This window comes from Caldicellulosiruptor acetigenus, from assembly GCF_026914305.1.
GTDB lineage: Bacteria > Bacillota > Thermoanaerobacteria > Caldicellulosiruptorales > Caldicellulosiruptoraceae > Caldicellulosiruptor > Caldicellulosiruptor acetigenus.
Genome location: NZ_CP113866.1, coordinates 1,691,886 through 1,749,556, shown reverse-complemented (window position 1 = coordinate 1,749,556; position 57,671 = coordinate 1,691,886). Strand labels below are relative to the sequence as shown.

General features: G+C 34.7%; 62 protein-coding genes, 1 tRNA gene, 1 other RNA gene and 2 pseudogenes (2 of these 66 cut by a window edge). 52 read left to right on the top strand and 14 right to left on the bottom strand.

Going from position 1 to position 57,671, the window contains the following annotated elements:
- The 18 genes from rny to rnpB form a co-directional block, all read left to right on the top strand.
- A protein-coding gene (gene rny, locus OTK01_RS08740; protein ID WP_013432302.1) for a ribonuclease Y crosses the window boundary here: on the top strand, positions 1-296 show its 3' end. The gene continues 1,270 nt to the left of window position 1, outside the view; only the last 296 of its 1,566 coding nucleotides appear in the window; its start codon lies beyond the left edge, outside the window; its stop codon occupies positions 294-296.
- A gap of 91 nt (positions 297-387) precedes the next feature.
- Positions 388-1,167 carry a TIGR00282 family metallophosphoesterase gene (locus tag OTK01_RS08735; protein ID WP_013432303.1) on the top strand — a complete coding sequence of 260 codons (780 nt, stop codon included), beginning with the start codon at positions 388-390 and terminating at the stop codon, positions 1,165-1,167.
- Positions 1,168-1,301: 134 nt separating this feature from the next.
- Complete coding sequence (locus OTK01_RS08730) at positions 1,302-2,243, top strand: AAA family ATPase (RefSeq protein ID WP_029228172.1); 942 nt, start codon at positions 1,302-1,304, stop codon at positions 2,241-2,243.
- Positions 2,236-2,718, top strand: a complete 483-nt coding sequence (locus tag OTK01_RS08725) for a stage III sporulation protein AB (RefSeq protein ID WP_029228173.1) — start codon at positions 2,236-2,238, stop codon at positions 2,716-2,718. The genes OTK01_RS08730 and OTK01_RS08725 overlap by 8 nt, the downstream gene beginning before the upstream one ends.
- Before the next feature lie 22 nt (positions 2,719-2,740).
- On the top strand, positions 2,741-2,941 hold the full coding sequence (gene spoIIIAC / locus OTK01_RS08720; protein ID WP_013403612.1) for a stage III sporulation protein AC: 201 nt from the start codon (positions 2,741-2,743) through the stop codon (positions 2,939-2,941).
- 20 nt (positions 2,942-2,961) lie between these two features.
- Positions 2,962-3,348: a stage III sporulation protein AD gene (spoIIIAD, locus tag OTK01_RS08715; protein WP_013430632.1), complete on the top strand. Its 387-nt coding sequence runs from the start codon at positions 2,962-2,964 to the stop codon at positions 3,346-3,348.
- A gap of 12 nt (positions 3,349-3,360) precedes the next feature.
- Positions 3,361-4,470, top strand: coding sequence for a stage III sporulation protein AE (locus tag OTK01_RS08710; protein WP_029228174.1), 1,110 nt, complete (start codon positions 3,361-3,363; stop codon positions 4,468-4,470).
- A gap of 4 nt (positions 4,471-4,474) precedes the next feature.
- Positions 4,475-4,969 carry a stage III sporulation protein AF gene (locus OTK01_RS08705; RefSeq protein ID WP_029228175.1) on the top strand — a complete coding sequence of 165 codons (495 nt, stop codon included), beginning with the start codon at positions 4,475-4,477 and terminating at the stop codon, positions 4,967-4,969.
- Between the two features lie 6 nt (positions 4,970-4,975).
- Positions 4,976-5,530, top strand: a complete 555-nt coding sequence (locus OTK01_RS08700; RefSeq protein WP_029228176.1) for a hypothetical protein — start codon at positions 4,976-4,978, stop codon at positions 5,528-5,530.
- The gene (locus tag OTK01_RS08695) at positions 5,527-6,063 is read left to right on the top strand and encodes a SpoIIIAH-like family protein (RefSeq protein WP_029228177.1); all 537 of its coding nucleotides are present in this window, start codon (positions 5,527-5,529) and stop codon (positions 6,061-6,063) included. The genes OTK01_RS08700 and OTK01_RS08695 overlap by 4 nt, the downstream gene beginning before the upstream one ends.
- An 85-nt stretch (positions 6,064-6,148) precedes the next feature.
- The gene (locus OTK01_RS08690) at positions 6,149-6,535 is read left to right on the top strand and encodes an Asp23/Gls24 family envelope stress response protein (RefSeq protein ID WP_013411746.1); all 387 of its coding nucleotides are present in this window, start codon (positions 6,149-6,151) and stop codon (positions 6,533-6,535) included.
- 52 nt (positions 6,536-6,587) lie between these two features.
- Positions 6,588-7,127 (top strand): alkaline shock response membrane anchor protein AmaP, encoded by a 540-nt coding sequence (gene amaP / locus OTK01_RS08685; RefSeq protein ID WP_029228178.1) that lies wholly within the window; start codon positions 6,588-6,590, stop codon positions 7,125-7,127.
- Positions 7,128-7,137: 10 nt separating this feature from the next.
- The gene (locus OTK01_RS08680) at positions 7,138-7,347 is read left to right on the top strand and encodes a DUF2273 domain-containing protein (RefSeq protein WP_013432311.1); all 210 of its coding nucleotides are present in this window, start codon (positions 7,138-7,140) and stop codon (positions 7,345-7,347) included.
- 24 nt (positions 7,348-7,371) lie between these two features.
- A complete protein-coding gene (nusB, locus tag OTK01_RS08675; protein ID WP_083789043.1) occupies positions 7,372-7,809 on the top strand; it encodes a transcription antitermination factor NusB in 438 nt (145 codons plus the stop codon).
- Positions 7,806-9,170: an exodeoxyribonuclease VII large subunit gene (xseA, locus tag OTK01_RS08670; RefSeq protein WP_029228179.1), complete on the top strand. Its 1,365-nt coding sequence runs from the start codon at positions 7,806-7,808 to the stop codon at positions 9,168-9,170. The genes nusB and xseA overlap by 4 nt, the downstream gene beginning before the upstream one ends.
- Positions 9,163-9,423 carry an exodeoxyribonuclease VII small subunit gene (gene xseB, locus OTK01_RS08665; RefSeq protein WP_029228180.1) on the top strand — a complete coding sequence of 87 codons (261 nt, stop codon included), beginning with the start codon at positions 9,163-9,165 and terminating at the stop codon, positions 9,421-9,423. The genes xseA and xseB overlap by 8 nt, the downstream gene beginning before the upstream one ends.
- Positions 9,420-10,319: a polyprenyl synthetase family protein gene (locus OTK01_RS08660; RefSeq protein ID WP_029228181.1), complete on the top strand. Its 900-nt coding sequence runs from the start codon at positions 9,420-9,422 to the stop codon at positions 10,317-10,319. Before xseB ends, OTK01_RS08660 begins: the two co-directional genes overlap by 4 nt.
- A gap of 39 nt (positions 10,320-10,358) precedes the next feature.
- An RNA gene (gene rnpB / locus OTK01_RS08655) (RNase P RNA component class A) lies at positions 10,359-10,711 on the top strand.
- A 70-nt stretch (positions 10,712-10,781) separates the two neighbouring features.
- Here rnpB and OTK01_RS08650 read toward each other — a convergent pair.
- The 3 genes from OTK01_RS08650 to OTK01_RS08640 all read right to left on the bottom strand — a co-directional run bounded on the left by OTK01_RS08650 (position 10,782) and on the right by OTK01_RS08640 (position 13,256).
- Entirely contained in the window at positions 10,782-12,122 is a 1,341-nt protein-coding gene (locus OTK01_RS08650) for an MFS transporter (protein WP_029228183.1), read from the bottom strand.
- Between the two features lie 144 nt (positions 12,123-12,266).
- Positions 12,267-12,818 carry a stage V sporulation protein T gene (gene spoVT / locus OTK01_RS08645; protein WP_029228184.1) on the bottom strand — a complete coding sequence of 184 codons (552 nt, stop codon included), beginning with the start codon at positions 12,816-12,818 and terminating at the stop codon, positions 12,267-12,269.
- 66 nt (positions 12,819-12,884) lie between these two features.
- Positions 12,885-13,256, bottom strand: coding sequence for a hypothetical protein (locus tag OTK01_RS08640; protein WP_029228185.1), 372 nt, complete (start codon positions 13,254-13,256; stop codon positions 12,885-12,887).
- A 147-nt stretch (positions 13,257-13,403) separates the two neighbouring features.
- On the opposite strand from OTK01_RS08640, the gene iorA reads away from it, so the two are divergent.
- The 8 genes from iorA to OTK01_RS08600 all read left to right on the top strand — a co-directional run bounded on the left by iorA (position 13,404) and on the right by OTK01_RS08600 (position 20,291).
- On the top strand, positions 13,404-15,197 hold the full coding sequence (gene iorA / locus OTK01_RS08635; RefSeq protein WP_029228186.1) for an indolepyruvate ferredoxin oxidoreductase subunit alpha: 1,794 nt from the start codon (positions 13,404-13,406) through the stop codon (positions 15,195-15,197).
- Positions 15,194-15,754 (top strand): 2-oxoacid:acceptor oxidoreductase family protein, encoded by a 561-nt coding sequence (locus tag OTK01_RS08630; protein WP_029228187.1) that lies wholly within the window; start codon positions 15,194-15,196, stop codon positions 15,752-15,754. The genes iorA and OTK01_RS08630 overlap by 4 nt, the downstream gene beginning before the upstream one ends.
- Before the next feature lie 56 nt (positions 15,755-15,810).
- Positions 15,811-17,058, top strand: coding sequence for a phenylacetate--CoA ligase family protein (locus OTK01_RS08625; RefSeq protein ID WP_029228188.1), 1,248 nt, complete (start codon positions 15,811-15,813; stop codon positions 17,056-17,058).
- A 7-nt stretch (positions 17,059-17,065) separates the two neighbouring features.
- Positions 17,066-18,031 (top strand): hypothetical protein, encoded by a 966-nt coding sequence (locus tag OTK01_RS08620; protein WP_029228189.1) that lies wholly within the window; start codon positions 17,066-17,068, stop codon positions 18,029-18,031.
- A gap of 69 nt (positions 18,032-18,100) precedes the next feature.
- Positions 18,101-18,787 (top strand): YetF domain-containing protein, encoded by a 687-nt coding sequence (locus OTK01_RS08615; RefSeq protein ID WP_014042014.1) that lies wholly within the window; start codon positions 18,101-18,103, stop codon positions 18,785-18,787.
- Positions 18,784-19,164: a DUF4363 family protein gene (locus OTK01_RS08610; RefSeq protein ID WP_014042015.1), complete on the top strand. Its 381-nt coding sequence runs from the start codon at positions 18,784-18,786 to the stop codon at positions 19,162-19,164. The genes OTK01_RS08615 and OTK01_RS08610 overlap by 4 nt, the downstream gene beginning before the upstream one ends.
- A 75-nt stretch (positions 19,165-19,239) precedes the next feature.
- Entirely contained in the window at positions 19,240-19,884 is a 645-nt protein-coding gene (locus tag OTK01_RS08605) for a hypothetical protein (RefSeq protein ID WP_013432325.1), read from the top strand.
- Positions 19,885-19,895: 11 nt separating this feature from the next.
- Positions 19,896-20,291, top strand: coding sequence for a CoA-binding protein (locus tag OTK01_RS08600; protein WP_029228190.1), 396 nt, complete (start codon positions 19,896-19,898; stop codon positions 20,289-20,291).
- 345 nt (positions 20,292-20,636) lie between these two features.
- On the opposite strand, the gene OTK01_RS08595 is transcribed toward OTK01_RS08600, so the two are convergent.
- On the bottom strand, positions 20,637-21,854 hold the full coding sequence (locus OTK01_RS08595; RefSeq protein ID WP_029228191.1) for an IS110 family RNA-guided transposase: 1,218 nt from the start codon (positions 21,852-21,854) through the stop codon (positions 20,637-20,639).
- Positions 21,855-22,165: 311 nt separating this feature from the next.
- On the opposite strand from OTK01_RS08595, the pseudogene OTK01_RS08590 reads away from it, so the two are divergent.
- Positions 22,166-22,303, top strand: a pseudogene (locus tag OTK01_RS08590) (IS256 family transposase); the annotation flags it as partial.
- A gap of 145 nt (positions 22,304-22,448) precedes the next feature.
- On the opposite strand, the gene OTK01_RS08585 reads toward OTK01_RS08590, so the two are convergent.
- The 6 genes from OTK01_RS08585 to OTK01_RS08560 form a co-directional block, all read right to left on the bottom strand.
- Positions 22,449-23,822: a hypothetical protein gene (locus OTK01_RS08585; protein WP_029228192.1), complete on the bottom strand. Its 1,374-nt coding sequence runs from the start codon at positions 23,820-23,822 to the stop codon at positions 22,449-22,451.
- A gap of 153 nt (positions 23,823-23,975) precedes the next feature.
- Positions 23,976-24,803: a hypothetical protein gene (locus OTK01_RS08580; RefSeq protein ID WP_029228193.1), complete on the bottom strand. Its 828-nt coding sequence runs from the start codon at positions 24,801-24,803 to the stop codon at positions 23,976-23,978.
- Between the two features lie 144 nt (positions 24,804-24,947).
- The gene (locus OTK01_RS08575) at positions 24,948-26,345 is read right to left on the bottom strand and encodes a hypothetical protein (protein WP_029228194.1); all 1,398 of its coding nucleotides are present in this window, start codon (positions 26,343-26,345) and stop codon (positions 24,948-24,950) included.
- 102 nt (positions 26,346-26,447) lie between these two features.
- Positions 26,448-27,815: a hypothetical protein gene (locus OTK01_RS08570; RefSeq protein ID WP_013432330.1), complete on the bottom strand. Its 1,368-nt coding sequence runs from the start codon at positions 27,813-27,815 to the stop codon at positions 26,448-26,450.
- A gap of 89 nt (positions 27,816-27,904) precedes the next feature.
- Positions 27,905-28,753 carry a hypothetical protein gene (locus OTK01_RS08565; RefSeq protein ID WP_029228195.1) on the bottom strand — a complete coding sequence of 283 codons (849 nt, stop codon included), beginning with the start codon at positions 28,751-28,753 and terminating at the stop codon, positions 27,905-27,907.
- Between the two features lie 25 nt (positions 28,754-28,778).
- On the bottom strand, positions 28,779-29,744 hold the full coding sequence (locus OTK01_RS08560) for a S8 family peptidase (RefSeq protein WP_029228196.1): 966 nt from the start codon (positions 29,742-29,744) through the stop codon (positions 28,779-28,781).
- A gap of 308 nt (positions 29,745-30,052) precedes the next feature.
- On the opposite strand from OTK01_RS08560, the gene OTK01_RS08555 reads away from it, so the two are divergent.
- A complete protein-coding gene (locus tag OTK01_RS08555; protein ID WP_014042023.1) occupies positions 30,053-30,757 on the top strand; it encodes a hypothetical protein in 705 nt (234 codons plus the stop codon).
- A 360-nt stretch (positions 30,758-31,117) separates the two neighbouring features.
- Here OTK01_RS08555 and OTK01_RS08550 read toward each other — a convergent pair.
- Together OTK01_RS08550 and OTK01_RS08545 are read right to left on the bottom strand one after the other, a co-directional pair.
- Positions 31,118-31,554 (bottom strand): annotated as a pseudogene (locus OTK01_RS08550) (MMPL family transporter); the annotation flags it as partial.
- A gap of 210 nt (positions 31,555-31,764) precedes the next feature.
- Positions 31,765-31,839, bottom strand: a tRNA-Thr gene (locus OTK01_RS08545).
- 112 nt (positions 31,840-31,951) lie between these two features.
- Here OTK01_RS08545 and OTK01_RS08540 point away from each other — a divergent pair.
- On the top strand, positions 31,952-32,848 hold the full coding sequence (locus tag OTK01_RS08540; RefSeq protein ID WP_029228197.1) for a damage-control phosphatase ARMT1 family protein: 897 nt from the start codon (positions 31,952-31,954) through the stop codon (positions 32,846-32,848).
- 20 nt (positions 32,849-32,868) lie between these two features.
- Here the strand turns inward: OTK01_RS08540 and OTK01_RS08535 are convergent, their stop codons facing one another.
- Positions 32,869-34,185, bottom strand: a complete 1,317-nt coding sequence (locus OTK01_RS08535) for a histone deacetylase family protein (RefSeq protein ID WP_029228198.1) — start codon at positions 34,183-34,185, stop codon at positions 32,869-32,871.
- Positions 34,186-34,206: 21 nt separating this feature from the next.
- Positions 34,207-35,847: a hydantoinase/oxoprolinase family protein gene (locus tag OTK01_RS08530; protein ID WP_029228199.1), complete on the bottom strand. Its 1,641-nt coding sequence runs from the start codon at positions 35,845-35,847 to the stop codon at positions 34,207-34,209.
- Positions 35,848-36,019: 172 nt separating this feature from the next.
- Between OTK01_RS08530 and OTK01_RS08525 the strand changes: the two genes are divergently transcribed.
- The 23 genes from OTK01_RS08525 to OTK01_RS08415 all read left to right on the top strand — a co-directional run.
- Positions 36,020-36,901 carry a YicC/YloC family endoribonuclease gene (locus OTK01_RS08525; RefSeq protein WP_013432341.1) on the top strand — a complete coding sequence of 294 codons (882 nt, stop codon included), beginning with the start codon at positions 36,020-36,022 and terminating at the stop codon, positions 36,899-36,901.
- A 31-nt stretch (positions 36,902-36,932) separates the two neighbouring features.
- Positions 36,933-37,223 carry an extracellular matrix/biofilm regulator RemA gene (remA, locus tag OTK01_RS08520; RefSeq protein ID WP_029228200.1) on the top strand — a complete coding sequence of 97 codons (291 nt, stop codon included), beginning with the start codon at positions 36,933-36,935 and terminating at the stop codon, positions 37,221-37,223.
- The gene (gmk, locus tag OTK01_RS08515; protein WP_013432343.1) at positions 37,220-37,819 is read left to right on the top strand and encodes a guanylate kinase; all 600 of its coding nucleotides are present in this window, start codon (positions 37,220-37,222) and stop codon (positions 37,817-37,819) included. The genes remA and gmk overlap by 4 nt, the downstream gene beginning before the upstream one ends.
- 7 nt (positions 37,820-37,826) lie before the next feature.
- Positions 37,827-38,060: a DNA-directed RNA polymerase subunit omega gene (rpoZ, locus tag OTK01_RS08510; protein ID WP_013403576.1), complete on the top strand. Its 234-nt coding sequence runs from the start codon at positions 37,827-37,829 to the stop codon at positions 38,058-38,060.
- Positions 38,044-39,246, top strand: coding sequence for a bifunctional phosphopantothenoylcysteine decarboxylase/phosphopantothenate--cysteine ligase CoaBC (gene coaBC, locus OTK01_RS08505; protein WP_029228201.1), 1,203 nt, complete (start codon positions 38,044-38,046; stop codon positions 39,244-39,246). Before rpoZ ends, coaBC begins: the two co-directional genes overlap by 17 nt.
- A gap of 41 nt (positions 39,247-39,287) precedes the next feature.
- Positions 39,288-41,462, top strand: a complete 2,175-nt coding sequence (priA, locus tag OTK01_RS08500) for a replication restart helicase PriA (protein WP_029228202.1) — start codon at positions 39,288-39,290, stop codon at positions 41,460-41,462.
- Positions 41,463-41,489: 27 nt separating this feature from the next.
- Positions 41,490-41,990: a peptide deformylase gene (gene def, locus OTK01_RS08495; protein ID WP_013432346.1), complete on the top strand. Its 501-nt coding sequence runs from the start codon at positions 41,490-41,492 to the stop codon at positions 41,988-41,990.
- Positions 41,991-42,038: 48 nt separating this feature from the next.
- Positions 42,039-42,968, top strand: a complete 930-nt coding sequence (fmt, locus tag OTK01_RS08490) for a methionyl-tRNA formyltransferase (RefSeq protein WP_029228203.1) — start codon at positions 42,039-42,041, stop codon at positions 42,966-42,968.
- 22 nt (positions 42,969-42,990) lie between these two features.
- Positions 42,991-43,686 (top strand): zinc metallopeptidase, encoded by a 696-nt coding sequence (locus OTK01_RS08485; RefSeq protein ID WP_029228204.1) that lies wholly within the window; start codon positions 42,991-42,993, stop codon positions 43,684-43,686.
- Between the two features lie 2 nt (positions 43,687-43,688).
- Entirely contained in the window at positions 43,689-44,984 is a 1,296-nt protein-coding gene (gene rsmB / locus OTK01_RS08480; RefSeq protein WP_084694633.1) for a 16S rRNA (cytosine(967)-C(5))-methyltransferase RsmB, read from the top strand.
- Between the two features lie 5 nt (positions 44,985-44,989).
- Positions 44,990-46,024, top strand: a complete 1,035-nt coding sequence (gene rlmN / locus OTK01_RS08475; protein WP_013432350.1) for a dual-specificity RNA methyltransferase RlmN — start codon at positions 44,990-44,992, stop codon at positions 46,022-46,024.
- A gap of 3 nt (positions 46,025-46,027) precedes the next feature.
- Entirely contained in the window at positions 46,028-46,765 is a 738-nt protein-coding gene (locus OTK01_RS08470; RefSeq protein WP_029672005.1) for a Stp1/IreP family PP2C-type Ser/Thr phosphatase, read from the top strand.
- 38 nt (positions 46,766-46,803) lie between these two features.
- Positions 46,804-48,687 (top strand): Stk1 family PASTA domain-containing Ser/Thr kinase, encoded by a 1,884-nt coding sequence (gene pknB / locus OTK01_RS08465; RefSeq protein ID WP_029228206.1) that lies wholly within the window; start codon positions 46,804-46,806, stop codon positions 48,685-48,687.
- 2 nt (positions 48,688-48,689) lie between these two features.
- Positions 48,690-49,562 carry a ribosome small subunit-dependent GTPase A gene (gene rsgA, locus OTK01_RS08460; RefSeq protein ID WP_029228207.1) on the top strand — a complete coding sequence of 291 codons (873 nt, stop codon included), beginning with the start codon at positions 48,690-48,692 and terminating at the stop codon, positions 49,560-49,562.
- Between the two features lie 16 nt (positions 49,563-49,578).
- Positions 49,579-50,244 carry a ribulose-phosphate 3-epimerase gene (gene rpe / locus OTK01_RS08455; RefSeq protein WP_013432354.1) on the top strand — a complete coding sequence of 222 codons (666 nt, stop codon included), beginning with the start codon at positions 49,579-49,581 and terminating at the stop codon, positions 50,242-50,244.
- A gap of 170 nt (positions 50,245-50,414) precedes the next feature.
- The gene (locus OTK01_RS08450) at positions 50,415-50,870 is read left to right on the top strand and encodes a ribosome maturation factor RimP (protein WP_029228208.1); all 456 of its coding nucleotides are present in this window, start codon (positions 50,415-50,417) and stop codon (positions 50,868-50,870) included.
- 29 nt (positions 50,871-50,899) lie between these two features.
- Positions 50,900-51,973: a transcription termination factor NusA gene (gene nusA, locus OTK01_RS08445; protein WP_029228209.1), complete on the top strand. Its 1,074-nt coding sequence runs from the start codon at positions 50,900-50,902 to the stop codon at positions 51,971-51,973.
- 52 nt (positions 51,974-52,025) lie between these two features.
- Positions 52,026-52,250, top strand: coding sequence for an RNase P modulator RnpM (rnpM, locus tag OTK01_RS08440; RefSeq protein ID WP_049772716.1), 225 nt, complete (start codon positions 52,026-52,028; stop codon positions 52,248-52,250).
- Positions 52,251-52,275: 25 nt separating this feature from the next.
- Positions 52,276-54,813, top strand: a complete 2,538-nt coding sequence (gene infB / locus OTK01_RS08435) for a translation initiation factor IF-2 (RefSeq protein ID WP_029228210.1) — start codon at positions 52,276-52,278, stop codon at positions 54,811-54,813.
- Positions 54,814-54,840: 27 nt separating this feature from the next.
- Positions 54,841-55,239, top strand: a complete 399-nt coding sequence (rbfA, locus tag OTK01_RS08430; protein WP_013430588.1) for a 30S ribosome-binding factor RbfA — start codon at positions 54,841-54,843, stop codon at positions 55,237-55,239.
- On the top strand, positions 55,236-56,192 hold the full coding sequence (locus OTK01_RS08425; protein ID WP_013432359.1) for a DHH family phosphoesterase: 957 nt from the start codon (positions 55,236-55,238) through the stop codon (positions 56,190-56,192). Before rbfA ends, OTK01_RS08425 begins: the two co-directional genes overlap by 4 nt.
- Entirely contained in the window at positions 56,189-57,061 is an 873-nt protein-coding gene (gene truB / locus OTK01_RS08420) for a tRNA pseudouridine(55) synthase TruB (protein ID WP_013432360.1), read from the top strand. The genes OTK01_RS08425 and truB overlap by 4 nt, the downstream gene beginning before the upstream one ends.
- Positions 57,048-57,671 carry the 5' portion of a bifunctional riboflavin kinase/FAD synthetase gene (locus OTK01_RS08415; RefSeq protein ID WP_013432361.1) on the top strand. 294 nt of this gene lie beyond the right edge of the window, so the window shows 624 of its 918 coding nt (coding positions 1-624); the start codon lies at positions 57,048-57,050; its stop codon lies beyond the right edge, outside the window. The genes truB and OTK01_RS08415 overlap by 14 nt, the downstream gene beginning before the upstream one ends.

The following is a 57,671-nucleotide window of genomic DNA, read 5'->3' as shown; positions in this document are numbered from 1 at the left end:
CTGACTCTGTTTCAGCGGCACGACCAGGAGCTCGAAGAGAATCTCTTGAGTCTTATATCAGAAGACTTCAGAAGCTTGAAGAGATTGCAAATTCTTTTGATGGTGTTGAAAAAGCTTATGCAATCCAGGCAGGAAGAGAGATAAGAATAATGGTAAAGCCTGACCATGTGAGTGACGATGATATTGTTATAATGGCAAGAGAGATAGTAAAGAGAATTGAAAGTGAGCTTGATTACCCAGGTCAGATAAAGGTAAACGTAATCAGAGAAGTTCGAGCAGTTGAATATGCAAAATGAGAAAAAAAGCGTGTTTTGTTCATAGCTTTAGAGGCTGTGGACAAGACACGCTTTTTATAAATTTATTCTGGAAAATATCTGGAGGTATGGAATGAGATTTTTAGCTATAGGAGATGTTGTTGGAAGGCCGGGGAGAAACATTCTAAAGAGCACCCTCTCTAAACTCAAGGAAAACTACAAGATAGACGTTGTGATTGCCAACTGTGAGAATGCTGCAGGCGGCAATGGCCTTACCAAAAAGGTTGCTGATGAGCTTTTTTCTATAGGAATTGATGTTATGACAATGGGAAACCATGTGTGGGCAAATAAAGAGATTTTTTCTTTCATAGAAAATGAGACCAGGATAATAAGACCTGCAAACTATCCCGAGGGAACAACCCCTGGCAGAGGATATAATGTGTTTGAAAAAAATAATCTCAAATTTGCAGTTATTAACCTGTGTGGCAGAGTTTTTATGGAAAACTTGGACTGCCCTTTTAGGAAGATAGATGAGATTTTAGGAAAAATAGAATGTCCAATAGTCATTGTTGATTTTCATGCAGAAGCCACATCAGAAAAGATAGCACTTGGCTTTTATGTTGATGGCCGTGTTTCTTGTCTTTATGGGACTCACACACATGTTCAGACAGCAGATGAAAAAATACTTCCAAACGGTACTGCTTATATAACAGACATTGGTATGACAGGACCGTATGACTCTGTTTTGGGTGTTGACAAGGATATTGTAATTCAAAAATTCACAACCCTTCTTCCTGTCAGATTTGAAGTTGCCAAAGGTAAAGCTCAGTTCAATGGAATTGTGTTTGAAGTGGACAACAACAGCGGAAAAGCAGTTTCTATTGAGAGGATAAACTTTACGCTGGAAGAGTAAATAAAGATTTGAACACCCTTTTTGAGAGCTGCAAGTAATCAAAATTGGCAGCTCTTATTTTTTTCTCATAATCTTCAAGGTAACATAATAATAATTTAATATAGAACAAATGAAAAAAGGAATGTGAGGTCTTAATGGCAGCTTTAAGTGTAAATACAGAAGTTGAAAAACTCCTTGACAAACTTCCTGCTGAGATTGTTTATACAATCAGAATGGCCTTTGAAAAACGCCTTTATGAAATTTGTGAGATAAAAATAAACTTGAACTGTCCACTAATTGTCATTGGTAAAAGGGAATATGTCTTTGACAGTTTGATAATTACAAAAGAGATTTTAAACAAATGTATAAGCAGGCTGACAAACAACTCTCTGTTTACATACGAAAAAAACATACTCCAGGGATATTTTACAGTTGATGGTGGGCACAGAATTGGAGTTGCTGGAAAATTCACCTTTGAAAATGGAAACAAACAGGGTTTTGTCAGTTCAATCAGTGGGCTTAATATAAGAGTGTCTAAAGCAGTTAGAATAGAACCCGAAAAAATCTTAAAAAATATAGTGAAAGAAAATCTTGATAGTATCTATAACACTCTCATAATCTCCCCGCCTGGCTGTGGGAAAACTACACTTCTCAGGAACATCATAAGAATCTTAAGCTCTGGTGAAGGAATTTTGGCAGTAAGAGGATTTAGAGTGGTGGTAATTGATGAAAGGTCTGAGATTTGCGCGGTAGATAATGACAGAAGAGAGATTGGTATCAGAACCTTTGTGTTAGACGGAGTGGATAAGCTAAGAGGGATTTTAATGGCTGTGAGAAGTTTAAATCCTCAGATAATTGCGATGGATGAGCTTGGGTCGCCTTCTGATTATTTGGCAGTTTGTGAAGCATCAAAGATGGGTGTGAAAATAATTGCTACAATGCACGCAGAATCGGTAAAAGACATCTATATGAGAGAGTTTTCAAGAAAGATAATCAATCAGGGCGTGTTTGAAAAGGTGATTGTTTTAAGTTCCAGAAACGGTCCCGGGACCATTGAAAAAATACTGTCGCTGGGTGAAGGGAAAAATGGTGGTTAAGATAATTGGTTCAGTTTTAATTATTTTTTCGTCTTGCATGATTGGGTACTATCAAACCTTGAAGCTGTGGCAGCAGGTAAAGATTGTAAACCATATGATAGTATTTTTTACATATACAAAAGCAAATGTAATTGCAGCACGTCTGACGTTTGCCGAGATTTTGGAAAATTTTAAGCTCAAAGAGGAAAGTAAGTTTAATCAAGTAATTGAATACTACTTTTTGTCCATAGGGAAAAATCAAAGTGATGTTAAAAATGTTTATCAACTCGATAGAGAACTTCATAGCCTTCTTGTTAGCCTTTTTAATGTCATAGCTTTTTATTCTATAAGCGAGATAGAAAAGGTTTTGGATGAAGGAATCAGAGAACTTAGAGAATACTACGATGTTTACAAACTCAAGTACAAAAAAAATAGAAAGATGTTTGCAGTGCTTGGGATTTTTTGTGGAGTGTCTATCTGTATATTACTTCTATAAATGGGTTGAGGTGTAGGAATTGATGAATGGAATAGATTTGATTTTCAAGATAGCAGTAATAGGTATCATCCTGTACCTTGTAAATCAGGTGCTTATAAAAGCTGAAAAGGAAGAACTTGCGATGATGACAACCCTTGTAGGAGTTATAATTGTACTTTTTCTCATAATTGACCTCATAAGAAGGTTTTTTGATACTGTTAAATCAGTTTTCAATCTCTACTGAGATGCTGAGGGACTTAAAAAATGGAAATATTGAATATCATTGCGCTGGGTATTATTTCAGTTTTTGTTGTAAGTTTATTGAAAAGAACTCAAAAAGAAGTTGGACTTGCTGTGGCGGTTATGGTTGGGATACTCATTTTTTTGATGGTGATTGATAAACTTGTGTATGTTGTGGAAAAGATTGTTGAGATGGGAAACAGAGTGTCATTTGCAAGCGGCTATGTAAAGACGCTGGTAAAAATGACTGGTATTGCACTAATCTCAGAGTATACAGCAAGTGTATGTAAAGACAGTGGTGAAAATGCAATTGCTGAAAAAGTAGAATTTGCAGCAAAAGTTATAATCTTGTTTTTATCACTTCCTTTAATAATGAGCCTATTTGATTTAATTACCAAATTTTTAAGATAAGAGGAATGAATAATGAGACAAAAGAGTTTAGTTTCAGTGTGTATACTTGTATTTTTCATAGTAGCACTTGAATGTTGCCAAGCATCCCAGATTTCACAAGAATACATCAAAAAAACGAAACAAATTTTAAATGATTACACTGAAAAAGATATAAGGAGTTATCTGGAAAACATTGTAGAACAAAAAAGAACAAAGCTGGATATGGTAAACGTTTTGAAGGAAAAAATAATGGGACAGGTTTTTTCTACTTTTCGTCAAATAAGTTTGATACTTATTATAACCCTATTATATATACTCATTGCAAGCGTTCAAACAGGTCTTAAGAACCAATCAATTGCAAATGTAACGTTTTTGGCTTTTTTCTTCACAGAGGTTTTGATTGTACTTCAAAATTTAAAAGATGTTCTTTTAGATGCCCAGCAGACAGTTCAAAATGCGTGCAATTTTGCTGAAGTATTTTTTCCTCTTTTTGTTTCTCTGATAGCTTCTATGGGATATCCAACGTATGCAGCAGCAATGAGTCCGAAGATAATGTTTGCCATTGTTTTTTCATCTGAATTTTTGAAAAACATCATCTCACCCTTTGCATACACTTACATACTTATCAGTATTTTATCGAATATTGATAGTGGCAGATTGGGATTGAGAAGGGTTCTGGGTTTCTGTAAAACTGCGTTGATGTGGTGTATAGTGATTGGGATTGTTGTGTTTGTTGCTATTGTGTCTGTCGAAGGTGTTGCAAATGTTACAGTGGATAGCTTAATTACAAAATCAATTAAATACAGTGTTGGTAACTTTGTGCCGTTTGTAGGGAAAATATTATCTGATGCTGCGGACACTCTCGCCACAAGCCTTGCTATAGTAAAAAATTCTCTGGGTTTGATTGGGCTAATTGTTTTGCTTGTTGGTATTGGAATTTCGCTTTTAAAGATTTTAGCTGTATTTGTTGTTTTCAGAGTAGCAGCCATTTTTGTGGGTTTGATTGGGGATGCAAAGCTTGCCCAGTTTTTAGATGATTATGCAGATGTGCTTATTTTAATCTTTGCAATAGCATTTGCAGCTTTGTGTATGTTTGTTGTTGCGTTTTCCTCATCCCTCTTTTTGCTTCAGGTTGGAAGGTGAGAGTATGCAGGAGATTCTCAACGAGATTGCCCTCTCTCTATTTTATATAGTAATAATTGCAATTTTAATTGAAAATTTAGTAAATGAAAGTTACAGAAAATACATAAATGTTTTTTTAGGACTGACAGTAAGCATGGTATTAATAGCGCCCATTGTCGAAAACTCTGATTTTTTAAAGTTTGAATTTCAGAAAAGCCTTCAGAGGATAGAGAGTGAATTCAACCAGCAGGGAATTTACTCTCAAGACATCTACAGACAAGCTCTTGTACAAGAGTATAAAAGCAAATTGAAAGATGAAATTGAGGATAATGTAAGAGATATATGTGGGAAAAAGATACAGATTGTTGAAATGCACATCTATGAAAATATGGATTCACCTGATTTTGGAAAGGTTTATGAGATAAAAATTGAAGGTGAGTATGATGGTAAGGTGGTTGAAACAATTTCAAACAAATATCATGTGCGCAAGGATAAAATCTATTTCCAAAAGCTGAGGTGAAGAAAAATGGCTGATTTGAGAAGGATAAAAAATTTGCTTGAAAATGTTATGAAAAACAAAGATTTGATTATCTTTTTGGGAGTATGTGGAATATTTCTTCTTGTAGTTTCTGCAAACTTTTCTATATCTTCAAAACAAACAAGTGCTACTATAAAACAACAAGAAATTCAAGAGGATGGGCAGCAGTATGAACAGCTAATTGAGAAAAAACTTGAGGGTATATTAAAAGAAATAGACCCAACAAGAGATGTTTCAGTGATGATAACTTTTGACGACTGCTATGAGTATGTGCTTGCCACAGAAAAAAGAGAGAACAGGCGAAATGAAAAACAAAACCAGAATACAACCATTTCTGAAGAAGAGATAGATTGCAAAGTGGTGGTGTTGCAACAGCAAGGTGAATCAAAACCTTTTGTGGTAAAGAAAATATACCCAAAAGTCAGAGGAGTGGCTATAGTCTCCAAAGGAGCAAGGGATAAGAAGGTATATATAGGCCTTGTTAAGGCTGCATCAACTGTGCTTGGTATAACTCCTGATAAAGTGGAGGTGTTTGTTAAGTGAACAAGAAAATATTTATAAAAGTCTACAGCAAAAGACAGCTGATGATAATATCACTTGTCGTTTTGCTTATAGTAGCAGGAATTATAAATTCAAGAGTGGAGCTTGGGAGTAAAAAGAAGATAAACCCTTCTGTAATTGAAGTAAGTAACCCGACTGTACACAAAAATGAAAGCAATGCTGAAGAAGGTACAATTGATGAAATGAAGCTAAAAAGAGAAATAGAACGTTCTAAAGAGATAAACCTTTTAAAGTCTCTTTTAAATAGCCAAGATGATGCAAATGTTCAGAAAAAGATTGATGATAAGATAGCCCAAATTATCGATATTAGCAACAAGGAAATGACATGCGAAAATGTTCTAAGTTCCAAAGGTTTGGGAGAGTGTGCAGTGTTTTATACAGATAATACAATATATGTTGTGGTACAAAAGAAACTTGAAAAGAAAGAGCTAATTCAGATTCAGAATGTGATAATGAACGTGTTCAAAGTAGATTTTAGCAAGATAAGAGTGTCTCAAAGTAAAAACTTAAATTAACTGATGTTGTTAAAACAAAAAAGTATAGGGTATAATATAAACATAGAATGAAAATTCTTTTTAAAGATTGAGGAGGTATTTTAATATGTCAGAAAACACTATTGGTGAAACAATGGGTGGGGTTGTAAAGATTGCTGAAGAAGTTGTGGCTATAATTGCAGCTGTTGCAGCCTCTGAAGTAAAAGGCGTTGCATCAATGGTTGGGTCTTGGACAGGCAATATTACAGAAGCTCTAGGTAAAAAGAACTTGGCAAAAGGTGTAAAAGTTCAGGTAGGAGAAAAGGAAGCGGCAATTGACATCTACATAACTGTAGAGTATGGTGTCAGAATTCCAGAGGTCGCATGGGAGATTCAGGAGAGAGTAAAGAGTGCTGTTGAGAGTATGACAGGCTTGAAAGTTGTTGAAGTCAACATACATGTTCAGGGAATAAAGTTTGAAAAAGAAGAGCAAAAAGAAGAGGTGGCAGAGTAAATCTCTGGGCAGCAGAGATTTACTCTCATTTTTGTGAGGAGGAAAGATTCAAATGAAAATCGGTGAGAGAATACTTTTGACCATTTTTACATTAATTGTAATTTTTCTTTCAGTAATTGCTATTTTGCTTCCACTCAACATCTTTGACGTAGATACAATCCAGGCTGCGGTATATAATTATATGAACACACCCATATATGCCATCATACCGCTACTTCTGATAATAATGGGCTTTTCGGTCATGTTTATTGGTGTTAAAAAGAAAAAAGCAAGACTTGGGATAATTCACACAAACGAGTTTGGAAATCTTTTAATATCACCAAAAACATTTGAGTCGGCAGGGTACAATGCAGTAAAGGATATAAAGGGAATAAAAGATGCCTCGATTGAGATAGAGTTTGACGAAAGTGGCGTTATATATTACATTGATGCTATTGTCACAAACGATGTCAATGTGCCTGAGTTGACAAAAGAGGTTCAAAATGCTATAAAGAGTCATGTGGAAGTGGCGATAGGCATTCCAGTGAAGGCCATTAACTTTCATGTCAAAGACATAGTTGCCCCGCAAGTACCTATCACTCATTTGAGGTAGGGGTGTTAAAATGGATTTGTTGAAAGAGTTTTTAATAAAACACATAGGAGAAGTAATAGGCGGGCTGATTGGTCTTGTATTTGCTATATTTGTTCTAATTTTTGGTTTTTTTAAAACACTGTTTATATTCGTTTGCATAGCGGTTGGAATATTTATAGGCGGACGATATTTTGAAAAGAAAAAACTAATTGAGTTTTTAGACAAACACTTACCATGGTAAAAAAGGGGTTGAAAATGAAATAAAATGCACAGAAGAAGGAAGACAAGAGAACTCAGTATGAAGATTTTGTATGCCTACAGATTTGAAGATGGGCAACAAGACATAATGGAATTTTACAAAAAGTTTAGAGAATTAAATCAAGATGAAGATTTCAAAGACATAGATGAGAAGTATCTTGAAAGATTATTAAAAGGGGTTATTCAAAACCAGCAGAGAATAGATAATCTTATTGAAAAGTACTCAAAAGACTGGCCACTTAGCAGGCTTCCCATGGTTGAGCTTGAACTTATGAGGATAGCTGTGTATGAGCTTTTGTTTGAAGAAGATGTTCCTGTGTCTGTTGCAATTGACGAGGCTGTTGACATGGCAAGCATATTTGGGATAGAAAAGGCACCAAGCTTTGTAAATGGCATACTTGGCAGGATTGCTGCAAATGAGGTGAAAAGAGGCCAGAAATCATGATGATAAACAATATAGTCTCCAAGAAAGAATGGAGCGTTTATGAGCTTACAAGCTATTTAAAAAAGAAAGTTGAAATGGATGTGCTTTTGAAGAACATATACCTAAAAGGTGAAGTTATAAAACCTTCAGTTTCAGGCGAGCATCTTTATTTTGAGCTGAAGGATTTAGAATATGATGCAAAGATAAAATGCGTATTTTTTTGGTTTGACAAAAGTGTAGAGATAAAGCATGGTTCTAAAGTACTCGTAAAGGGCAATGTCATTTTTTATGAAAAAGAAGGGATAATTGAGCTAAAGGTAAGCGAAATCACTGATATAGGACTTGGAGAGCTGTTTGTAAAATTAAAGCAGCTTGAAGAAAAGCTAAGACAGGAAGGACTCTTTGATTCAAAATACAAAAAAGAAATACCGCGCTATCCCAAAAAAGTAGGAATAGTGACCTCAAAAAATGGTGCGGCAGTCAGGGACATTCTTAATACAATTTACACCCGGTTTGAAAACATTCAGGTATATATTTACAGCTGTTCAGTTCAGGGACAAAACGCTCCATATGAGATTTGCGAGGGGATAGAATATTTCAACACAGCAGAGCCTGTCGAGGTTATTATTGTTGGACGTGGTGGCGGCGCATTTGAAGATTTAATGGCGTTCAACAGTGAGATGGTTGTTAGAAAGATATTTGAATCTAAAATTCCTGTTATATCGGCGGTAGGGCATGAGAGGGACTATGTTTTGAGTGACTTTGTTGCGGACATGAGGGCTATAACTCCCACCAATGCAGGCGAAATAGTGGTAAGTTTTCAGAACCAGGCACTGGAGAAGCTAAATGAATATCAAAAGAGAATGAAAAGTGCGATGGAAAAGATATTAAATATGGTCAAAGAGAAAGTAGGAATACTTCAATATAAATTATACCAAAATTCGCCTGCGAATACCATCGCAAAACGTGCACAGGATATTGATTTGTATTCTCACAAACTTTCTTTTGCAATCAATAAAAAGCTTCATGAATCTCATAGGAATTTAAAGAATTTTGAGAAGAGATTGGCGGATAGGAATCCTGAATCAAGGCTTTCGGTTGCGAGAACAAATTTTGATAATTGTAGCAGAAGGCTTGGGGAAGCTTTCAAGAAGATTTTTCAGCAAAAAGAGTTTGCATATAAGGTCAATCTGGAAAAGTTAATTGCCCTAAATCCCCTGAATGTTTTAAAGAGGGGATATTCTATAACATTACATAATTCTAAGATTTTGACCACCATTTCGCAGGTAAATAATGGAGATGAGATAGTTACTCAGCTTTCAGATGGTATAATAAAATCTAAGGTGTTTTTCAAGCAAGAAGGAGCTGAAAGTGATGTGTGAACTGCAAAAAGATATAAAATTTGAAGATGCGATGAAAAGATTAGAAGAGATTGTAAAGAACTTGGAAGATGGCAATCTTTCTCTTGAAGAGGCTATAAAGCTTTACGAAGAGGGAATTAGGCTTACAAAGGTTTGCAATGATATACTCCGCAGCGTGGAAAAGAGAGTAGTGTTAATTGAAAAACTAAATGGAGAATACATTCAAGATGACATTACCGATGATATTTATGGAGGCTTAGGGCAGAAGGAATGATAAGCAGGAAATTAGAGGAGTATATAAACCTTTCACAGAAAAAAGTAGAAGAGCATTTAGAAAAAATTTTAGCAGAAAGGTCCCCAGAAATAATATATCAGGCTATGCGATACAGCGTTTTTGCAGGGGGAAAAAGGCTCAGACCTTTGCTGTGTTTGCTTTCATATCAAATGCTTTCAAAGGACCAGGAAGTAGACCAAAAGATTTTGGATATAGCATCTGCGATAGAGCTTATTCACACTTATTCTCTCATTCACGACGACTTGCCGGCAATGGACAATGATGTTCTGCGCAGGGGGAAACCTACAAATCATGTTGTGTTTGGCGAAGCGATAGCCATTTTGGCGGGTGATGCGCTCTTAAATTTGGCAGCAGAAGTTTGTATGGAATGGATATTGCGCTGTGGTTGTGAAAAAAATTTAGTAAAAGCAGCAAAATACCTTTTCTGGGCATCTGGCGTTGAAGGTATGATAGGCGGTCAGGTTATTGATATAACAAATTCTGGACAGGATATTAAAAGTGAAGAACTTTTGTTTGAGATGCACTTGAGGAAAACTTCAAGATTGATTCAAGCATCGTGTGTATGCGGAGCTCTTGTGGCAGGTGCAGAAAATGATGTTGTGTCTGATATGGAGGAATTTGGGAAAAATCTTGGTCTTGCCTTTCAAATAAGAGATGATATTTTGGATGTTATCGGTGACAGTAAAAAAGTGGGCAAGAGTATAGGAAAGGATATAAAGGAAAAGAAGAATACCTTTGTAACATTTTATGGTTTGGAAAAAGCACAGCAGCTTGTTGAACATTATTCTCAGAAAGCCATAGATGTGATACAAAAGTATGACAATTCAGAACTTCTTATAGAACTTACCAATTATTTGATAAACAGAGAAAAGTAGCAGTTGACATAATTTAAATAAAATTTATAATAGAATATGCGAGCAGGTCGAACGGCTGCGCAAGGGTAGTTTCCCTTGTGAGGAAAGTCCGAGCTCCACAGGGCAGGGTGCTGGGTAACACCCAGTGGAGGCGACTCCAAGGAAAGTGCAACAGAAAAGAACCGCCATCCATTTTTGCATGGATGGTAAGGGTGAAAAGGTGAGGTAAGAGCTCACCAGCAGTCAGGCGACTGACTGGCTGTGCAAACCCCACCCGGAGCAAGACCAAATAGGGGAACAATGCAGTGGCCCGCTGCGTTCCCGGGTTGGTCGCAAGAGGTCTGATGGCAACGTCAGACCCAAAGAGAAATAGCCGTTCTCGACAGAACTCGGCTTACAGACCTGGTCGCACATCAAAAAAAGATAATTCAAAAAATGCCCAAAGCATAATAAAGCTTTGGGCATTTTTGCATTTTGTATGTTTTACGCTCTTTTTATTTTACTTTTAATAACATTCTTGAGGCTTTTTGCACCAGGTTCCTTTACGTTCTTTTTAAGATAAATCACAGCTAAAAATCTCAAAAAGCCTGATACAAAAAATGCGACATGGTACGTAGCTATGTCAAAATGCATGTAATTTTTGAAAAAGGTAACAATGTACGGTGCGATATCTTCTATAAGGTAGCCTCCAAGTACAATTGGAATAGCTGTTCCAAATATTGCATTGAACATGTTTATAACACCAACATACATAGATGTTTGAGTCTGGTCGGATAATTTCAAGATTAAATTGTTATTGCTCATATCAATTATAGGCCACAACAGTCCCGCAAATATGCTTATTATAGTCACTAAGTACTTGTAATTGTTTTCATTAGTGAAACACCACACAATAGGCAACAAAGACAAAAGACTTGCTGCAAAAAGGAGCATTGGTCTGTTGCCTATTTTGTCTACAACTCTTCCTATGTATGGCAGTGTAAGTATGGTTACAATGTTGCTTACAATCTGTGTCAGAAGAATAATGTCAAAATAACTCATCTTGAGGTCTTTTATCATGTACATATTAAAATATGGGCCTGCAATGCTAAGACCAAAGTTCCAGATTACAAAAAAGACCATAAATTTTTTAAAGTGATGGTTTTCGAGAGTAGAAACAAACATTTTCTTCAAATCAGTTTGTTGTTCCTGGGCCTTCATAGGAATATCTTTTACAAAGAAGAAACAAGCTATATCAAGCATTCCCATTATGGCTGCAAACACAAAAACTATAGAAAATCCTAAAAGACTATTGTACATATCCAGAAATTTACCAATGGCAAGTCCGCTGAGCATTCCCACAATAGTGGAAATTGTTGCTCTTCTTGAAAAGAACCTGCCTCTTATGTGCATTGGAACTAAGTCATTTATCCACGACCAGAAAGAAACGTTTGTGAACGAGTTAGAAATCGAAGATATTGTCATCAATAATATCAAGAAAAATAGCAGAATATACGAACCTTTTCCTAAAATTAGTGGTAAAATGGCAATCAATGCCCATGGTAGTCTGTGAAGAAATCCGCTTATTAAAAATATGAGCTTTCTTTTTTTTGATTTTTCAAGAAAATAAGAGGCAAAAACTTGCGCCACACCACCAAGCACTGGCAGTGCAAGCATCACACCATACATCAGATCGCCAAATCCTATTGCCTTTGCAAATCCAGCAACTGGTGACCCTGTTGTTACATTGAAAAAAACTATGCCAAATGTGATGCCAAGTATTACAAAATTGAGACTCTTGCGCAATGAATTGTCTGATGTCAAGTCTGCGTTTAATTTGAACATCTAATGACCCCCAACATGTTGCATTGTTTACGTTGTATTAAATTAATTTTTTTTTTACACAGTTTATTATACTCCAATATTTCATTAAAAAAAACTGTAGGTTTAAAAACCTACAGTTTAACCTCAAAATTTTGTCAAAAACAACTACTGTTCAAGCTGTTTTCCGAAAAAAGATGTTGCAGCTTGAACAAGCTTGTACTCTGAGTCACCCATAACAACATGTGACTGTGTTGAACACATAATCACGCTGCCGATTACACTTCCTTCGGAAAGTATAGGACTTACTATCTGAGCAGTATATCTTGTTGTGTCGCCTTCGACAATTGGTATGCTGCTCATATCATTTTCAGATTTCACAACAACAATAGTATTTTCTTCCATAACTCTTTCCAGTTCTTGGCTCAAAGGCTTATCCATATAATCCTTTTTAGAAGCACCTGCAACAGCTATTACTCTATCCCTGTCAGTGATAATTATGATATGACCACTCACCTGGTGAAGAGTTTCGGCATATTCTTTGGCAAATGCCCCCATTTCACCAATTGGTGAATATTTCTTTAAGATAACCTCACCTTCGTTATCGGTATATATTTCAAGCGGGTCACCTTCTCTGATTTTAAGAGTTCTTCTTATTTCTTTCGGGATTACAACCCTTCCCAAATCGTCAATTCTTCTTACAATCCCTGTTGCCTTCATCTTGTTTCAACTCCTTTTTTAAATATTTCTATAATTAGTTTTGATAATTCTTTGCAGCCTTATTCTTTACTTTTCTTCATCAACCTTTTTTATTAAATTTTCCAGCTGGATTTTTCTGAAAGCCTGCTTTTTTAACATGTTATTCAAGATATGCTTTGGTAACTTATCTCTGTAATGTTTCAAATACCCTTCTGTATAGAGATAGTTTTTAACTAAGCTTCTGACCTCATTTTCTCTGTCATGTTCGTTTAGTATTGCTTTCTGGATATTTTCTATTTGCTCTTCTCTTCGCCTTTGCTTTTGAATAATCTGTTGAATCTTTTCGTATGGCAAAATCTCGCCAAACTCTTCAAGATGACGTTTGGTGCGGGTATAATTTTCGACAAGATTTTTAAAATGAGCAAATCTGCGTTTGTTTATATGAAGGTCATCTTTCATTGTTTTCACCTTTGTTTAAAATATTCTACTTAGTATTTTTTACAAATGAATATAGTTTTAATCTTAAAAATGATTTTAAATTGAACAAAAATTGCTGTATAATAGAGTACAAATCAGCTTTGTGCAGAAAGGGTGAGAAATAAAATTATGAAAAAAGTCTTGATGGGGAACGAAGCTGTGGCATATTCTCTTTTTATAAATGGTGTGAATGTTGCCGTTGGGTATCCAGGTACGCCTTCAACAGAGGTAATAGAGACTTTGAAAAACTTTCAAGATGATGATTTTTATGTGGAATGGTCGACAAACGAAAAAGTAGCACTTGAAATAGCAGCAGGTGCAAGCCTTTCAGGTGCAAGAAGTGTGGCTACTATGAAGCAGGTAGGTTTGAACGTTGCGGCAGACCCTCTTCTGTCCCTTTCGGTTGTAGGTGTAGAAGGCGGACTTATAGTGTTTGTGGCAGATGACCCTGGCCCGCATTCTTCTCAGACAGAACAGGACACACGAAACTTTGCAAGATTTTGCAACCTGCCAGTTTTTGACCCTTCTTCTCCAAAAGAGGCATTTGAGCTCATAAAACCTGCTTTTGAGATTTCAGAAAAGTACAAATTGCCTGTGCTTTTTCGGATGACAACACGAGTTTGTCATTCCAACCAGTCGATTGAGTTTGAGTTCAAAAGAGAAAAAAGGAAGATAAAAGGATTCGAGAAAAAGCCAGACTGGGTTATTTTACCGGCACTTTCGTACATAAAACATATGGAACTTGAGCAAAAACTTCAGGACATGAAAAAAGAACTTTCTGCTTACAACAAAGTTGAAGGTAGGGGAAAAATAGGGATTGTAACAGGTGGGGTTTCATATTTTTATGTCAAAGAAGCAATAAAAGGTTTTGAGGATTTGTTTTCGATCTTAAAGATTACAGTTGCACATCCGTTAGATGAAGGATTTATATTAGAATTTGCAAAGGACAAAGAAATGCTAATATTCATAGAAGAGCTTGACCCAGTTTTGGAAGAAGAAGTAAAACTAATACTTTTCGAAAATGGCAGAATCATCTCTACATACGGAAAACGAAATGGTTATGTTCCGTTTGCAGGTGAACTAGATGTTGACAAGGTAAAGTACATCTTTTACAAGGTACTTTCTGACAAGCGATTTTTAGCGAAAAATACATTTACGGATGTTCTTCAAATTCCAAAAAGGCAGGCACAATTTTGTGCTGGGTGTCCTCACAGAAGCTCTTTTTTGATTGTAAAAAATGCAACTAAAGACAAAGATATAATCTTCACAGGAGATATTGGCTGCTACACACTTGGGTTTGCTAAGCCTATTACAACAACAGACACCTGCCTTTGTATGGGAGCAAGCATTACAATGGCACAAGGTCTTAATATTGCAGATAGTTCAAAAAGGGTCATTGCATTTATAGGAGATTCAACCTTTTTCCACAGCGGCATTACAGGTCTTGTAAATAGCTACTACAATAGGCACAATATAACCATATGCATTTTGGACAATCTGACAACTGGCATGACAGGGTTTCAACCTCATCCTGGGACTGGCAAGAAGATTTATGGGGAAGAAGGGAGAAAAGTAAGCATTGAAAGTATTGTAAAAGGAATAGGTGTTGAAAGAATTTTGCTGATTGACCCTTACTCAGATTTCACAGAAAATGTAGACAAAGTCAGAGAATTTTTAAATGACGAGGAACTTGGGGTGATAGTCTTTCGAAGAGAATGTGCCAACCTAAAATCAAGAGAAAGCTACTTTAAAATAAATAAGAACTGTTCGAAGTGCAGAGCGTGCTTGAAAGTGACAGGTTGTCCGGCAATAGATGAGGATGAAAATGGTAATATCTTTATAGATTCAACTTTATGCAATGGTTGCGGACTGTGCAAGAATTTTTGTCGGTATTCTGCAATTGAAAAGGTGATGGTAAAATGAATGATATTATAATAGCGGGAATAGGTGGGCAGGGGAATATCCTGCTCTCAAGGGTGGTCTGTCAGCTTTTCATGAATAGAGGCTTTGATGTAAAGTCAGCTGAGAACATTGGAATGAGCCAAAGAGGCGGTTCTGTTGTGAGTTATATCAGGGTAGGAGATGATGTAGGACCAATTGTACCAGATGGCAAGGCTGACATTTTAATAGGACTTGAGATGAGTGAAGCTGCAAGAAATGTTAATAAGGTAAATAAAGATTCTGTGATTGTTCTAAATAACAGGTTTGTAAGACCTAAAAATTCTGATTTAAAAAAGCAGCAAATACTCAAATTTTTTGAGGAAAACTTTTCGAAATTGAATGTAATAAATGCCCATGACATTGCTTTTGAGTTGAATATGCCAAAAGCAGAAAATATAACAATGCTCGCTTTGATATGTAAAGAAGGAATTTTACCTTTTTCGAAAGAAGAGATTTTGAGAGCTTTGGAGCAGGTTTTGACCCCAAAAATGTACGAAATGAATAAAATTTTAGTTGAAAAGATTTATGAAAGATATTAAAATCTTATATATTAGCAATCAAATTAAGAAGAGAAAAGAAGAGAGGAGAAGAGGTTATGGAAAGTGTTGAGATGAGAGAAAATGTAAAGGAACTTTTCTTACAACAGCTTGAAAATGTCTTTAAAAACAGCCCGTTTTATCAGAAAAAATTCAAGGAAGCAGGGGTAAAGCTGGACGAAATACAGGATTTAGATGATATCAAAAAACTTCCATTTACAACAAAAGAAGAATTAAGAGATGCTTATCCCTTAGGGCTTATGGCTGTGGATGAGAAAAAGGTTGTAAGAATCCACTCTTCTTCAGGTACAACCGGAATGCCAGTAATCATTCCTTACACTCAAAAAGATGTTGATGACTGGAAGGAAATGATGAAAAGGTGTTATCAGTTGGCAGGTGTCACAGAGCTTGATAGGATTCAGATAACCCCTGGATACGGGCTGTGGACAGCAGGTATTGGGTTTCAGCTTGGTGCTGAGTTTCTGGGTGCAATGACAATTCCTATGGGGCCAGGAAATACTGAAAAACAGCTTCAGATGATGGTGGATTTAAAATCAACAGTAATTGTTGCAACTTCATCTTATGGGCTTTTGCTTGCTGAAGAGGTAGTTAAAAGAGGGTTAAAAGACAAGATACATTTGAAAGTTGGGATATTTGGTTCTGAAAGATGGGGAGAAAAACAGCGAAAAACTATTGAGGAGTATCTGGGTATAGAGAGTTTTGATATTTATGGGCTGACAGAGATTTACGGACCGGGAATTGCAATAGATTGCGATAAACATACAGGCCTTCATTATTTTGATGATTTTCTATATTTTGAAATAATTGACCCTCAAACAGGAGAAAATGTTCCTGATGGAGAGTTTGGTGAACTTGTCATTACCACCTTGAAAAAAGAAGGTGCTCCTCTTATAAGATACAGAACAAGAGACATTACACGAAAAATTCCGGGTGAGTGCAGCTGTGGGTCTAAGTATCCACGTATTGACAGGATTGTTGGCAGAACTGATGATATGGTAAAGGTCAAAGGTGTTAATATCTTCCCTGCTCAGATAGATACATTTTTGAAGGATATAGATGGTGTTGGAAGTGAATATCAAGTGATTATAGAGAGGATTGATTACAGGGATAAACTTACATTAAAGGTTGAGGTTAAAGATGAATATTTTACTTCTGAGATGAAAGAGTTAATCTCTCATGAGTTTAAAAATAAGATAGGAGTATCGCCTGAGGTCATTTTGTGCAGGATAGGTGAACTTCCTCGAAGCGAAAAGAAGACAAAACGCATATTTGATTTGAGAGGCTGAAAGTAAAATGATAAAGAAGATTAAGACAGGTAGGGGGAAGCAGCTGCTTTCCTCTATTTTGCTTGTTGGAGTTATTTATTTGTTGTCTCCTACAGTTTCTTACGACAAACTCAGTGCAAATAGATTACTTACATGGCTTTTTGCTCTGCAAATATTTGTTTATTTTGGAGCTACAATTACCATTTCATTTGTGCTGAGAGTTCTCAGAGCAAAATATTCTCAAAAGGTTTGCTCTTTTATATTTTCTCTCTGTTTAAATGATATGCTTGTTTTGACTATGCTGCTTACAACTTTGCATATTATGTTCATGCTGTCGGTAGTAAATACAGTAGGAGTTTCATACAAGTGGATAACAAAAGGGATAAACTTTTCAATTGTGCTTTCTGTCGCAGACATAGTCATAGTCATTGTCTATTTTTTGAAATTGTATAAAAACAGCTATCCCATCAATTTTCTCAATGCACTATTAAAAGGCTTGAAAAGAGATTTACAGGAGAACAATAAAGATAAAGTCGATGAAAAACTTTTAATTTTGAAGGAGTTTCTTAAGAGTTACCCTTTTCAGTTTAACTATAATCTTTTAGAACCTATACTCGCAAATGATGAAGCCCTCAGGATTTTATCACAAATAAAAAGTGAAGATAAGTATTTAACAGGGATTTTTGAGCTTATTGTTTCTCTATTTTTTCACCTTTTAAATTCTCATGAGTTAAAAAGTGCTTACAAGATATTTGAAATAATCCTGGAATATAGTAATAACATACATTTAAAAAGAAGGATGAGTTTTTTAATCTATGAAGGAATAGAAAAAAGAAAAATCTTCTATCTGATAAAGTTGATTGAAAGAGGTAAAAGCGAAGGTTATTTTGCTTCAAAACCCCAACTTTTTAAGAAATATCTGATTACAATTGGATTTTGCAAACCCAGCATGAAATGGACAAGGAAAGCAATGTACAGAAAACGCAAAAAATAAAGTTGAGAATAAAACCCCTTCTCTTTGGAAAAGATAGCAAATAGAAATTCCAAAGAAAGGGGTATTTTTATGGTTATAACCATTTTTATTAGAACGTTAATCTTGTATGTATTGGTTGTGTTGGTTATGAGACTTATGGGAAAAAGACAGATGGGCGAACTTCAGCCATTTGAACTTGTCATTACTATAATGATTTCTGAACTTGCGGCTGTTCCAATGCAAAACACCGGTGTACCTCTCATAAATGGTATCATTCCTATTTTAACCCTTTTATTTTTGCAAACATTAATTACATTTGGAAGCTTGAAATCTGATTTTATAAAAAGGCTTGTGTGCGGAAGTCCTACAATTTTGATAGCAAAAGGCAGGATTTTAGAAGATGCACTGAGAAAGACACAGTATAGCTTGAACGACCTTATGGAACAGTTGAGAATAAAAGGGTTTTTCAACATTCATGATATAGAATACGCTATACTGGAAACTGATGGAGATATATCTGTGATTCCGAAATCTCAAAAAAGATACGTTACTCCTGCTGATTTAGGAATACCAACAAAGTATGAAGGAATTCCTATAAGTGTAATTGTCGATGGCAAGATAAAAGAGGAGTCTTTAAAGTATGCCAATTTAACATTAGAACAAGTTCTGACAGAGATTAAAAAAAGAGGAGTTGATAATATCCAGGATGTTTTCTTTGCCTGCATTGACCCTGAAGGTAACTGGTTTGTCCAAAAAAAGGAGGGAAAAAACAAGTGAAGGTATGGGCTACAGTTGTAGGTTTTCTCATTTTAGTAATTGTGCTTATGCTAATTTCAACGCATATAATATTAGGTGCTGCTGACAAGATTGAAAGTGAACTATCTGGGTTGTATGAAAATGTTATTAAAAACGACTACAAGCTTGCAAATTCAAATTACCTTGATATTGTAAAAAAGTGGGGCAAATACAAAAAAGGCTGGGCGATGCTAATTGAGCACCAGGAAATAGATAAGATAGACGAAGAGCTTACAAAAATAAAAGAATATCTTTTGGAACAAGACAGAACTCTTTTGCTCAGCGAGATAAGTCTTCTCAAGTTTTATATTCGTCATGTCAGGGAGATGATTTTACTCAAGATTGAAAATATTTTTTAAAAATTTTTTAATACAAATGTGCGTTTGAGTGGTATATAATATATAAGAAATGTTTTTTGAATGGAGGGGAGAGCCATGAAAAGGTACGCTTTAGTTATGGGCTACTCCTTTGAGGAATACGACATTGAAAACGGCAACGCAGGTTTTGCTTACTTTTTCGTAGAAGATTTGAAAGAGCTTGAAAAAGACAAATTCACTAATATTCCCTACAAAGATTATAATGAGTTTGCAATAAAATTTAAAGAGGCAGCTTTAGCAGAAAAGTTGGATGCTTATTTGATAGATAATATTATTGAGGCATGTGTGGATATTTCCCGGATAATATATCCGTCGGATAGATTCTTCTCTGTCATTACCTACAATGTTTCAGAAGGGTTTAAAGAGCTGATGTACGAAACTAAAGCTAATGAGTTTAAGATTATATATGATCGAAAATCAAACTCTGTTGAAATAAGAGGAGAAGGAGTATTGCGTGACCCGGTGATTATAAAAGAATACGATATTGTTGATGCTGTTGATGAGTTCTTGTTTGAATACAGAAAAGAGAATGTGAAACAGTTTATGCTCAGCCTCAAGAAAATGTATAAAGACAAATATGGTGAAGACCTGAGAATGAACGTTGTGGGTAACAAACTTTTGATTTCGATTGGGAAAGATACCTTTGAATTTGATGATAGCAGACTCGATGTTGTTTATAACTTTATTATGAGCAGAAAATGAGGAGGAAAGATATGAATTTAGAAGTTATTGCATCAGCGTTAAGTTTTAAAAACTGGGCTGTGGTTGGTGCAACACCGAACAAGCAAAAATATGGATACATGGTCTTCAAAAAACTTAAAGAGAAAGGCTACAATGTGTTTGCTATAAATCCTTTGTATGATGAGATTGAGGATGACAAGGTATACAAGACATTGCTGGATTTAAATCAGAAAATAGATTGTGTGAGTATGGTTGTTGCACCAGAAAGAGGAAAATCATATATTGAACAAGCAGCCAAAATAGGAGTAAAGTATGTTTGGTTTCAGCCAGGAGCAGAAAGTGATGAGCTTGTTGAGCTATGTGAGAAGAATAGTATAGTTCCAATTTACAACGCATGTGTTCTGGTTGCATTAAACCACAAAAAATGACTTTTGAAAGATTTACCGCCATCTGTACTTGTAAATGTGGCAGGATGGCGGTTTTTGTTTTTAGAGGATTTTGTTTGTGTGCAAAAGAAGATAAACTTTTTACAATGTGATAGAATATTTCTTAATAATCTTTGTAATCTAAAATTTTTAAAAAAGGCTGTGTTGGGGCAGTTTAGTCTATATAATTGTGTAAAAAGGGATTGAGCCACTCCTCACCCTATCCCGAAAATAAAGTACCGCCGAAAAAGACAAAAAAACAATAATCATATAAACCTATAGCATTCCGCTTTAAAAAATTATTCTATAGGTCTTACGAAATATTGTGTTAAATTGGGTATACAAATCTTACACTGCATTTTCCACGATGACTTTTAGTCCTAATGATTCTAACTTCTTGATAGACTGTTTCACAATTGCTTCTTTTTTACGTTCTTCGTAATAGTTTACTCCTAACTCATTATATCTCTCTTTTCGCTTTAATAAATAATACACAATCGTAAGGATACTGTGAGCTACAGCAACTGCAGCACGATTGGCTCCTCGCCGGGCAGCTATACGGTGATACTGGGCTGATAAATATGTATCTTTCGTGTGAGCAGCGGCTCTTGCAGCTTCTACTAACACAGACCGTAGTTTTTCGTTCCCTTTTCGTGTTCTACCCGATTTTCTTTTCCCTGCACTTTCATTGTTACCTGGAGCTACCCCTGCCCAGGAGCAAAGATGCGCAGCAGAAGGAAATTGGTCCATGTTTTTACCAATTTCAGCTATTATGTGTTCAGCTGTGCGTCTGCCCACTCCCGGAATAGTGTCTAAACGCTCCAGGTCCTCCTCAAAAGGGAGCATTCGCCTCTTTATCTCTTCATCCAATAAACCTATTTGTTCATCCAGAAAATCTATATGCTCAAGTTGCGCCTTTAATATCAATCTTTGGTGTGGTCCTATTAAACCTTTTAAAGCTTTCTTTAATTCTTCTTTCTTATTCTTTAATCGCTTTTGCGCCAGTTCCGATAAAACGACAGTATCTTCTTCTCCATTAATTATCGCCTCAATTATTGCTCGAGATGATTTCCCCATTATATCCGTGACAACAGACGAAAGTTTGATATTTGCTCCCTCTAATACTTTTTGTATCCGGTTTATTTCTCTGGCACGTTCTTCTATTAAGCTCCGACGGTATCTTATTAATTCCCGCAATTCCCGCTGCTCTCTTGAAGGAATATAACTGCCCTGCAGTAAACCATGCTGCAATAACCCTGCAATCCACTCCGCATCCTTTACATCTGTTTTTCTGCCCGGTACATTCTTAATATGATTAGCATTTACTACCATTGGATTGAGCTCCTCAATCTCAAGAATGTTGTAAATGGGCTTCCAGTAAGAACCTGTACTTTCCATCGCTACATGTGTACACCCTTTACTTTTAATCCAGTCCACCATAGCTAATATATCTTCAGTCATTGTGGAGAATGTACGTATTTCTTTTTCTTCCGGTGTAATTATGCAAGCTACTACAGTCTTTTTATGAATGTCTAAGCCACAACAGCGTGGATATATAACTTCCATCTCTATCATTCCCCAGCGGCTTTTAGATTTGAAGGGCTGGTGCAACAACCTCTATTCGATTATTCTATCCCGCGTGCTTCCATATTGGAGCAACAATCTGTGGTGCACCCGGTCGTTGTGGTTCAGTCTGGTTATCGGGCTCAAGGCACCAGAAGGGTAACGACCTGCCTTCACCAGCCGCTATACTGATTATATCATCAAAAAAGGACATTTTCATTCTCTGTTGGTGGCGCATTTGTTGCGGCATGGGAGTCTGGTTAGAATAGAAATAAAGAAGAACCAAAAACTAAATCTAACAGGAGGGATGAGGAATGGCTCAATACAATATTACCATAGATTCTGAAATTTTGCATTACCTTTTTACAACAGGCACGAAAGACGAGAAATTAGCCAAGTTATTAAAATCAATACTTAATCAAATTATTTTTGCTACTGAACAAATTAAGGCTTAAGCCTATTAGAGGACAGTAGAAAAGTATTGACAATAACATGTTGAACGGATAATGATTACTTATTTGATAAAGGCCTATACTTAAAAAACTGAAAACTGTAAATTTTCTTTTAAATACACGTGAAATAATTTTTATTATTTATTCAACAAGTTAATTTTTTTACAAAATAAGGATAAATTATGAATGCATTTATTTCGTTTTTGGCTATATCCAAAACGGGCACAAAACCTTCATCAAATTTTATCGTCAAATAGGATTTTTTATCATCCAGAAAATATACTTTGAATTCCCCTTTTAAAGCATTTTTTGTTACAATAAAACTGACTTTAGATGAATAAGAATATAGCTTTTCGAATATTTCGTCCTTTTCTATCATGAGCTCTTCTTTCGTTCTTTGACCATTTTCAACGTATATTTTTTCAAGAATTAATTTTTGTAGATTTGAATTGGGTAAATTAGAGTAGATTGTTTCTACAAGAAAATACCCCTTGTCATCACAGTTTATAAAAGGAGTTTCTCCCTCAAAAGTTGCTATTTTATAGGCAACTCTTTTTTCTAAATCAAATTTGAAAATATCTACGCTATTTTTGTTAAAACTTTCTTTTGAATATAAAAAGAAAGGTAAGTTTTTAGCAATTATAGGCGCAAACATTTTATCAAAATGTAAAAGAGGTTCAAATTCAATAGTTTGACTTTGATCTGCCATTGCAATAATGTACTTTGAAAAGTCAATTTTTTTCTGGCTTATTGCCTCATCAATTAGTTCTTCAATGGGGGCTACAATTAAAGTTTCAATTTTGTCTGTGTATTGAGCAGAATTTGAATTGTGAAAATCTCTTTTCTCAAATGAACATATTCGACCTGTTTTTATTAAGAGATATTTCTTATTCTCATGCGTTTGAATAACCTTAAAGTCTGCTATTTCAAATATGTTATGATTTTCAAATAGGTAAGGATTGATTTGGATTTCTTCTTTGCTTTCTGCATCAATAATTTTTGCAATTTTCGTTGGGTAGTTAGGTATATTTGGAGTGATAGTTAAAAAATATCTTTGACTTAAAGCACTGATATACAAAGGATTTATAGAGTCATTCTCTGGGCTTTGGTCTAAATAATCTATTGAAAAATTGAAAATTACTCTTTCCTGGGCATGATAAAGGTCGACTTGTACAATTTTTATTTCTATTAAATCTCTGTTTACCTTTTCCATTGTATATCCATACAATATACAATTTTCGTAGTCGAATAACAAAATCTGCTGAACGTTATTTAAAAACCTATAAAAAGTGCAATTCAAATCTTTACTTTTAACAAAGCAAATACTTTCTACACCAACTTTGGGAAAGTACTGAGCTATTTCAAACAGAATATCAGCTTTAGGAGTGATTACAGGCTTTAGTACTAAAGCATTAATGGTTGATTGTAAAGAAGGCGGAATTATCACAGTTTCATTAGGTTTATATTCTAGTATTTCTCTACATAGGTTATATATATTAACAATACTTATTTCTCCCATAAAAATACTCCTCCTTATAATGTTATAAATAATTATTACTAACAAAATTTATACTATCTAACTAATTTAATATCATTGGTGATTTAAAATCAAACGGGCTGTTGTTTACGGATGTAAACAGCCCGTTTAATTGTACTATATAGCGTACAAGTATCAATATGGGAAAAAAATATGAGAAGCTAATTTATAACCATACGCGTCTTTTACATGATAATGTGGATAGTAATTTGCATAATTGTTGTGTCTTTCTGGTCCAATTATAATTCCCCGTTTACTATATGCAACGTTTAAAGCAAGAGTTTTTGCTTTGCTTTCAGTTCTGCAGAAAACATCACCTTCGAATAATGAAACTCTATTATAAGCAATTTCATAATCAATTGCAGGTCCGATATAAACGTTATCATTTCTAATTATTGCCATATAATAGTCATAACTACTATTTTTTATCTTTTCTAGAACCCTCGAAGCTACTATATAAGTTACTCCGACAATTACAATTGCTTCACTAATGGCTAAAAGTGCCGAAATTAGTGCCTCTAATAATTCTACCGCAATAGGCAAAGCAATAGCAAATTGAGCCGTAACAGTATCCGAATCACCAATATTATACTCTTCATTTGTCTTTTCATCAATCAATTTTGCTTTTAAATTTTCACCATCAAAGTATTCTACTTTTACAGAAAAGTTTTTTTCTTCATTTAGACTTGAATTGTCCAAACTTTTATCAAACTTTTTAGTGTTAAGTGGCTTGACTTTTAATTTTATCTCATTTGTATCTTTGTCAAACGTAGCAATATACTTATATCCTTCGTACTCTGCTTCTGCTCTCTTGATTTTTTTATCAACATCATAAACTTTTATTTTATCTTTCCAAACATCATATCTTGGCTTTGCAAAGCTGACAGAATTGATAGGCAATAGAGTCAATATAAAGCTGAGGCATACAACTATTGCTACTATCCTTTTTAAATTCTTTTTTATTCCTTTCCCTCCAAACTCTTTATAATTTTTGTATTTCAAAATTTTACTAAACCGTAACCAAAGATATTGTTTTTTCCTTCTTGTCCTATGTCTTTAGATAATTTCAAAAGCACTTTATAAATTTCATTAGCTATCAAGAATAAATCAGTAAAAATATATCAGTGTTTCCATTTGATTATAAGGATTATCTAAAACCATGTCTTTATATAGCATGTGAACTTGATCTTGAGAACCAATAAACTGTTTATTAGAGAAACTATAAGACTTGTAAGTTAAATAAAGATGGTCGGGATTTTGCAATGTATCTTCTTCATTAAAATGCATTTTACATGTAATTATGTAATCTTTTTTAAAATTTAATTTAATGATATTTTCATTTTCTTCAAATTCAAAATAAAAGTCCCTCTTAATTATCTTTTTTCCAAAAAACAAAATAGTAACTCTAAAGCAATACGAATTTATTTTACTGGCTTTTACAATGTAAAATAAATTCTTTTTTGGAATTTTTTCGCTGTCTAATATACGTTCTTTTACGAACATTGAATCACTTAAAATTCTCTCATCAAGGCTGCAGACGGTTTCTTTTCTTTTTACACCGTTATTAGAAACTTTGACTCTTATTAGTTCTGACTTGTTTTGAGTTATAAAAGTCTTTATATAAAAAAACTCATCATTTTCGAACCATCTGCAACAAGTTGGAACAACAACATTGAAATCCATTCTCTCAAAACAATATCTTTCGAGATCAACATTACGAATAGAAATGTCTTCAAAAAATTTCCTGAGAGGATAAATTATCATCTTTTGATTAACACGGAAATCAGAAGGATCGAAATTTTCTTTTTTTTCTTGTATTGCCTCAAAGATAATATCAAATTTTTCAGAATCACCAATTCTACCAGTTTGAAAAAGAATATATTTTCCTCCCAACAAGGTTGTCTGAACTATTTCAATTTCTTTTATAATCTTTTCAGAGATATATGAAAGATCATAAATTTTTTCTACTGTTGCGTCAAAAAAGAAAAGATAAGATTTGTATTTTTTGTAATTATTCATTGTTTCTATCGAACAATCTATTGTAGAAATAGAATATTTACTATCAAGAATCTTAGTTTGACAGAAAAATTTTCTCTGATTTAAGGAAAGTTCAGATTCAATTTTGCAACACTGTGGGAGTATCATTTCATATAAGTTTACTTCAGCGTGGTTTAGTATGTCTATTTTTAATATGGAAAAAGCAGAAAAGTTTTGGTCTATAGACAAGCCATAAACAATTACTTTCGTTTTATCAATTCCAATGATGTCATCTATTGGTGTTTTTAAACTGTATTCAGCCAAAAGGTGAAAACGTTTATCCGCTTCAAGAGTATATATTAGCAAATTTGTAATTTTTAGATTAGAAGAATTTTCCTCTCTTGTTGCAATAAATAAAGTATCTTCATGGTACAAAAGTCTTGTCTTAGAACAGAGTTTTAATGGATTTTCAGATAATATGCTTTTTTGCGGAATAAATAAATGTCCTACAAAAGTTAAATTACCCACTTATTTACACCTCACGATTTGTTATTTTGTGAAATATTTATCTGTTTATAAACCTTGATTTTTCTCAAATAATATTTTATATAAGTGAAATAAAAAGTTATTTTAACTTTTACTCAAAAATCGCGGATAAATAATAATAGAACTAAGATCACCAGTTTTGATGTTTAAAATAGGTAAATAGTTTTCTCCGTAACTTGTATTTGCAATAAGCTTATCGTGATTTACTGAGTATATGAAATTTTGTTTTGTATCAGGGTTTTTGGTTTCAACTATGGTATCGTTTTTGAAAAAGTAAACTGCATTTAATAATTCATTTTTTGAAATTGTAATTGGTAATTCCATAAATAAAATTTCGTTAGTATCCAAATAATGTTTTATAAGATATTTATCAAAAAATGTTCCCAGTCTATTAATATAAAAGGGAGAATACATAACGAAATATCTATCGTTTTCGCTGTATATTGTAGGTATTTTTTCCAAAGGAAACGGCAAAGATCCAATATGGTAGTATTTTTTATTTTCTAAATCATATAAAATAATATCAGTTTTTTTATCTATGAAGTTTTCTTTGTTGTACAAAATCGAAGAAAATTTGTTATATGTATAGTTTGGAATATAAAAGACATTTGCATCGAACGAAAAATCTAATGAAGCATTATAATCAGCTTTGTCAACTAAATATTCAGAAAACTTAAAATCTGCACTTTTATCTAAATTTTGAATTAATTCATCACAAGGGATAATTAGTATAGTCTCTATCTCATCTTTGTAATCTTTATTTTTTGAATAGAAAAAGTCTCTTTTTTCAAATGAGCAAAAACGACCGGTTTTGATAAATATATAGTTTTTACCCTTAATCCTTATATTTACCATATTTACTAATTCATATATATAATGATTGTCTGTTATATGAGGATCAATAAAAATTTCTTTCTTGTTTTCAATGTCGATTAATAAGGCAACTTTATTTTTATAAAATATTACGTTTGGAGTTATTAACATTATATACTTGTTATTCACGGCACGTATATGAATAGGTGTATAAGTTATTGAGCTTGCAGATTCTTCATAGTAATTTAAAGTGTATTTGTAGATTAGTTTTTCTTCATTTTTAGTTAAATCTATTTGAAATATTTTTAGTTCAACCAAATTTGAAGATATTGCCTCTGTCACATAAGCAAGTAAACTTAACTTTTCTTCGTCAAAATAAATTATCTCTAAAATTTTATTTTTTGGACTATAACTAAAAGTTGTTTTAACTTTATCATTGTCTAATGTTACGATTATAATAGAATTTACATATATCGTCTCGTCACCATCCTTGATAACAAATAAAATATAATTATAACTTTGATAAATCATTTCTACATAACAAATACTTTTTTCTAACAACAAAGAAAGCTTAAACTCAGTTGGTTTACCGTAATTCTCAAATATTTTATTTAAGTTATATATCTTGATTTCAGACATACTATTATTTCACCTCTATTGTATTTTGTTTTTAATAAACAGCTGAGGGCTGTCGAAATTTTTAATTGTAACAGCCCTGAAAATTTATTTTATGGGAAGAAAATATGGCAAGGTAATTTATACGAAGAGTTTGATGATGGTGATAATATTTCATATACGTGATAGTGATAAAAATAAATAGAACTTTGACCTTCTTTTTCAGGTCCTCTTATAAAACCGCCAAATGGAAATGAGTTTGCTACATTTTGTGCAAGTTTTCTGGCTAAATCTCTATTTTTGCAAAAAACATCAAGATTAAAATTGTATACTCTGGAGAATGCCGTTGGATAGTCTATTGCTGGACCGATATAAAGAATACCATTTTTTATTGCTGCTTTATAATATTCATATTTATTATTTTTGACGTTTTCAATTACCTCACTTGCCTCTACGTATTTCTCTCCAAATAATTCAATTACTTTACCAATTAGCAAAAGAGAAGCTATTAAAGCTTCTGCGAGACCTAAGGCTATTGGGATAGCAATTGCAAACTGAGCCGTAACAGTATCCGAATCACCAATATTATACTCTTCATTTGTCTTTTCATCAATCAATTTTGCTTTTAAATTTTCACCATCAAAGTATTCTACTTTTACAGAAAAGTTTTTTTCTTCATTTAGACTTAAATTGTCCAAACTTTTATCAAACTTTTTAGTGTTAAGTGGCTTGACTTTTAATTTTATCTCATTTGTATCTTTGTCAAACGTAGCAATATACTTATATCCTTCGTACTCTGCTTCTGCTCTCTTGATTTTTTTATCGGCATCGTAGATTTTTATTTTATCTTTCCAAACATCATATCTTGGTTTTGCAAAGCTGACAGAATTGATAGGCAAAAAGGTTAATATAAAGCTAATACAAACAATGATAGCTAATATTCTCTTCATTTTGTTTTTCATTTTTAACACCCCTCCGAATTCTTTTTCATTTGAATCTCACAAGACCATAACCAAATATATTATCTTTACCTTTTTCACCCAGATCCTTGGATAATTTTATTAGCACGTTATAAATTTTGTCTTTATTAATGCCATATTTAGGATTTAATCCCCACTTTTCTGGTTTGCTTAAAATAAGAGCAATCATTCCTGTTAAGTGGGCAGCAGCAACTGAGTTTCCACTTGAGAGTTTGTAAGTTTTATTTACACTGGTTGACAAAATATTTTCGCCGTAAGAGCAAAAATCAATTTTTCCCTGGGCAGAAAACTGCGATATTTGATTTTTATAGTTGACAGAAGCAACAGAGATAACTTCGGGATAAGAAGCAGGGAAGCCTGCTTTTCTGCCAAATGAATTTCTCGCCGAAGCAACAATGATTATTCCGTGTTTTGTTGCTTGTTTAGTAATTTTTCGTAGTCTTGAGTTATCAGATGATGTAGAAAAACTCATGTTTACAATGTTAATTTTGTTTTTTATACACCAGTCAAGAGCACGTATTACCGAATCAACTTTTCCTTCAAGTTTTTTATTTAAGATTTTTAAGATGTAGATTTCAGCTTCAGGTGCGATGCCGACAATACCAAAGTTGTTATTTTGAGCTGCGATTATACCAGTGATAAAAGTTCCGTGTCCTGTTTCATCCAAGGCAGGTTTGTTTGGTTCTATAAAGTTAATAGTTTTGATAATATTTGCATGTTTTAAATCAGGATGATTTAGGTCGATGCCGGAATCCAGAATAGCAATTTTTACGTGTTTGCCTTTGGTAAATTTCCATGTTTTTGTGATACCAAGTTTTTTATAGCTCCAGGGAACAATTTGCTTTTTGGAAGCTTGCAGATGGTTTTGGGAGAAGATTTTCTTATGGATGTAGTTGTTAGCAACAAGTGTTGATATTAATATTACAAAGATAACACCTATTAGTACTAAAAGTTTTTTATGTTTGTGCGACAACTTAGAACCTCCCAGCAAAATAAATAGGATTAAAGTATTTAAGAGGTGTTAAGTATAGCGATAGTCATCAACCCCTTTCAATGGATGAAATAACTATAAATACTTATAACAAAAAAAACGCAATAGGCAAATTAAATAAATTTTTACATCTTCATATAGAAAGTTTAAACAATATAATTGTATTTTTATACTTGGCGTAAAGTTTTTATAGAATTTGAGATGAGAAAAAACTATTCCTCTTAGCAAAGAAGATAGAATAGTATAAAATAATCAAGAAGACAAATGGTAAAATGTAAAGGAGTGGAAATATGAAAATAAAAATATTTTTAATGATTTTGTTTTTTATTCTTTTTGGAGTAATACTTTTTTTTGGTAATGGAGAACCAAAATACTTTATAGTTTTTCTTCTTGCTTTTTTTCCAATTGGTACTTTTTTAATTTTGGCAGGTGCGTATAAATTTCTTATCTTGTTTTTTCAAAAGAAAGGCGATACTCAAAATATTAGTAGAATTAAAAAGTGGGTTGATAAAAATCTAAATTTTATATTAAAAATGATTATTTATCATTTTGTTTGTATTTTGATATTCATAATTTATACCTCAGCCGCATGGGATGGTTTATTAAATTCATCTTCTATTGATTCTTTTGTTATATACACACCAATACTAATTTATGAGATTAGAAACAATAGTTTTGTTTTAGTCCTTATATTGTTTTACATTTTTGCTCTTCCGTTTTGGATATCAATCGATATTTACATTTACAGTGTAGGATTTTTGATAACTTTTATTCAATACAAAATAAACATACTTAAGTTTAATACCAAAATGGTAGGTCCATCATCTCCATGGGAATATTGTATAGCAAATTTTTTGCAATTCGAGTCACCATTAACTATTATAAACACTATTTTGCTCTATCTTTTTACACTAATTTTAACGATGACTATTATTAAATTATCTTATAAACTTATGTCCTGCTTTAAGTATATTAAAAACAATAAAAATACTTGAATAGTAAATAATTCAAAAAAACTCAAATATAAAAAAGAACTGAGGAAATGGGCAAAAACATTCCTCGAGCCCTTGTATACTATCCTAAATTTATATATAAACTTTCTCATTTGCAAAAGGCAATTGGCAAACTGCTATATTCATTAATATTCTCCTTGGCACTTTTACCTCAATTTTACTTTGCTAATTTCTATTCTGTCAAACTTGTTTTTTTAAGTTAATTTTATACAATTTTTAGCTATTAGCTCTCTCTTTCTTTAAATATCTTTAAATTTCTTTAATTTTCTCACATTTTTATGTAAATAAAAAGCTGCTCCCCTTCCCTTGGAAGCAGCTTTCTAATTTTTTCGAAGATGCTTTTTAGATTATATCCCTTTTTATTCTCATCAAAGTATTGTACAAAAACGGCAGCAGGAAAAATGTAAGCAAAAGAAGACCTATAACAACGCAGATGGGAACCTGCATAAGCGTTAAAATCCCAGATAGCAGCATTGCTGCAAATGTGCCGGCTAAAATTATCACTTCCGATTTTACTACATGTCCTATATTTGCTGAGGTAAGTCTCAGTAGTTCGTTTATCTCTAAGTCTTTATTATATTAATAAACTTTATCAGTTAAAATATCATGTAGTCTATTTCAAGATCTAATAACACAACAAAGGTTAAAAATTGCATGCTCTAGCTGAGTACTTCATACTTGAAAATGCCTTTAAAAATCATCTCAATGATAGACAGTGTAAGGTAGTAATCGATAAATATTATTACTAACATTACAACGACATTAAAAATTGAACTTGAAGCATGTATTATTTAATCTAATTTTACTTTTTAATAAAGCTGCAGTAATGAAATTAAATCATTTATTTGAGCAGACAAGTATAAAGGGCAACTACTCCTAAGACAGTGGAGTAGTTGCCCCAAAATTTTACAGTTTCTCGGGTAGCTGTAATGTAGCTTTAGAAAACACACTTGTTGTATTTTACCTATCCCAAAATTCTTGATTTTTACTGGAGCTCCATGGGGGATTCGAACCCCCGACCGGTCGATTACGAATCGACTGCTCTGCCACTGAGCTAATGGAGCGTGTGTGACATATACAATTATAATATTCTTCTTGACAACAAATCAAGAGTTATTAATACTTTATTTTGTAGCTTGGCTAAAGAATTTAACTTCAAAAGGAGTGAGCTTTAAATTGAAGAGTCTTGTTGATTGCATTCACTGCTATCTAAAACAGGCAGTTTCATGTATGGAGATGATAAAAGTTCCCGATGAAAAAAAGATAGAAGTGCTCTATAATCTCATGGACTTCATAAAAACTTTGGAGCCTTCTGCCTCACCAGCGTATAACTCTTCACTTGTGCTGCTTAAGACATATGAGTTTATAAATAACCCAGACCCGTACTATGAAGCCAAAAAGTCCTCGAACAAATTGGCACTTGAACTGTATCCAAAAGTGAAAGAAAAGGTGCAAACAGCAGCTGATACTCTTTATGAAGCGTTAAAAGTTTCTGTTGCGGGCAATGTTATTGATTTGGGGATTCAAAGAAGCTTTGATATTGACAAAGAACTTGAGCACGCGTTTGATTTTGGATTTTGGATTGATGACTATCCTCTTTTGAAAGAAAAAATTGAAAAGGCAAAAGATGTAATAATTGTTGGAGACAATGCAGGTGAGATTGTGTTTGATAAGATATTGGTAGAAATCTTGAATGAAATGGGGAAAAACGTTTATTACATTGTAAAGTCTGGACCTGTTCTCAACGATGCCACAAGAGAAGATGCAAAGGAAGTTTCTATGGAAAAAATAGCAAATGTTGTTGAGAGCGGAGCAGCGCTTTTGGGGGTACCAAAAGACTTTGTTTCTGAGCAAGTCAAAAATCTTATATCTACTGCTGATGTGATTATTTCAAAAGGGCAGGCAAACTTTGAGACTGTGGATGACTTTGAAGATGTTCAAGCCAATGTTTTTTATCTTTTGAAAATAAAGTGTGAGTATTTAGCCAAAAAACTAAAATTCAAGCAGGGCAGCTTGGTGCTCATAAATGGTGAAAAGTTAAAAGAGAGAAAGCAAAAGTATCTTGTAATGTAAAACAAAAAACATAAAAATTTTTATGATGGCTTTCTGAAAAATTCAAAGCTCTTTTTATCCTGTAAAAGTACATGAGAATAGTTTCCAACCTCAGTATTTTCAAAGAGCTTGTGACCTTCATTTTGACAGTCATTGCATGCATCGTGTGGAATTACTATGGCTAAAACCCTATATCCCAAACAAAAAGAGTCTATTAATATTAGACCTGAGCATTTTTTGCAGATTTTTATTTTTTCAAGCTGATTTTCTCTGAATCCCATTGTGTCATAATAAATAGATTTTTTTCTCGCATAATAATCTTGATGTACCATTTTGACTTTGTATTCTCTTTCTTCTTTTGATTTCCATATACTGTATACTTGTTCGCAAAGCCGCTTGATGTAATCAGTTGTTCTTTGAGATTGTTTAAGTCTTTCAGGATTGTAATCAGGTTCTTTTATGTTCGAATAATCAATACCCGCAAGTGCAAATATTATACCCAAATTGACGTATGGAAGAGCACTTTCAATAGAATATCCGCCTTCTAACACAGAAATATTTGGACTTAGCTTTTCTGTAAGTTTTGCGTACCCTTGAGCAGAAAAGTTCATGTTTGTTAGTGGGTCAGAATAATGGTTGTCCTGCCCTGCTGAGTTTATTATGATGTCAGGCTTGAATTCTTCTAAAACAGGAATGATAAGATTGTCTAAGCAGTACAAAAATCCTTCATCAGATGTATAGGGTGGCAGAGGCAGATTCAAAGTATAACCAATTGCCGAGGGCCCACCTATTTCGTCTGTAAAACCAGTTCCGGGATATAGGGTTGTGCCATCCTGGTGCAGAGAAATAAACAAGACATCTTTGTCGTTCCAAAAGATATCCTGCGTTCCATCACCATGATGACAGTCAGTGTCTATTATTGCTATCTTTTTGATTTTATATTCTTTTCTTAGATATTCCACCATTATCGCCTCATTGTTTATAATGCAAAATCCCCTGTCTCCATATGTTACTCTGTGTGCATGATGACCGGGTGGTCGGATAAGAGCAAATCCTTTTTCTACTTCTTTTGACAGAACTTTTTGGGCAATAGTTATTGCTGAGCCTGCAGCTATTTTGTGAGATACGGTAACAATTGAGGAAATAGTAGGGATACAAAAATGGGTCATCTCTATATATTTTGAGGCAACCATTTCGGGATTGAAAATTTTTATATTTTCATAGTCAAAAAGCCCCTCTTCTTCTATCTGGTCAATTGTATACAAAAGTCTTTCTTCTCTTTCAGGATGCGTTGGAGAGATTCTCCAGTCAAAGGCAGGAAAGAGTATGAGCCCTAAACTATTTTTAGCTTTTAACATCTTGTTTCACTCCCCAAAAAATCAATCTCTCAAATTTAAAAGCTTGGGTTTTAACTGAGCTTTAATTCTAATCATTCTTCCGCAGAATCTAAAACTTCTTATCATATTAAAAGAGCTTTCATCCACAATCTCTACATCATCTTGATTCTTAACTTCTCTGGACTTTAAGACCTTTTCAATTAAAACCTTCTTTGCCTGCTCAATAGTAAAATCTGCAGGAATACTTTGATATATATTTAACTCTGGTATTACCAACTTGCCCTGGATAGTGTCTGCAACTAAGTTGTACTCTTTTGAGATTGAGCCAATCGCACAACCAATTGCATTTGCAACCATGTAATGTTTCGGGACTTCAACTTTTATTTTGAGCTCGTTCTCTAAATGAGGTTTTAAAAGCTGAGCCGGTCCACCAATTAGAATTATCTTCTGAGGTGCGAATTTCTCTCCGTACAAGAGTTTATTTATGGTATAAACTGGAAGATTATTGATGTATTCAATTCCCTCTTTTATTTTTTCTTCTATCATTGCTACTGCCCTGCTTATCACCAATTTACAAAAGTTTTCTTGGCTTATATTCAGCTGAGAAGATAAAGATTTTAAACCAGCATTTATAGAATTTTCATAACAGGAATTTGAAAATTGAAGAATATCGTAAAAAGTAATAAACTCATTTTTGCCTTTTTCATACCATCTTTTTGTTTCTGGTCCTATCTTAACTGTATCATCTACTATTTTAACAACACTTTCTGCCCCCAGCCCTACAGATCGTGAATATATTGCTCTTACTAATGTAGGATACTTTCCGATTTTTGCTCCATATGGTTCAAGAACAAGATTGCCGTTTGACAAGAAAGCGATGTCGGTTGTTGTTCCACCAATGTCAATTATAATTGCATTTTTCGCAAAATTAGATAGGACAAATCCGCCTTGAGCGGATGCAGCTGGACCTGAGAGAATAGAGAATATCGGAAAACATTCGATATTTTGCAAGTTTACAATTCCACCATCAGGTTTTTGAATAAATATCTTTTCAAGAGGGATTTTTCTTTCTTGTGAAAATGCTAAAATGCTTTTGTAAAACATATTAAATATACTATAAACTGCACAGTTTAGGTATGTTGAAAAAACTCTTCGTGGAAAATTGAGTTTACCAGAAAGTTTGTAGCCAACTGACACAAATTTAAAGTTGTATTCTTTAGCTGCCTCATATACAGCAAGTTCATGCTGTGGATTTCGAACAGAAAACTTGCCAACAATGCCCAAGTTTTCTATACCTTCTTGTTTAAAGTTTTGCAAAGCGCTCTTTACGCTTTCGATATTTACTGGTTTTACCTCTATGCCTCTGTTATTTATATATCCATCTGCAAAAAAATTCATATCGCCGCACATCAAAAACTCAGGGTTTGCTCCAATACCGTTTTCTATTATCATTCCAACCTTATCCAAGTTATTTTGAACTATTGCATTGGTGGTAACGGTTGTACTTAGTGTAATTCTTTCAAGATTTAAAATCATTTCATCAGATATAAACTGGTTTAAGCTTTCTAATACAGAATCTATTAAATTTCTACCGCGTTCAAATTTTTTAAATGCAACAACTTTTCCGTTTTCTATTGCTACTGTGTCAATTGTTGTTCCACCAACATCAAGACCTACTATCATTTTTAACTTCACCTTGCTTTTCAAAAATGTGTTTGACTTCAACTAATATTATAACCCTTTCTTGATTTTATGGGTAAAAATACTTTAAAATAGATAGTAGTCAAGTAGAATTGTTATTTTTTCTTCCATGAAAGATTTTTTAAATCACGTTGAAAGGATTGGTTGCATTATCATGATTAAAAGTATGACAGGCTACGGTGGATGTAAAAGAATAATAAATGAGAGAGAGTACAGCGTAGACATAAGAAGTGTAAACCACAGATATTTGGAAATAAACTTGAAGATGCCAAAAGAATTTATCAAATTTGAAAATGAGATAAAAAATGTGGTTTCACAGTATATTTGCCGAGGGAAGGTTGATATATACATTAACTTCAAAAGCTTCAGCGAAAAAGACTACAGGATTATTCCTAACATAGGGATAATGAAGCAGTACTTGGAAGCAATAAATAGGGTTAGGGAAAACTTTTCAGAAATTCAGGACGATTTTAGCCTTTCGACTTTTATAAAACTTCCAGATGCCCTTGTGATTGAGACTGAAGAACTTGACGTTGGTACTGTTAAGTCTGAGCTTTTGGATTGTATTGAAGAGGCACTTCAAAATTTAGATAAAATGAGAAAAACAGAGGGTGAAAATCTTAAAAAGGACATTCTGCTGAGATTAGAAAACATTAAAGCTTTGGTGAGCAGAATAGAAGAGTATTCAAAGGATTTGGTTGAAAATTACAGAGAAAAACTTTACAAACGGGTAAGTGAATATTTCGATTTAAAGAGCATTGATGAAAACAGACTTATGCTGGAGATAACTCTGTTTGCTGACAAAAGCGATATAACAGAAGAGCTTGTGAGGCTTAAAAGTCATATAAGTCAGTTTACTGAGTGTTTAGAAGCTGGAGGAAGTATAGGCAAAAAACTTGACTTTATAGTTCAAGAGATGAACAGAGAAACAAATACAATTGGTGCTAAATCTACTATTTTTGAAATCTCACAGTGTGTTGTAGGTCTTAAAGATGAGCTTGAAAAAATTCGTGAACAAGTTCAAAATATTGAATAGAGGTGAGTTTGTTTTGAGTAATAGTGGTAATATAAAACTTATCAATATAGGATTTGGTAATATAGTTTCAGCAAACAGGCTGATAGCAATAGTCAGTCCGGATTCAGCTCCTATAAAAAGAATAATCCAGGAAGCAAGAGAAAGAGGCATGCTCATTGATGCCACATATGGCAGAAGAACAAGAGCGGTAATAATAACTGATGCTGATTATGTAATACTTTCTTCTGTTCAGCCAGAGACCGTGGCACACAGAATTATAGAACCTGAAGAAGAGTTTGAAGAAGAAGATATTGAAGTTGAGAATGAGGATGACAAGAAATGAGAGAGGGACTTTTGATTGTAATATCAGGGCCTGCAGGGACTGGAAAGGGTACAGTTGTTGGAAAGCTTCTTGAGAAAAATCCAAATATTAAGCTTTCAATCTCCAAGACCACGAGAAAGCCGAGGCCAGGGGAAAAAGAGGGTGTGAACTATTTTTTTGTATCGCGCGAGCAATTTGAAGAAGAGATTAAAAATGAAAGATTTTTAGAATATGCTGAGTATAACAATAACTATTATGGTACGCCCAAGGATTTTGTCTTTGAGGCATTGGAAAAGGGCTTTGATGTAATTTTGGAGATTGAAACACAGGGAGCGCTCAAGATTAAAAAAGCCTTTTCGGATGCAGTACTAATATTCTTATTGCCACCATCCATAGAAGAGCTTTATAGAAGACTTGTAAAAAGAGGCACCGAGTCTGAAGATGAAATCAAGGCAAGACTTGAGATTGCCAAGAACGAGATAAAACTTGTGCCAGAGTATGACTATTGTGTTATTAATGACAATGTGGATGATGCTGCTGAAAAGATACAAAAGATTATTGAAGTTGAAAAACTAAAGAGTAGACGATTTGATATACAAAGTTTTTTGAAGGAGTGAATGAAGGATGCTTTTGCGACCAGGGCTTGACGAGCTTTTAAAGTATGTGGACAATAAATATACACTTTCTGTACTTGTTGCAAAGAGGGCAAGACAACTTCTTCAGCAGGCGCAAAAAAAAGTTGACATTACCAATTTTAACTCTGACAAGTATGTTACAATGGCAGTAAATGAGGTTGCCTCTGGGAAGATTTCTTACAAGTACGTAAAGCCGGTGAAAAAGAATGAGATTAAAAAATAAAAATGTTTTAATAGGAATATGTGGTGGGATAGCAGCATACAAGGTGTGCGAGCTTATAAGACTTTTAAAGAAAAATGAAGCAAACGTGAAGGTAATAATGACAAAAAATGCCCAAAAGTTTATAACTCCTTTGACACTGCAAACTCTTTCCCAAAACAAAATTTATACAGATACTTTTGAAAGCGAATATTCATATGATATAGAACATATCTCTCTTACAACGTGGGCAGATATTCTTGTAGTAGCTCCTGCTACTGCAAACATAATTGGGAAATTTGCAAATGGTATTGCAGATGATTTGCTTTCCACCACCTTTTTGGCGTTTGACAAACCTGTGCTGATTGTGCCTGCAATGAATTCTAATATGTTTGAAAATGCTATTGTGAAGCAAAATATTCACAAGCTAAAATCGGTGGGAATAAACTTTGTTGAGCCCGAATCAGGGTTTTTGGCATGCGGTGTGTATGGCAAGGGAAGATATCCAGAAAATCAAAAGATATTGATTGAGATAGAAAAGCTTCTTTGTAACCAAGACTTGGCAGGAAAGAAAGTGCTCATTACTGCAGGACCTACAAGGGAATATTTAGACCCCATCAGGTTTATTTCAAACAGGTCATCTGGCAAAATGGGTTATGCTTTAGCTGAAGAGGCATACAAAAGAGGGGCTCAAGTTACAGTTGTTTCAGGTCCTGTGAGTATCAACACATATGCTGACATAGAAATTATACATGTTCAGACAGCTTCTCAGATGTATCAAAAGGTAAAAGATATTTACGCGCAGTACGATATACTAATCTTTTCTGCAGCTGTAGCAGATTATAGACCTAAAACTACAAACAAAAACAAGATTAAAAAGGAAAACACGGATGAACTGGTTGTTGAGCTTATTAAAAATCCAGATATCTTAAAGTTTGTGGGAGAGAATAAAAAACCGGGTCAAATAATTGTGGGATTTTCAGCAGAGACAGAAAATGTTTTAGAGAACTCTCAAAAGAAATTAGAAGCGAAAAATGCTGATTTGATTGTTGCAAACAATGTGCTTGAAGAAGGTGCAGGGTTTGATGTTGATACAAACATTGTGACACTCATATCAAAAGAAAAGATAGAAAATCTTCCGAAAATGAACAAAAGTGAAGTTGCTAAAAGAATTTTTGACCATGTATTGACTTACCTCTGCAAAGTGTAGCAGAGGTAATAATTTTTAATGGATGGAGTTTGAGTTTTAAGATGATAGCTCAGGTTTGTATCAACTACCAGGATGCCAATGTTGATAAGGTGTTTGATTATTTGGTACCACCACATCTTGAAAATAGCATTGAGATAGGGAAAAGAGTGTATGTCAGCTTTGGAGTTTCAAATAGAATAGTTGAAGGCCTTGTTGTTGGAATAAAGCAAACTACTGATATAGAGGAAAATAAGCTCAAGAGCGTGCTTGCTGTAATTGATAAGTTTTCAATTGTTTCAAAGGAACAGATAGAACTTGCTTTTTCAATGAAAAATTACTATGCGTTGAATTTGGGAGAGGCTTTGTCGCTTGTTATACCTCCTTTTGTGAGCAGCAAACAGATATATAATATCTGTGCCAAAAAGCATGAAGAAAATAGGAACTTGGATGATGATTTAAAAAAGTTGTACGAAAGTATTTTGAAAAAACCGGTGAGCATAAATTCAAAGATTGCAAAAGAGAACAAAGAAAAAATAGTGAAGCTCTTTTTGAAAGGGCTTTTGGAGTTTGATTTGAAGAATTTTGATACGAATGAAAATACTGAGAAAAATCTGCCGCTGGTAGAACCTAATTATAATTTGACTGAAGAACAGCACAAAGCTCTAAATAGTATAATCTCTGCGTTTGATGAAGGAGGATACAGAAATATTCTCTTATTTGGAGTCACAGGAAGTGGAAAAACAGAAGTTTATATAAGAGCGATACAATATGCAATTGAAAAAGGCAAGAGTGTAATATTTATGGTACCAGAAATCTCACTCACACCACAGATGATAGAAAATGTTCAAAATAGAATAGGCAATAAGGTTTTAGTATATCACAGCAAAATGAAAAGTACAGATAGGCTAAATAGTTGGCTTGCTGCCAGAAACAAAGAAGCGGTTGTGGTAATTGGCCCGCGTTCGGCAGTTTTCGCCCCTGTTAATAACCTTGGTCTTATAATTGTCGATGAAGAGCATGAACCAAGCTACAAATCCGAAAAATCGCCGCGGATAAATGCTGTTGAGGTTGCCCAGATGAGAGCAAAGATAAACAATATCCCGATTATATTAGGCTCTGCCACACCTTCTATTGAGCACTATTTTTATGCCAAAAAAGGAAGATACCTTCTTTGTACATTAAAGAACAGAATAAACAAGACCCTGCCAGAAGTTCTAATTGTTGATATGAAAAAAGAAATCTTAGAAGGTAACAAGTCCATTTTTAGTAGGCTTTTGCTGAATGAAATAGAGAACAATTTGCAAAAAGGTGAGCAGGTTCTTCTTTTTTTAAACAGGAGAGGTTATTCTCCAATTGTTATATGCCGTGAGTGCGGTTATGTTTTTATGTGTAAAAACTGCAGCATTTCACTTACATACCACAAAGAGGGATATTTAAAATGTCACTATTGCGGGTATAAAGAGGAATATAGAGGTGTGTGTACAAAATGTAACAGCAGGTATGTCAGACAATATGGTAGTGGCACCCAGAAGATAGAGGAAGAGATAAAAGTGTATTTTAAAGATGCAAGGGTTTTGCGTATGGACAGTGATACAACTTCAAAAAAAGATGCAACTCAGCAGCTTCTAAAAAAGTTCAGGGAAAAAGAGGTAGATATTCTTGTGGGGACGCAGATGATTGCAAAAGGATTGCACTTTCCAGACTTGACCTTGGTGGGAGTTATAGATGCAGATATTCTTTTGAACATGCCAGATTTCAGGAGTAGAGAAAGAACATTTCAACTTCTTACACAGGTTGCAGGAAGGTCTGGCAGGGAAAAGCCAGGAAAAGTTATAATTCAGACTTTTAACCCTGAAGATTACAGCATTGTGTTTGCTTCAAAGCACGACTATGAAAGCTTTTATACTCAGGAGATGAAACTGAGAAAAATGATGGAATATCCACCTTATTCGTACGTAGTCAACTTTGTTGTTGTGGCAAGAGAACAGCATATGGCAAAAAGAGGAATAGAACATGTATATGCTATTCTCAAGGAGTATGAAAATGAAAGTGACATGAAGATTTATGGTCCAAGTGAAAATCCTATCTTTAAAATAGAAAACCAGTACAGGTATCACATACTAGTGAAGTTCAAAAGAGCTGGGCAGATGATTAGTATAGCAAATCTAATCAAAGAAAGATATAATTATAATAACGCGTCGCTTATCATCGACGTAAATCCTTTGGATACACTTTAAAAAACAGGAGGGTTTAAATTTAGACAAATGGCACTGAGAAAGATAAGAACATATGAAGATGAGATACTGCGCAAAAAATCGAAGGTTGTTGAGAAATTTGACCAGCGGCTTTGCCAGCTTCTTGACGATATGAAAGATACCATGTATGAAGCAAACGGCATTGGTCTTGCAGCGCCCCAAGTGGGAGTGCTCAAAAGAGCAGTTGTGATTGATATAGGAGAAGGCGCAATTGAACTTGTAAATCCTGAAATAGAACACAGTGAAGGAAGTGCTGTGGATGTAGAAGGGTGTCTTTCTGTTCCAAATGTCTGGGGTGAGGTTGAAAGACCACAGAAAGTGATAGTAAAAGCTCAGGATAGGTTTGGAAATGAATTTAGACTTGAAGCAGAGGGGCTTTTAGCAAGGGCTGTGTGTCATGAGATAGATCATCTTGATGGGATTTTGTTTGTTGACAAGGTTATACGATTTGTATCTGAAGAGGAGATTGAACAAAGGCGCTCTAAGGGTGAGAAGATGGATTTAGAATAAACTACTTTTCTTTTTAGAAAGGGGAAAGTGAATTTGGACATTGTATTTATGGGGACACCTGAGTTTGCAGTTGATGTTTTACGAAAACTTACTCAAGAGCCGTTTGTCAATTTAAAACTTGTTGTGACCCAACCTGATAAACCTTTTGGAAGAAAGCAAATATTGACAGCACCAGCTGTTAAAGAGTTTGCTCAAAAAGTTGGGATAGAAGTTGTTCAACCAGAAAAACTAAAGAATAACGAGGAGTTTTATGAACTTCTAAAAGAGATAAACCCTGATACAATCGTGGTTGTTGCGTATGGAAAAATTCTTCCCAAAGAAGTGCTTGAGATACCTAAGTATGGTTGCATAAACGTGCATGCATCACTTTTGCCTGAATACAGAGGGGCTGCGCCAATTCAAAGAGTGCTTATGGATGGCAAGGAATATACAGGTGTTACTATAATGAAAATGGACGAGGGATTAGACACAGGAGATATTCTTCTTCAAAAAGAAGTCAAAATTGAAAATAATGATGACATTTTGACACTTTCAAAAAAGCTTGCAGAAGTGGGTAGCCAGCTTTTAATTGAAACTTTGAGGAATATAGAAAGTATAACTCCTGTAAAACAGGACCACAGCAGAGCAACGTACGCACCACCTATAAAAAAGGAAGAAGGAAAAATTGACTGGGATATGTGTGCAAAGGAAATTTATAACAAGTTCAGAGCTCTTAAGATATGGCCAGGGATTTTTACAACTTTCAAAGAAAAACTTTTAAAAATTCACGATATGGAAATTGCTCAAGATAATAAAGACAACATTAATAGTAATGTACCAAATGGTACTGTGGTTGAGATAGATGACAGCAGCATTATAATAAAAGTTAGAGATGGACTGATAAGACTTAAACTTCTTCAGCTTGAAGGTGGAAAAAAGATTGGTGCAAGAGACTTTGTCAATGGGTATAAAATAAAAAGAGGAGATGTTTTAGCCTAAGCTTAAGAGGAGAGGATGAGAAGTGTTTTACTATTTTGACCCTTTGTATCTTGTGTTTGCTATTCCCGCATTTTTGATATCTCTTATAGCTCAAATGAGGGTCCAGATGGTTTTTTCAAAGTATTCCAGAGTCAGAACATTTTCAGGGCTGACAGGTGCCGAGGTTGCCAAAAATATACTGTGGTCCAACGGTATTTATGATGTCAGAGTAGAATATGTACCGGGACTTTTGACAGACCATTACGACCCGCGATTTAGAGTGCTCAGACTATCACAGGGTGTTTTTGATTCCAATTCTGTTGCTGCAGTTGGAGTTGCTGCACATGAGGCAGGGCATGCCATTCAGCACTACCAAAAATATCCGTGGCTGGCTCTTAGAACTGCCATGGTACCTGTTGTGAATATAGGGTCGAATTTGGCTTTTCCGCTTATTTTGATAGGGCTTTTACTGAAGAATGGAGATATATTTATAAATCTTGGAATTTTGCTTTTCAGTTTAGCAGTTGTGTTTACCTTGATTACACTGCCTGTTGAGTTAAATGCCAGCAAAAGGGCTGTAGAGGCGTTAAAAGTATCAGGCGTTATACTTCCTGACGAAGAGATAGCAGTAAAGAAAGTGCTTGGTGCGGCTGCTATGACATATGTTGCAGCAGTATCTGTTGCTATACTTCAGCTTTTATATTATATTAGTTTAGTTCAACGAAGAAGGGATGATTAAAAATTAATACGAGAGAAGCAGCTTTTCTCCTACTGTTTGAGGTTGAAAAGAAAAAGTTTTCTGGTATGGACTCTTTGATGGAAAAATTCCATCAAAAATTAAAAAATGAAAAGGACAGGGCTTTGTTTGTTGAGCTGGTTCATGGTGTTTTGAGATACAAAAACCTTATTGATTACTATATTAATTTTGTTGCAAAAAAAGGAGTAAAGGATAGAAGGATATTAAACATTTTAAGAGTTGCAACATACGAACTTCTTTTTCTTGAAAAGATTCCAGAATATGCAACAGTGAACGAGGCATGTGAAATTGCAAGCAAAATAAGTCCACATTTAAAGGCTTTTGTGAATGCAATTTTGAGAAATATAATCAGAAACAAAAACCAAATAGAAGAGTCATTGGAAAGAATTAAGGATGTGAACTATAAAAGTTATGTCTCAATAAAGCTTTCTTATCCCAGGTTTTTAATAGATTATTTAGAAGAAAGTTATGGACTTGAAAAAACTTTGAAAATTTTGGAATTTTTAAATACGAAACCTTCTCAGAGTATAAAGATAAATACTAAAAAAACCGATGTAAATACTTTAACACAGGAGCTTGAAAAAAACGGATTTAAGTATGAGATTAATTCTCATAACAATGAAATAATCCATGTTTTGAAGGGTAACATAAAGGAAACAGAACTTTATAAGGAAGGCTATTTCTATTTTCAGGATTTGGCATCTTCTCTTGTTGTAAAGTTTAACCAAGAAGATTTTAAAAGAGCAAAGAAAGTGATAGACCTGTGTGCCGCACCAGGTGGAAAGACTTTTAACTGCGCAGAGGTTATAGATGGGTTTGTTGTTGCATGTGATATAAACGAACATAAGCTTGATGTATTGCGAGAAAACATTTTGCGGCTTGGTTTTGATAATATCATTGTTGCAAAAAGTGACGCTGAGGTTTTTAACCCTGATTTTGCCGAAAAATTTGACATTGTGATTGCCGACCTTCCATGTACGGGTTTTGGTGCAATTAGGAAAAAGCCTGATATCAAATGGAACAAAAGTTATCAGGATATTGAGAATCTTCATGAGCTGCAGGTAAGAATACTTGACAATGCCGCAGGCTATTTAAAAAAAGGAGGACTTCTTTTTTATTCTACATGCACCCTGTCAAGAAAAGAAAATGAAGAGACAGTTTTAAAGTTTTTAGACAAGCACAGAGATTTTTCATTGGTATCCCAAATAACCATTTTCCCTGATGAGTTTAAATGTGATGGATTTTTTATAGCTAAACTTAGAAAAGAGGGCGAAAAATAAGGAACATGAAAAGGCTTATAAAGGACTTAACAATAGATGAGTTTAAGATCTGGCTTGAAAGTGTTGGCGAAAAGCCTTTTAGAGCAACCCAGGTTTTTGAGTGGCTTTACAAGAAAAATGCTACTGATGTAATGCAATTTACAAATCTTCCCCTTGAACTTCGAAAAAAGATTGAGGATGAGTTTTTGATAAACTCTTTACAGATTTTGAAATATCAAAGTGATGGAGAGAGTATAAAATTCCTGTTTGAACTTTGCGATAAAAATGGAGTTGAAAGCGTGTTTCTACCTTATCGGTATGGGAATGCAATATGCGTCTCAACACAAGTTGGATGCAAAATGAACTGCAGGTTTTGTGCCTCTACCATAGGCGGGTTTGTAAGAAACCTTTCGCCAGGAGAGATGGTTGACCAGATAATCAATGCAGAAAACTTTACAGGCAAAAGAATAACAAATGTGGTTCTGATGGGAAGTGGCGAGCCATTTGACAACATTGAAAATGTGTTTAAATTTATTGAGATAATAAACTCAAAAGAGGGGAAGAACATAGGGGCAAGGCATATCACCATTTCCACAGTTGGCATAGTTGAAGGAATTTATAGGCTCTGTGATTTTCCAAAACAAGTAAACCTTGCAATATCTCTGCATGCCCCAAATAATAGCCTGAGAGACAAGCTTGTTCCGATAAACAAAAAGTATCCTGTTGAAGATATTATGAAAGCAGTTGATTACTACATTAAAAGGACTAATAGAAGAGTTACTTTTGAGTACGCCCTGATAGATGGGGTAAATGATTCTATTGAATGTGCTCAAGAGCTTGGCAAGATGCTAAAAGGTAAGCTTGTACATGTAAACTTGATTCCTGTAAACCCTGTTGAAGAAAAAGGCTTCAGAAGACCTTCAAAGGAAAAAATAAAAGCATTTTTTGAAACCTTAAGATCATATCAGATTCAAGTTACAATCAGAAGAGAGCTTGGCAGTAGTATATCTGCAGCGTGCGGACAGCTGAGAAGACGATATTTTAACATTTCAGAAAAGTAGGAGATGAAATGCGTGAGATACGTTGCACTCACAGAAAAAGGAAATGTAAGGGCAAACAATGAGGATTATTATATTGTTTACACAGGGGAAGATGGTTTGAATATTTTCTTGATAGCTGATGGGATGGGTGGACACAGTGCAGGTGAGGTGGCAAGTAGCCTTGCCTGCCAGTATGTACTTGACTATATTTTATTGAATCAGAAAATGTTAGAATATTCTCTGAAAGAGACTATAAAAGAAGCTTACAGGTATGCAAACCAAAAGATTATAAACCATCAGATAAAAAATCCCCTTTTGTATGGAATGGGGACCACTTTAGCGGGACTATTTTGCTATAAAGATAAGATACTTGTGAGCAACATCGGAGACTCAAGAGTCTACATTATAGATAGTAATGAAATTAGACAAATTACAGAGGACCATTCTCTGGTTTATGAAATGTTCAAAGATGGGAAAATTACAAAAGAAGAAATTTATACCCATCCCAAGAAAAACATTATAACAAAAGCAGTTGGAATTGAAGAAGAGCTGGAAGTTGATATTTACGAGTTTGCACGAGAAAAAGGTAAGGATTACTGCTTTTTGCTGTGTACAGATGGACTTACCAACATGGTTTTTGAGACATACATACACAAGATATTTAAGGAAAACAGTTTTGATGAAATAGGGAAAAGATTAATAGAAAAAGCTCTTGAAGCAGGCGGAATTGACAATATAACCGTTGTCTACCTTTTGGTATGAATTAAAAATAAGAGATGTTGTGAGGGTGATGATGTCGAATGGATGAGTTTGTAATAGGCAACAGATATAAAGTTGAGGAGAAGTTAGGAAGCGGTGGAATGTCGGTTGTGTACAAAGCCAAAGATGCAATTTTGAATAGATATGTTGCCATAAAAGTTTTAAGGTCGGAATTTGCAACAGACGAGGAATTTTTGCAACGGTTCAGAACAGAAGCACTGGCAGCTGCATCTCTTTCGCATCCCAACATTGTATCAATCTATGATGTTGGTGAGCAGGACGGGATGTACTACATAGTTATGGAATATGTAAATGGCAAAACTCTAAAAGAGTTTATGAAAGAAACGGGCAGGCTCAGTCCAAAAGATGCAACAACCATTGCTATACAGGTTTTGAGAGCTTTGGACCATGCCCACAAAAAAGGTATTGTGCACAGGGATATAAAACCTCAAAATATTTTGATTGATGAAAATGGAATTATCAAAGTAACAGATTTTGGAATTGCACGGGCAGTTTCAACAGGCACCATTATAAACACAAATCTCACCATTGGTTCTGTCCACTATTTTTCACCAGAACAGGCAAGAGGAGGATATGTGGACAGCAGGTCTGACCTGTACTCTCTTGGAGTTGTTCTTTATGAAATGGTGACAGGAGTTTTGCCATTTGATGGAGATACTCCGATTTCTATTGCGCTAAAACACCTGCAAGAACAGCCAATAAAACCCACACTTTACAACCCCAATATACCAAAAAGCTTAGAAGCAATAATCTTAAAGGCAATGCAAAAAGATATTTTGCTGAGGTATCAATCAGCCAGTGAGATGATTCAAGATTTGAAAAATTCGCTCATTGAACCAGAGGGTGATTTTGTCAAGATAGAGTCGCATGAAAATGCTGCTACCAAACAGTTTCAGCTTGAAAAGATAAAATCAGATAATACCGTAGTAGACCCAAAAAAAGAGTCAAAAGAAAAAAGAAAAGATTGGATTTATGTTGTAGCAGGGATTTTAACTGCGCTTATTATTGTTGCAATAGGTTGGCTAATATTTTATAATGCTATTGGGAAAAGCTTGACTTATCAAGAAGATAATATAACAATGCCAGACCTTGTAGGTTTTTCGATTGATGATGCGAAGGCAAAACTTGATGAGCTGGGGCTAAAATATTCGGTTGAAGAGCAAAACGACCCGGCTGAGAAAGGTACAGTCATCAATCAAGACCCTGCTGCAGGCATCAAGGTAAAAAAAGATATTACTGTAAAGCTCACTGTAAGCAAAGGACCAGAAATGGTCAAAGTACCTGATGTGGTTGGGCTCAATATCAAAGATGCCCAGATAGAGCTTGATAACAGTGGCTTGAGCGTTGAGATAAAGAGAGATTATTCTGACAAGCCAGTGGATACGGTTATTGAGCAGCAGCCTTCTGCAAACCAGCTCATAGAAAAAAATGGTACTGTAATTTTGACTGTAAGCTTAGGGCCAAAAATAGAAAAAGTAGTAGTTCCAGACGTTACAGGAATGAATATAGTTGATGCCAAGGATGTTTTACAAAAAAACGGACTTAACGTCGGGAACATAACTTATAAAGAGGTCACAGACAGAGAGTCTGATATTGTTATCAGCCAATCACCATCTTATGGGCAGCAGGTTGTAAAAGGAAGCACTGTTGATTTAATAGTGACCAAAAAGGTTGAGCCAAAAACCACTACTAAGATAATCATAAAGACGGTAATTTTACCTTCTGATTTAGAAGAAGCAAATGTTAAAATAGTGGTTAGCTCAAACGGAAATGAGAGCATTGTATTTGATAGAATAGTGAAAAAAGAAGAGACTCCTTTGCAGGTGAAAATTCCTATTACTGGACCATCTACAATCAGGATGTATATAAATGACCAATTATCAACAGAGGAGACGGTGGAGTAGCCATGCAAATAAATGGGGTGATTGGAAAACTAATTGCTGGATTTTATTATGTCTATGACCATGATGGAAATGTATATGAATGCAGAGCACGAGGGGTTTTTAGGAAGGATGACATAGTTCCGCTTGTTGGTGACAATGTTGTTATTATTGAGAAAAGCAAGGGTGCGTATGTTATAGATAAGATTCTACCACGAAAAAATCAGCTTGTCCGGCCACCAATTGCAAATGTGGATATTGCCATTGTAGTGGTTGCGTCAGTGTCGCCGGAGGTATCTTTAATCGCACTGGATAAACTTTTGGTAAATGTGTTAAAAGAAAAGGTAAAGCCTGTAATTTGTGTAAATAAAATTGATTTGGATGATGGAAAAACATTTGAGATGATAAAACAACAGTACAGTGTGTTTGATGTGATAGGTGTGTCTGCGAAGACTGGAGAAGGTATTGATAAACTCAAAGAATACATCCAGGGAAGAATCTCTGTTTTTGCTGGTCAGTCTGGTGTTGGAAAAAGTTCTATACTTAACTGTCTAATTCCAGGAGCTAACTTGAAAGTGGGTGAAATTTCTAAAAAAATTGAAAGAGGAAGACATACAACAAGGGTAGTAGAACTTTTGCGTGCAGGGGAAGATACCTACATTGCAGACACGCCAGGTTTTAGTTCAATTGAGATAATAGGACTTTTAAGACATGAGCTAAAATATTATTACCCGGAATTTTATGATTTTGAAGGGTGCAAGTTTCCAGGGTGCAACCACATATTTGAACCAGAATGTCTGGTAAAAGCTGCAGTTACCGAGAAAAAAATAAATTTTGAAAGGTATGAAAGGTACAAACAGATATTTATGCAACTTCCTGCACAAAAAGAGTATGATTAAAGGAGAGGATTAAAAGTTGCAGATAAAGATTGCGCCGTCTATTCTGTCTTCTGATTTTGCAGACCTGAAAAGTGAGCTTAAAAAACTCGAGTTGGCTGGAGCTGATTTAGTTCATATAGATGTTATGGACGGGAACTTTGTAGACAGTATCACAATTGGTGCACCGGTTGTAAGAAGTCTGAGAAAGAATTCTGATCTTTTTTTTGATGTGCATCTAATGGTTTTACATCCTGAAAAGCATATTGAAAAATTTGTCCAAAGCGGTGCTGACAATATTACAGTTCACGCAGAGGCGACCTACCACTTAGATGCCCTCATCAGCAAAATAAAAAGTTTTGGCAAAAAAGCAAGTGTTGCGCTAAATCCTGCAACGCCTGTATACATGATAGAAAATGTTCTTGGCATTGTTGATATGGTTTTAGTTATGACTGTAAATCCCGGATATGGAGGGCAAAAGTTTATACCATATACTTTAAAAAAGATTGAAATGTTGGCTAACCTTAGAGAAAAGGAAGGACTTTCGTTTGAGATAGAAGTTGACGGTGGTATTAATGAAGAAACAATTGTTGATTGTGTAAATGCGGGTGCAAATGTGATAGTTGCAGGTTCATATGTATTTGACAGCGGTGATGTTTCAAAATCTATTGAAATTTTGAGAAGTAAGGTCAAAAGTTTGATGTAATAATTTTTGCGCTTCTTGTTAAAATAAAATTAAGGTGGTATAATATTTATAATCAGAGGTGCTGACATAAAGTGAATTAGCATGAGAGTGGGTATCCCCCACTCTTTAATATTGTTTATGGAGTTTTTAGGAAGTAAAAAGCTTTAATCGAAGGGAGAAGGGTATTTCTCATGTCAAAGATAACAAAGAAAGTGGAAGAGCTTGTAAAACCTATTTTAGAAAAGTATGGCTTTGACTTGGTGGATATAGAATTTAAAAAAGAAGGTAGAAGTTATTTTTTGAGGGTATATATAGACAAACCCGGTGGAATTACAATAGATGATTGCCAGCTTGTCAGTGAAGAACTTTCTGAAAAGCTTGACATTGTTGACCCTATTCCATTTAGTTATTATTTAGAAGTTTCATCACCGGGTGTTGACAGACCCCTTGTCACTGACAGGGATTTTATAAGAAACAGGGGAAGAGTTGTTGATGTGTTTTTGAATCAGCCTTTTTTAAACCGCACAAAGATTACAGGAGAGCTTGTGGAAAAAAATGAAAAATCCTTAATTTTGATTGTGGATAAAGAGAAGATAGATATACCTGTGGAAAACATAAAAAAGGTAAAGCTTGCGATAAGATTTTAACTAAAGAATAGAAGGGGGATTTCAGAAAAATGCCAAAAAAAGAACAAACTTTAGATTTTCAAGAGCTGTTTTCAGCAATTGATGAGCTTGAAAGGGAGTATAAGATAGAAAAAGATTATGTATACTCAGTGTTAGAATCAGCTCTTTTGACAGCTTATAAGCAGGTAAAAGGAATAAAAGACAAAAATCTTTCTAACGTTAAAGTTTCCATTGACCCAGAAAAGGGAAGTGTTAAAATTTATGAGTACAGAAAAGTTGTCGAAAATGTAAAAGATAGAAAAAGCGAAATTTCACTTGAGGATGCACAAAAAATTGATAAGCGATATAAAGTTGGGGATATTGTAGCGATAGAGGTTCCTATTTCGCAGTTTAGTAGAAAGGCAGCAATGACAGTCAGGCAGACAGTTATAGGGAAGATACGAGAGAAAAGAAGAAGTATTATCTTTGAAAACTACTCGTCGAAAATTGACAATATAGTAACGGGTGTTATACAAAGAATAGATAAGAAAAACGTTATTGTAGAGATTGAAGGCGGGAAAGTTGAAGCCATCCTTCCTATGGAAGAGCAAATACCTGGTGAAGAGTACAAGCCAGGAACAATGATGAAGTTTTATATTACTGATGTTAAAATTCCGCCTAAAGAAAAAGAACCTATTGTTTATCTTTCAAGGACTCATCCTAATTTGATAAAAAGACTTATGGAGAATGAGGTGCCTGAGATACAAGAGGGTATAATTGAAATAAAAGCAATTGCAAGAGAGGCAGGTTCAAGGTCAAAAGTAGCAGTTTATTCTAACAGCTTGAAGGTTGACCCTGTTGGAGCTTGTATAGGTGAAAAGGGGATACGAATTCAGAATGTGCTAAAACATTTGAATGGTGAGAAGATTGACATTGTAAAGTGGAGCAGTGACATTGGCGAGTTTATAAAAAACGCTCTCAGCCCTGCGGAGGTTGTTCATATTGATTTGAATCTAATCGAGAAAAAGGCGTTTGTCCTTGTTCCAAACAGCCAATTGTCTCTTGCAATTGGCAAGGGTGGACAAAACGCTCGGCTTGCAGCAAAACTAACTGGTTGGAAAATAGACATAAAGGGTAAAGATTGATTGGGGTGAAAATGTGCAAGAGTATATTCCTCATAGAAAATGCGTCGGTTGTATGAGCATAAAACCAAAAAGAGATCTTTTGAGAGTGGTCAAAACGGATGAAGGTGTTTTTATTGACCCAAAACAGAAAATGCCAGGAAGAGGAGCATATATTTGCAAAGATTTAGAGTGTTTAAAACTTGCTATGAAGAAAAAAGGATTAGAAAGGTCACTAAAAGTGAATATTCCAAAGGGTTTTTATGAGGAACTTGAAGAATTTTTAAAAGATAGGCAATAAAAAGTTTTGATGCGGAGGTGTGGGAATGACTAATAAGCTTAGGATATATGAATTTGCAAAGCTTCTTGAAATGCAAAATAAAGATTTAATGGATTTACTTAACAAGTTGAACATTGAGCACAAAAATCATATGAGTGCTCTTGAAGAGAATGATATAAATCTTGTACTTGAATATATTTTGCAAGAGAAGGACAAGCAGCAAGCAGAAAGAAGAGCAGAAAGAAGACCTGTTTCAAAAGATATGCAGGTGCAAGAAAAGAGGCAAAAACTAGAAGACAGAAAACCACGTAAGTTTGATGAAAAGCCTCGTCATGAAAGAAAGGGAGAAGAAAGAGAGCGAGGCAGACAGCTGCGTGATGAAAGACAGAAGGATGAGAGATATAAAAAAGAAGATAAAGCAGCAAAGTCTGAGGCAAGAAACAAAACAGCAGTGCAAGAGAGTAGAAAAACTGCAGAGATTAGTCTTCAGCAGGAAGTAGAGAAAAAACAGGTTTCCAAGCCAAAGTACGAGGTTTCAAAAGAACAAAAAATAGAGAAGAAGTTTCAGGATAAGGCTCAAACAAAACAGAAACAGGAAAAGGCTCCTAAACATAGAAAACAGGCTTTTGCTATTGAGGAAGAACATCATGAAGAAGTGATATTGGACAGAGAAGAACTTGAAAAGGTTGACAGAGAAGTTGAAGATACTCTTTTAGAAGAAGAATACTTACAAGAAAAGCATGTCAGACGCGGCAGAAAAGAAAAACTTAAGAAGAAATCAAAAGAGCAAAAAGAGGTTTTGAAACTGCAGACAAAGCCAGCTCAAGAGGAGAAAAAAGAAGAGGTAATAAAGATTCCAGAAAAGATTATAGTTGGCGAGTTTGCAAACTTGATAGGAAAACCTGCGGCAGAAATTATCAAAAAGCTTATAATGCTTGGTGTGATGGCAAATATCAATCAGGAAATAGACTTTGATGTTGCATCTTTAATAGCAGAAGACTATGGATTTAAAGTAGAAAAAGAGATTATAAAAACTGAAGAAGAGATTCTTTTGGAGGACCAGGAGGACCCACCAGAAAGCCTTGTTCCACGACCGCCTGTTGTGGTTGTAATGGGTCACGTTGACCATGGAAAGACATCCTTACTTGATGCTATAAGAAAAACAAATGTAACAGAAAAAGAAGCAGGCGGAATCACACAGCACATTGGTGCTTCTGTTGTTGAGGTAAATGGCAGAAAGATAACATTTTTAGACACACCTGGGCATGAAGCGTTTACTGCTATGAGAGCAAGAGGTGCTCAGGTCACTGATATAGCAGTGCTTGTTGTTGCAGCTGATGATGGTGTCATGCCACAGACAGTAGAGGCTATCAACCACGCGAAAGCAGCAAATGTTACTATCATAGTTGCAATAAACAAAATCGATAAGCCAGAGGCAAATCCCGAAAGAGTAAAGCAGCAGCTATCCGAATATGGACTTATTCCAGAAGAGTGGGGCGGAGATACTGTCTTTGTAAATGTCTCTGCAAAGAAAAAGATAGGTATTGACCATCTGCTTGAAATGATTTTGCTTGTTGCAGACCTTATGGAGCTCAAAGCAAATCCAAACAGACCTGCACGCGGCAGGGTAATTGAAGCTAAACTTGATAAAGGTAGAGGACCTGTCGCAACAGTCTTGATTCAGAAAGGAACATTAAAAGTAGGGGATTATGTTGTTGTTGGAAACACTTGGGGTAAAGTCAGAGCGATGATGGACGACAAAGGTCAGAGAATAAAGGAAGCAGGTCCTTCCATGCCTGTTGAAATTTTAGGGCTTGAAGATGTGCCTGTTGCAGGTGACGAGCTTGTATGTGTGAAGGATGAAAAGACAGCAAAGACGGTTGCACAGATTAGGCAGGAAAAACTCAAAGAAGAAAAGATGCAAAGTACAAAGATATCGCTTGATGAGCTTTTTGAAAGAATTCAAAAAGGCCAGTTGAAAGAATTAAGGGTTATAATAAAAGCTGACGTTCAAGGGTCGGTGGAAGCCTTAAAATCTGCTGTTGAAAGACTTTCAAACGACAAGGTTACTGTCAAGGTCATACATGCCGCTGTTGGTGCAATTACCGAATCAGATGTTACCTTGGCTTCTGCATCTGATGCTATAATAATAGGATTTAATGTCAGACCAGAGGTTGGTGCAATGTCACTTGCTGAAAAAGAAAAGGTTGATGTGAGGATGTACAGGATAATTTATGATGTTATAAATGACATTGAAGCTGCCATGAAAGGATTGCTTGAACCTGTCTATAAAGAAGTAGTAATAGGACATGCAGAAGTAAGGCAAATATTCAAATCATCTGCAGTTGGCACAATTGCAGGATGTTATGTTCTGGACGGTAAGATAACAAGGACAGCAAACGCTAGAATTATTCGTGACGGTGTTGTTGTATATGAAGGAAAACTTGCATCGCTCAAGCGTTTCAAGGATGATGTCAGAGAAGTTGCAGCCGGATATGAATGTGGTATGACCTTTGAAAAGTTTAACGATATAAAGGAAGGGGATATTGTGGAAGCATATGAGATGCAGAAAGTGGAAAACTAAAATTATAAAAGAGGTGAGGGAGAAAGTATGCAGTTTGAAAGATCAGATAGGGTCTCTGAAGAAATAAAAAAGGAACTGAGCGATATAATTCAACATGATCTCAAAGATCCTCGCCTTTGTGCAGAGCTTATAAGCATTGTAAAGGTGAATATGAGCAAGGATTTGAGGCATGCAAAGGTTTATGTTAGCATATTTGACAAGGACAAAGAAAAGGTTGAAAGTACAATGAAAGCGTTAGAAAATGCAAAACCATATATTAGAAGGGAAATATCAAAAAGGATAAGTTTAAGGTTTACCCCAGAGATAACATTTGAACTTGACAATTCCATTGAGTATGGAGCGCGAATTTCCCAGATTTTGAATCAACTAAATATTTCAAAAGAAGATGAAAACATTGAGGAAAGTGAAGGTGAAGAAGAAAATTGATAGAGAGCAAGATTATTCAGCAGCTTTTAGAATCAGGTTCGATTGCTATTGTCTCGCACGAAAATCCTGATGGGGATTGTATCGGTTCTATGCTTGCACTTTATCTTGCACTTAAAAGAAAAGGTAAAAATGCAAGAATGTTCTTGAAAAATAATGTTCCAAAGAATTTGAGGTTTTTGCCTGCAGCAGAAAAAATAGAGGTGGTAGGCAGAATTGATGAAAAATTTGATGTTCTTGTCCTGCTTGATACAGGCGAACTTGAGAGGACAGGGATTGAGAATATAGAAAATTGCTATTCAAAGCTAATAAATATAGACCATCATGTGACAAGTGAAGGAATTGGGGATTTGTATTATATAAACTCTTCTTCTGCTGCAACAGGTGAGATTATATACCAGATTGTCAAACTGATGGGCATTGACAACGACAGGGAAATTGCAACCTGTCTTTATACAAGTATTTTTACTGACACAGGAGGATTTAAATATTCAAACACTACTTCAATAACCCATCAGATTGCAGGTGATTTAATAAATACTGGGATTGACTTTGTGTATATCATTAACAAGGTATTTGATGAGATGAGCCTTTCAAAGTTCAATCTTTTGAAAGATGTTTTGCAGACTTTAGAGCTTTTTGAGGGAAACAAGATTGCCTTTTTGACAGTGACAAGAGAGATGCTAAAGAAAAATGGTGCATCTCGAGATGAGACAGAAAACATTATAAATTTTGCAAGAAACATCGAAGATGTTGAAGTAGCTGCAATATTTATTGAAGAAGAAGACAAAATAAAAGTGAGTTTAAGGTCCAAATACTATTTTGATTGTGCCCAGATTGCCAAGGAATTTGGCGGAGGCGGACATGTCAGGGCAGCTGGGTTTTCAAGTAAAAATGCTTCTTTAGAGGCGGTAAAGGAAAACCTGCTAAAAAGATTAAAAAGGGATCTGAGATGAATGGAGTTTTGCTTGTTGACAAACCAGTAGGTATTACCTCACATGATGTTGTTGAATTTGTAAGAAAAGTATTCAATGTAAAAGCTGGGCATGCAGGAACACTCGACCCGTTTGCAACAGGGCTTTTGGTCATTTTGCTGGGGGAGGCTACAAAGCTTTCTTCTCTCTTTACAAGCCAGGAAAAAACATATATAGCAACAATGCAGTTTGGTATAAGGACTGATACGCTTGATATAACTGGTAAAATCAAAGAAAAAAATAATGTGATTGTTGAAAAAAAAGAAATAGAAGAATGTTTTAAAAATTTAAAAGGAGAAATTGAGCTTGATGTTCCAATTTTTTCTGCAAAGAAACTGAGAGGTAAAAAACTCTATGAGTATGCACGAAAAGGAATAAATATTGAAATTCCAAAGGTGAAGAGTATCATATATAATATAGAGATAATCAACTTTTCATATCCGTATCTTGAATTTAAAGTTCAGTGCAGCCACGGAACGTATATAAGAAGTTTGGCTGAAAAGATTGCAGAAAGTCTTTCTACTGTAGGTCTGCTTTCTGAACTAAGAAGGATAAGAAGCGGTTTTTTTGATTTAAAAGATGCAGTGTTACTTAGTGATATTAGGGCAGAAAGTATAATTCCTTTGTGCAGGCTATTTAAAAATGAGATAAAAGTAGGCAGAAAAACATATAAGAAGGTTTTAAATGGAAATCCACTTGTAAACCAGGACATAGAAGATATTATAGATATTGACACTGCATTTGCAGACTTTTATAAAATTTGGGTTGATAAGGCTGTCTTTATCTACAAAAGAGAAAAGGATGTATTCAAATATATTTTAAAGGTGGAAACTGCAGATGAATGTTTATGAGATTGTAGAAAAAAGATACGATAGCCCTGCTGTTGCCCTTGGATTTTTTGACGGCTTTCATATAGGTCATAAAAAACTGTTTGAGGTTTTAAATGCAAATGCCAGCGGTATAAAAAAAGTTGTTTTTACTTTTAAAAATCATCCTGACAACCTTCTTGGTTTTGATACAAAGTATATACTTACAAATGAGGAAAGATTAGAATTTTTCAGAAATTATGGCATAGATGATGTGTATTTTATAGAATTTAATAAAAAGATAATGCAGATGGATAAAGATAGGTTTATTGAGGAAATTCTAATTGATAAGTTAAATGTATCAGTGGTAGTTGTAGGGTATGACTTTACGTTCGGATACATGGCAGAGGGAGATAGCAAGTATCTGTGTGAAAAACTTCACCAGTTTGGTCGAAAGTGTATAGTGATTGACCCGGTGATGTACCAAGAGCACATTGTGAGCAGCACTCTTATTCGAAGGTTAATACTTGAGGGGAACATAAAACTTGCAAATTGCATGCTTGGCTTTCACTTTTTCATTAGTGGTACTGTAAAAAGAGGTAACAGGTTAGGGAAAAAGATGGGTTTTCCAACCATTAACATAAAATTTGATAAA

Excerpts from the sequence above, each read along its gene's own strand:
- OTK01_RS08735 (WP_013432303.1), top strand. The coding sequence starts at position 388 with ATGAGATTTTTAGCTATAGGAGATGTTGTTGGAAGGCCGGGGAGAAAC.
- OTK01_RS08730 (WP_029228172.1), top strand. The coding sequence starts at position 1,302 with ATGGCAGCTTTAAGTGTAAATACAGAAGTTGAAAAACTCCTTGACAAA.
- spoIIIAC (WP_013403612.1), top strand. The coding sequence starts at position 2,741 with ATGAATGGAATAGATTTGATTTTCAAGATAGCAGTAATAGGTATCATC.
- spoIIIAD (WP_013430632.1), top strand. The coding sequence starts at position 2,962 with ATGGAAATATTGAATATCATTGCGCTGGGTATTATTTCAGTTTTTGTT.
- OTK01_RS08710 (WP_029228174.1), top strand. The coding sequence starts at position 3,361 with ATGAGACAAAAGAGTTTAGTTTCAGTGTGTATACTTGTATTTTTCATA.
- OTK01_RS08705 (WP_029228175.1), top strand. The coding sequence starts at position 4,475 with ATGCAGGAGATTCTCAACGAGATTGCCCTCTCTCTATTTTATATAGTA.
- OTK01_RS08700 (WP_029228176.1), top strand. The coding sequence starts at position 4,976 with ATGGCTGATTTGAGAAGGATAAAAAATTTGCTTGAAAATGTTATGAAA.
- OTK01_RS08690 (WP_013411746.1), top strand. The coding sequence starts at position 6,149 with ATGTCAGAAAACACTATTGGTGAAACAATGGGTGGGGTTGTAAAGATT.
- amaP (WP_029228178.1), top strand. The coding sequence starts at position 6,588 with ATGAAAATCGGTGAGAGAATACTTTTGACCATTTTTACATTAATTGTA.
- OTK01_RS08680 (WP_013432311.1), top strand. The coding sequence starts at position 7,138 with ATGGATTTGTTGAAAGAGTTTTTAATAAAACACATAGGAGAAGTAATA.
- nusB (WP_083789043.1), top strand. The coding sequence starts at position 7,372 with ATGCACAGAAGAAGGAAGACAAGAGAACTCAGTATGAAGATTTTGTAT.
- xseA (WP_029228179.1), top strand. The coding sequence starts at position 7,806 with ATGATGATAAACAATATAGTCTCCAAGAAAGAATGGAGCGTTTATGAG.
- xseB (WP_029228180.1), top strand. The coding sequence starts at position 9,163 with ATGTGTGAACTGCAAAAAGATATAAAATTTGAAGATGCGATGAAAAGA.
- OTK01_RS08660 (WP_029228181.1), top strand. The coding sequence starts at position 9,420 with ATGATAAGCAGGAAATTAGAGGAGTATATAAACCTTTCACAGAAAAAA.
- OTK01_RS08650 (WP_029228183.1), bottom strand. The coding sequence starts at position 12,122 with ATGTTCAAATTAAACGCAGACTTGACATCAGACAATTCATTGCGCAAG.
- spoVT (WP_029228184.1), bottom strand. The coding sequence starts at position 12,818 with ATGAAGGCAACAGGGATTGTAAGAAGAATTGACGATTTGGGAAGGGTT.
- OTK01_RS08640 (WP_029228185.1), bottom strand. The coding sequence starts at position 13,256 with ATGAAAGATGACCTTCATATAAACAAACGCAGATTTGCTCATTTTAAA.
- iorA (WP_029228186.1), top strand. The coding sequence starts at position 13,404 with ATGAAAAAAGTCTTGATGGGGAACGAAGCTGTGGCATATTCTCTTTTT.
- OTK01_RS08630 (WP_029228187.1), top strand. The coding sequence starts at position 15,194 with ATGAATGATATTATAATAGCGGGAATAGGTGGGCAGGGGAATATCCTG.
- OTK01_RS08625 (WP_029228188.1), top strand. The coding sequence starts at position 15,811 with ATGGAAAGTGTTGAGATGAGAGAAAATGTAAAGGAACTTTTCTTACAA.
- OTK01_RS08620 (WP_029228189.1), top strand. The coding sequence starts at position 17,066 with ATGATAAAGAAGATTAAGACAGGTAGGGGGAAGCAGCTGCTTTCCTCT.
- OTK01_RS08615 (WP_014042014.1), top strand. The coding sequence starts at position 18,101 with ATGGTTATAACCATTTTTATTAGAACGTTAATCTTGTATGTATTGGTT.
- OTK01_RS08605 (WP_013432325.1), top strand. The coding sequence starts at position 19,240 with ATGAAAAGGTACGCTTTAGTTATGGGCTACTCCTTTGAGGAATACGAC.
- OTK01_RS08600 (WP_029228190.1), top strand. The coding sequence starts at position 19,896 with ATGAATTTAGAAGTTATTGCATCAGCGTTAAGTTTTAAAAACTGGGCT.
- OTK01_RS08595 (WP_029228191.1), bottom strand. The coding sequence starts at position 21,854 with ATGGAAGTTATATATCCACGCTGTTGTGGCTTAGACATTCATAAAAAG.
- OTK01_RS08585 (WP_029228192.1), bottom strand. The coding sequence starts at position 23,822 with ATGGGAGAAATAAGTATTGTTAATATATATAACCTATGTAGAGAAATA.
- OTK01_RS08570 (WP_013432330.1), bottom strand. The coding sequence starts at position 27,815 with ATGTCTGAAATCAAGATATATAACTTAAATAAAATATTTGAGAATTAC.
- OTK01_RS08565 (WP_029228195.1), bottom strand. The coding sequence starts at position 28,753 with ATGAAAAACAAAATGAAGAGAATATTAGCTATCATTGTTTGTATTAGC.
- OTK01_RS08555 (WP_014042023.1), top strand. The coding sequence starts at position 30,053 with ATGAAAATAAAAATATTTTTAATGATTTTGTTTTTTATTCTTTTTGGA.
- OTK01_RS08535 (WP_029228198.1), bottom strand. The coding sequence starts at position 34,185 with ATGTTAAAAGCTAAAAATAGTTTAGGGCTCATACTCTTTCCTGCCTTT.
- OTK01_RS08530 (WP_029228199.1), bottom strand. The coding sequence starts at position 35,847 with ATGATAGTAGGTCTTGATGTTGGTGGAACAACAATTGACACAGTAGCA.
- OTK01_RS08525 (WP_013432341.1), top strand. The coding sequence starts at position 36,020 with ATGATTAAAAGTATGACAGGCTACGGTGGATGTAAAAGAATAATAAAT.
- gmk (WP_013432343.1), top strand. The coding sequence starts at position 37,220 with ATGAGAGAGGGACTTTTGATTGTAATATCAGGGCCTGCAGGGACTGGA.
- rpoZ (WP_013403576.1), top strand. The coding sequence starts at position 37,827 with ATGCTTTTGCGACCAGGGCTTGACGAGCTTTTAAAGTATGTGGACAAT.
- coaBC (WP_029228201.1), top strand. The coding sequence starts at position 38,044 with ATGAGATTAAAAAATAAAAATGTTTTAATAGGAATATGTGGTGGGATA.
- priA (WP_029228202.1), top strand. The coding sequence starts at position 39,288 with ATGATAGCTCAGGTTTGTATCAACTACCAGGATGCCAATGTTGATAAG.
- def (WP_013432346.1), top strand. The coding sequence starts at position 41,490 with ATGGCACTGAGAAAGATAAGAACATATGAAGATGAGATACTGCGCAAA.
- fmt (WP_029228203.1), top strand. The coding sequence starts at position 42,039 with ATGGGGACACCTGAGTTTGCAGTTGATGTTTTACGAAAACTTACTCAA.
- rlmN (WP_013432350.1), top strand. The coding sequence starts at position 44,990 with ATGAAAAGGCTTATAAAGGACTTAACAATAGATGAGTTTAAGATCTGG.
- OTK01_RS08470 (WP_029672005.1), top strand. The coding sequence starts at position 46,028 with ATGAAATGCGTGAGATACGTTGCACTCACAGAAAAAGGAAATGTAAGG.
- pknB (WP_029228206.1), top strand. The coding sequence starts at position 46,804 with ATGGATGAGTTTGTAATAGGCAACAGATATAAAGTTGAGGAGAAGTTA.
- rsgA (WP_029228207.1), top strand. The coding sequence starts at position 48,690 with ATGCAAATAAATGGGGTGATTGGAAAACTAATTGCTGGATTTTATTAT.
- OTK01_RS08450 (WP_029228208.1), top strand. The coding sequence starts at position 50,415 with ATGTCAAAGATAACAAAGAAAGTGGAAGAGCTTGTAAAACCTATTTTA.
- nusA (WP_029228209.1), top strand. The coding sequence starts at position 50,900 with ATGCCAAAAAAAGAACAAACTTTAGATTTTCAAGAGCTGTTTTCAGCA.
- rnpM (WP_049772716.1), top strand. The coding sequence starts at position 52,026 with ATGAGCATAAAACCAAAAAGAGATCTTTTGAGAGTGGTCAAAACGGAT.
- infB (WP_029228210.1), top strand. The coding sequence starts at position 52,276 with ATGACTAATAAGCTTAGGATATATGAATTTGCAAAGCTTCTTGAAATG.
- rbfA (WP_013430588.1), top strand. The coding sequence starts at position 54,841 with ATGCAGTTTGAAAGATCAGATAGGGTCTCTGAAGAAATAAAAAAGGAA.
- truB (WP_013432360.1), top strand. The coding sequence starts at position 56,189 with ATGAATGGAGTTTTGCTTGTTGACAAACCAGTAGGTATTACCTCACAT.